The following is a 55846-nucleotide window of genomic DNA, read 5'->3' as shown; positions in this document are numbered from 1 at the left end:
ATCGCCAGGTCGTGCGGGTCCGGGACCTCGTCGGCCGTGGTGATCCAGGGGCCGAGGGGGCAGCTGCCGGGCAGGCTCTTCGACAGGTAGTACTGCTTGTGCCGGGTCTGGAGGTCGCGCGCGGTGATGTCGTTGGCCACGCAGTAGCCGAAGACGTGGTCCAGTGCGCCGGCCTCGTCGACCCGCCACGCCCGGCGGCCGATCACCACGGCGAGTTCGACCTCCCAGTCGATCTCCCGGGAGAGCGAGAAGTCGATGCCCACCGGTCCGACGGGCGCGGCCACGCAGCCCCGGTCCTTGGTGAACACCACCGGGTGCCGGGGTCTGCGGTACTCCCGGCCGGCCGCGCGGTAGGCCTCCTCCCCGTGATCGGTGTAGTTCAGGCCCAGGGCGAACAGGTTGTTCGCGGACGCGGCAGCGGCGCCAGCAGGTCGGCCTCGTCGAACGGCAGCCGCGGTCCCGAGCGGGCCCGCTCGGCGAACTCCGCCCAGGCCTCGGGACCGGCCGGGAGCAGCTCGGCCAGGCCGACCGGTCTGCGCCGGTCGGCCGCGGGCAGTGCCAGGGCACCGCCCTCCGGGTCGACCAGCGCGAGTCTCTCCGCTCCACCGGTCCGGACGGTCGCAACGCGCATCGTTCACTCCTCACTCGAACTGGGCGGGGCCGGTCGCACCCCCGCCGGCCGGCGTACGGCCCGGCGGTGGTGCGACCGTGGGGTCCGTACGCTCCGGCTCAGTCGAGCAGCCGGTCCAGGTGCTGGGCGACCGTGCCGCGCAGCACCTCCGAGGCACCGCCGGCCATGGTGAGCATCCGGGCGTCCCGCATCAGCCGGACCAGCGGCATCTTGTCCGACAGCCCGTTGGCGCCGCACACCTGGGCGGCGGCGTTGGTGACCCGCTGCGCCAGCTCGCCCGTCACGTACTTGGCCATCGCGCTGGGCGCTCCGGTCTCGTCCCCGCCGGCCCACTCGCCTGCGGCCCAGTCGACGAGCGACTGCGCCGCCCGCAGCTCACCGACCAGCGGGGCCAGCGTGGACTGCATCGCGAGGTGGCCCGGCGAACCGGCCGGAAGGCGGGCGCTGGCGTAGTCGAAGGCCGTGCGCAACGCGCTCTTCGAAAGCCCCAGGCAAATCGCCGACTGACCCAGGCGCTTTCCGTTGTAGTGGCGCATGATTCTGCGCAGCGAAGTCCGGTCGAAACCGATCACCACCTGCTCGACGGGTACGAACACATCGTGGTAGCGGACGTGGAATTCGCCCAGCCCGCGCAGGCCCAGCTTCTCCTTCCGGTCGTCGATCTCGACCGTTCCGTCCCCGGCGCCGAGCCTGCTCCGGTCGACCAGGAAGAGGCCGACCTCGCGCGATCCGGGGGCCGGCTTGGCGACCACGAAGTGCACCGTCCGGCGGGCCGCGCCGGTGATCCAGTCCTTCTCGCCGCTGATCCGGTAGCCGCCCTCGACCGGGGTCGCCACCGCGGTGAACCGGGCGACGTTCGACCCGGTCTGCGGCTCGCTCATCGCGAAGGCGGCCTGCTTCTCGCCGGTGCGGATCGCACCGAGGTAGTGCTCGCGCAGGTCGGAGCCCGCGTACTCGCGCAACATCCCGATCTGGCCCAGGTTCTGGTCCATCACCGCCTTGGCGACGGACGGCGAGACCCGGGCCAGCTCCTCCAGCACCGCGAGGAGGAAGCGCACCCGCTCGGGGCCGCCGTGCGGCTGGTCGGCCCGGTAGCCGAGGGAGTTGGCGAACAGGCCCTGCCGGGCGATCTCGGCGAACAGTTCGGTGCCGATCTCGTCACTGCGGTCGATCAGTCCGGCCAGCGGGGCGACGCGTTCCCGGGTGAAGCGACGGACGCTCCGATCGTGCTCGGCATCACCACCGGCTCACTGCTCGGCTCCCGGCTCTCCGGCCGGCTCTCGGTGGGCACCATCGAAGCCGTCTACACCACCGTGGTGCTCGCCTCCGGCCTCTCCTTCCTGCTCGGCGCCCTCGGAGTGATCAATGTCTGACCTGCCCACCGAACCGCCCACCGAACTTCCGGCCGAACCGCCCGCCGAGGAAACCGTCCTCGCCACCACCCCGGAGCCCGAGGCCGCGACCGGGCCGACCCCGGACGCCCTCGCCGAGGAGGCCCGCACCAACCGGCTCACCGCCACCGCGCTGCTCGCCACCAGCGCCCTCGCGCTGCTGCTCATCCTGGCCGGCCTCATCACCGCACTGGCCGCCGGAGAACGCACCGCCCGCCCGGTCGCCCTCGCCGACCTCACCTCCCAGCACGGCGCCGGGCCCCTGTTGCTCGGCCTCGGCCTCCTCGCCCTCTCCGCCGCCCCGGCCCTCGGCATCCTGGTCACCGTCGCCCGCTGGCTCCGCACCGGCGACCGGCGCCACGCCCTGCTGGCCGCCCTCGTCGTCGCCCTCCTCCTGGGCGGCGCCCTGCTCGGCTGACGCCGCGCCTCCGGGAACCATGAACCCGCCCTCACCCCGCGAGGCCACCGGCTGGATCATCGGCCATCCCGGCCACTCGGCGCTGCCGCGCCCGGATCAGCGGTCAGGCCGTCTGACCGGTGGAGCGGACCAGTCGGCTGCGGACCACCCGGACCGCCGCCGCGAGGGCGAAACCGTAGACGGACACCAGTCCGTGGCCGTTGTCCTGGGCTAGCCACATCGCGAGGCCGAGCACCGGGACCCCGGCCGCCAGGGCGATCTCCTTGGGCACACGGGTGCGGGTGAGGAGGGCGAGGGCGAGGGTCGCGCCGAGGAAGTAGGTGGCGCCGGAGCTGCCGGCGAAGTTGCGCGGGTCGGTGCTCGGGCCGTCGCCGAGGCCGAGCAGGCCGTCGATCCGTCCGGGCAGCACGATGCCGAGCAGGAAGAGGACCAGGGTGAGCGCACCGCCCCAGTACCACTGGGCGAGCGCGGCGACGGCGGCGAGGGTGACCAGGTTCCACAGGTCGCCGAAGAGGCCACCGTTCTGCATGAACACCGAGGTGAACTCGCGCCACCAGCCGGACTTGGCCGGGTCCCCGTCCAGCGCGTCCATGGCGCCGGACCACACCAGCTGGAGCACCACTCCCCCGACTGCGACCACGGTCAGGGCGATCGCCGCCCATGGGAGGGGCCGCCCGCGCAGGGTGTCGCGGCCGACCACGCCGAGCCCGCAGTTGACCATCATGACCATCAGCGCGGCCGTGGTCACGTTGAAGACGATCGCCCCCATCTGCCTGGCCCCTCCCCCCGGGTTGCGGCGCTTTCCAACGCCGTTCGAAAACCTGACGGTGCAAAACTAGCACGTTTTTCGAACGGTGTTGGAAAGCGCTGTTACGGTGGCTCGCATGAAGCTCACCAAGGAGCGCATCGTCGACGCGGGCATGGCCGTCTTCGCCGAGGTCGGCTACCAGAACCTGTCCATGCGCCAGGTTGCCGACCGGCTCGACGCCCATGCCGGCAGCCTCTACTACCACGTGCGCGGCAAGGAGGAGCTGCTCGCTCTGATGGCCGACCGGGTCTGCCGCCGGGCCTACGACGCGGGCACCGCGGCCCTGGCCGCCCTACCGTCCAGCGCGGCCTGGCCGGACCGCGTCGAGGCCCAGGCCACCGCCCTCCGGCTGAGCATCAAGGAGCACCCCGGCGGCGCCCAACTCCTCGCCGAGAGCCCCGGCAAGCTCAGCACCGGCGCGCTCTCCCTGATGGAACGCCTGCTGGGCACCCTCCTCGACGGCGGCCTGCCCGCCGAGCACTGCGGCATCGCCGCCGACACCCTGCTCAGCCACGTCACCGGCTTCGTCCTCCAGGAGCAGAACCAGCCGTCCTCCCCACCCGCCGTCACCGCCGAGCTCTACGCCGACCTGCGCGAGCGCTTCCCGCTGGTCATGGGCGAGTTGATCCCCCGCATCGGCCAGGACGAGAAGTTCACGCGCAGCGTCCGCCTGCTCTGTACGGGCTTCGCGGCGCTGAAGCCGCCGGTGACGCCCTGACAACGAACCGCCGTCAGGGCGTCACCGGCGGCAAGGGCCCCCGGATCGGAGCGGCTCAGCTCACCAGGTGGACACCCGGGCAGTGGTGGCGGCCGTGCCCGGAGTGCTCGGGCGACGCGGCGGGAGCACGTCACCCGGAACGGTTCCCCGCCGTCGCGGTTCAGCGCGCGACGGAGCGGATCAGCAGGAGCGCGATGTCGTCCGTGCGGTGCTCCGTGTGGCCGGCCTGGCCGATGAGGGCGTCGGCCAGGCGGGCGAGGGGCTGGGCGCCGTGGCGGCCGAGGGTGGCGATGAGGTCGGACAGTGCCCGGTCGAGGTCGGCGCCGGGCGTCTCGATGAGGCCGTCGGTGTACAGGACCAGGGTGGTGCCGACCGGCAGGGCGAGGCGCAGTTGCGGGTACTCCGCGGCGGGGTCGACGTTCAGGACCAGCCCGATGGGCGGCTCCACGACCTCCGCCCGGCCGTCCGGGCGGTAGAGCAGGGGTACGGGGTGGCCCGCGGTGGCCAGACTGGCCTCGCGGGCGGCGAGGTCGACGCGGAGGTAGGTGCAGCTGGCCAGGAGCGTGGTGTCCAGGTCGGTCAGCAGGCGGTTGGTGCGGGCCAGCACGGTGCTCGGGTCGGCGTCGGCGGCGGCGAAGGCGCGGACGGCGGTGCGCACCTGGCCCATCAGCGCGGCGGCGTTGACGTTGTGGCCCTGGACGTCGCCGATGACGACGGCCACGCTGTCGGGCCCCACCCGCATGACGTCGTAGAAGTCGCCTCCGACGTCCATGCCCTCGGTGCACGGCAGGTAGCGGGCGCTGACCTCCAGGCCGGGGACGACGGGCAGCACGTGGGGCAGCAGGTTCTCCTGAAGGCCCTGGGCGAGGCCGAGTTTGGTGTCGTACAGCCGGGCACGGTCCAGGGCCTGGGCGATCAGCCCGCCCAGCGAGGTGAGGACGGCACGCTCCTCCAGGTCGAAGTGGTGCGGTTCGGCGAAGGCCAGCACGCAGGTGCCGATCAGCCTCCGCGAGGTCACCAGCGGCAGGTAGGCCCAGGCGGCCATGCCGTCCTGGGTCTCGGGGCGGTTCGGGTAGAGCAGTTCCAGCTCCGCCCGGTTCTCGAAGAACGCCGGCACGGCGTTGGTCGACGCCTGGACGCCGGGTGTCGACTCCGTCAGCGGGGTGCCGTCGAACTGGTCGATCTGGCCGGGCGGGTAGCCGCGGTGCCCGACGATGCGCAGTCGGCCCCCCTCGGCCATCAGGACCGCGAAGGCCTGGCCGCCGAAGGCCGGCACGATCTGCTCGGACACCATGCGCACCACGTCCTGCACGCCGATGGCCTCGGTCAGCGCGCTCGCCAGGTGGAGGATGTGGTAGAGCGCTCCGGGCGTGGTGTGCACGGCCCGCTCGGTGGAGAACCCGGAATGCGAGCGCCGGGTGGGGTCCGCGGCGCCTTCGACGACGGTGCCGGGGTCGGCGACGGAGACCCGCGCGGTGAGTCCGGAGGCGTCGGGGAAGAGCTGGAAGAGCAGCCACCGGTTCGGCGGCCGCAGCGCGACGAAGGAGGTGGACTGCCCGCTGATCACCGCACCCCGGTAGTGGTACTCGTACACCGGGTCCCGCAGCCACGGCAGCACCGTCCACGGGCGCGCGCCGATCAGCCGCTCCGCCGGCTCGCCGAGCAGTGCCGCGGCGGCGGGTGTGACGGCGGCCAGCCGGCCGTCCAGATCGATGTCGCAGAGGCCCTCCGGCAGCCGCGCTACCGCCGACGCGAGGGGATCGACGACCCGTGCCTCCGCGAGCGCGGACCGTGGGCCGGCCCGGATCGGACGGCCCGCGGCGGCGGCCTCCGCCGCCACCTCGGCCAGGCGGGCCGCCAGCGCACCGAGCCCGTCACGTTCGGGGCCCGACAGCTCGGGGGAATGCGAGGCGGGCCAGAGGATGAAGAGCACGCCGTACGTCACCCCGCGCGCGACCAGCGGAACGGCCCCGAGGCAGAACGCGTACGGCATGGAGACCGCGACCCTCGGGTACCGGCGCGCCATGTCGTCGCCGCTGCCCACCCAGACGATCTGACCGGTGCGCGCGGCTTCGGCCACCGGGATCGGCGCGGCCAGCCCGATGTGCCGCCAGGGCCTGGTGAACTGCCGGGCGGCCCCCAGCGTCACGGCCAGTTCGAGCACCTGGCCGTCCTCCGACAGGAGGTAGAGGCCGCCCATGTGCGCGTCGAGCCGGTCCGGCACCGACCGCATGATCCGTGCCAGCGGCTCGATGCCGTGCCCGGCCATCGCCCCGGCCGCCTCTCGGCCGGGCCTCGACGGCGGCTTCCACGGCATGGTCATCACGGAACCTCGTTCGGGCGGACAGGCGCAGCTGGAGCCTCCCTCCATACTCGCCCGGACGGGCCCTGTGCGTCCCGTCGTCCCGTCATCCCGTAGCCGGACTGCAGCGCGGCGCCCCGGTCGCGACCGCTCCGCCGGGTGGCGGGCCCGTGAACGGCGCACATGAACGGCATACCGGCGGCTCGGTGGGGCCCGGGTGGGGCGGGCGGATTACCGGCTGGTACGCCGTGGCCACATCATCCGGCTTCGTGGCCCGGAAATCGGGCATCGCACGGGCGAACAGCCGGCTCGTCGTCGCCCGGTCGTGGTCGGCGAGGTCGTCGTCGGTCGGGCGGGGGGCGACCGGGCGGGCGCCCGAGCCTCTGGGCGGTCAGTCGGCGTGGTCCGCGATGTCCGGGAGGTCCGGGAGGTCCGCGAGGTCGGCGGCCTGTCGGCGCAGGGCGCGGGCCAGTGCCTGCGTGGGTGCCGTGGGAGGACCCGGCAGGCGCACCAGGTTCAGGTGTCGTACCTCCTCCGCGACGCCTTCGACGGGCACGAAGCGGACACCGGGCGGGACGACGGGCAGCAGCGACGGCGTGGCGGTGGTGATTCCGGCGCCGCCCGCGACCAGGTGGAGCTTGGTCAGCCAGTCCCGGGCGGTGTGGCGGACCTTCGGCCGACCGGGCAGGCCGGGCCAGACGCCGAGCAGTGGCTCGTCCGCCGTGCCGGGACTGGCGATCCACGGGGCGCCCGCGATCTCCTCGACACTGACGCTGCCCCGTTCGGCGAACCGCCCGTCCGCAGGCACCGCCACGGCCAGGTGCACTTCCAGCAGGGGCTCGACGCTCAGGGGCGGATCGTCCGTGTCGGGCGAGCGGTGCGGTGGCCGTGAGGAGAGCACGGCGAGATCCAGGGTGCCGGCCCGCAGCGCGCGCACGAGGGAGGGAGTGGTCCCCTCACGCGTCGTCACCTGGATGTGCGGGTGCTCCTGGCGCAGCATCGCCAGGGCACGGGGCACGATCACCGCTCCGGCCGCGGGGAAGAAGCCGAGCCGGACGCTGCCCCGCTCGGTCTCCTCCGCTCCGCGCAGCTCCCGTTCGGCGGCCTCGAGCGCGTCCAGGGCGACGACGGCGTTGCGCAGCAGGGCGCGGCCTGCGCCGGTCAGCCGGACACCGCCCGGGTAGCGGTCGAAGAGCCGGGCACCGGTCGCCTGCTCCAGCGCGGCCACCTGCCGGGAGACCGCCGACTGGGTGTACCCGAGCGCTTCCGCCGCGGCGGTGAAGGTGCCCCGCTCCGCCACCTCGCGCAGTACCCGCAGCCCGACCAGCGTCATCTCCATGACCAGACAGCATATCCACCATGCCGGACATTCGTTGGCGGAATGGCCCGTCGCCTTCCTAGCGTGAGGGCAGGAAAACGGAAGGAAGGCAACAGAACATGCCTCTGATCAACATCTACCTGCGCCAGGGCACCACCGCCGAGCACCGCCGGAACGTTTCCCTGGGCATCCACAAGGCCATGGTCGACGTGCTGAAGGTTCCCCAGGACGACCAGTTCCACGTCATCCACGAGGTCCAGCCCGAGAACTTCCAGATGCAGCCGGTCGTGTTCGGCCTGCGCCGCAGCGAGCGCGCCATGTTCGTCCAGATCTCCATCAACCACCGCACCGCCGAACAGAAGGCCGAACTCTTCCGGGCGATCGTCGACAGCCTGCGGTTGTTCGCGGACGTCCCGGAGGAGGACATCCTGATGACGATCAACGAAACGGCCCGGGAGAACTGGTGGGCCGCCGGCCGCGTCGTCGACCCCGCCACCGGCTACGACGAGCGCATGGGCGACGCGCTCACCGGCACCGAGGCCACGACCTGAGGCGTCTGCCGGGGGCGCCCGGGTACTGTCGACCCGTCTCCAGGCATTCGGTACACGAGCGATGGGGTGAATGCGGTGCCGCTTGAGGGCGAGTACGAGCCGAGTCCGGCGCAGTGGGTCCGCGAACAGGTCGAGCTGTACGAGAGTTCGGGTGGCACCCAGGGCGCCACGCTCCGGGACACGGGCCTGCCGGTCGTCATCGTCACGATGCGCGGCGCGAAGAGCGGCAAGATCCGCAAGGTTCCCCTGATGCGCGTGGAGCACGAGGGGCGGTACGCGGCGGTGGCCTCGAAGGGCGGCTTCCCGCACCACCCCGTCTGGTACTTCAACCTCAAGGCCGACCCGCACGTGGATCTCCAGGACGGCGCCGAGCGCCGAGCCATGACGGCCCGTGAGCTCACCGGCGAGGAGAAGGACCAGTGGTGGCAGCGCGCGGTCGCCGCGTACCCGCCGTACGCCGAGTACCAGGAGAAGGCCCACCGCGAGATCCCGGTCTTCGTACTCGAACCCGACGCGCGGTAGTCGAGTCAGCGGATCGCGTCGGCCGGGCCCTCCTGTCATCTCGTGGCGGCAGCGTCGGGACCTTGACCTCAACCACACTTGAGGTCCTAGCTTGGTGGGGAGGACGGGGAGCTTGTCGCCCCTGAGTAACGTTCGCCGCCACCACCGAGGTCTGATCCGAACTCCCCCAACGGCCCACCACCTTCCTGATGGTGGGCCGTTGGCGTAGAGGCCTACACCGCGCTGAACGGTACGGGCCAGCGGCGCATGTGGGTGGGCAGGGTCAGTAGCAAATCGCCAACGCGGTACATCAGGTTCTCCGCGGTGAGCAGGCGGACCGCCTCGCGCTGCGTCGCGGTGAGTTGTTCTGCCGGTAGTGGAGTGCGTCCGGCCATGAAGGTCGCGATCAGGTCGGGGTGGTCGAGCGTCAGGTGGATGTCGTTCTCCGCCCTGGCGTCCTTGATCGTGATGAAGCCCGGACCCCGCCTGAAGTAGCACAGCCCGTACCGGAACGCCTCCTCCCACGGCTCGGCCGGAGCCCGGCGATCCTGCTCGGCGGCCAGAGGTGGTGCAGCGGTGCGGTGTCGAGTTCACCACCCCCCGACGCCGCCCAACGGACCGCCACGCCTTCCTCCAGCGCAACCTGCAGGAACCTCAGGAACGACAACGTGGCCAGCGGGTCGTCCCCGCCCCACTCGACCTCCTCGTGCACGACGATGAAGCCGCCCTCCACCGTGGCGCCGTACCCCGGATCGTGCCTGCGGAACAGGTCTGCCGCCCGATCGCCGACCACCGCGTTCACTCGGCTCCCGCCCAGGACGTGACCGGGAGGTCGCGCACCGCCAGTGCCACGACCTGCTCCCCGTCGCAGTAGACGAGCCCGCGCTCCCGCAATCCCGCCAGCACCGGGCCCCACCGCTCTCGGCGAGCAGGAACGCGGCCCAGTCCATCGCCGCGTGCACCTCGGTGACCTCGGCTTCCGGCCGGGTCCGTGCCACGCAGCGGCGCAGGATGCCGATCGCCAGCGAGGGCAGCTCCAGCAGTTGCCAGGGCATCGACACCAGGCTCAGCCTCAAGTTCCGCTCCCCCGCGTCGGGCCGGGGCCCTGGTGTGGTGGGGCCCCGACCGTCGATAGGTCTGTCTCGGCGTGGGCTCAGCTGTCCCGTTCGGCGGACGAGTCAACCCGGGACGGCGGAGCGTCGATCCGGTACGCCGGTGGCGCGTCGATCCGGTACGCCGGCGGGGCGTCGATCCGCGGAGCCGAGTTCGAAGTCCCGCTGCTCATCACGGTCTTGGTGATCTGCATCGTGGTCACCTCCTCTCCCACAGGCCAGGGCGCGCAGCAGCCCGGACGTCCACAGGGCGTCCGGGCTTGCACGCCAGGTCACTGTAATAGGCACCCGACCACCGGTGAATAGGTACGACGATGCGCCTGGTGTGACCTCACATCTGCTGCGGGTACGACACAGTTCTGTACGGGTCAGGGGTGGCGAAGGTCAAGAACCCGGGGTGGCGAAGGTCAGAAGAGGCCGGCAGGGATGTTGTCGGTCCCTACGCCGTGGCATGGCCGTCGCCGGTGAACCAGTCGGCGGGGGCCTTGCTGGTGGGTTGGGGTTCGATGAGTTCCATGGGGCTGCCTTTCCGGGTGACCGGGTTCAGGGCTTGAGGAGGGCCTTGACGGCGCGGCGCTCGTCCATCGCCCGGTACCCCTCGGCGACCTGCTCCAGGGGCAGGGTGAGGTCGAAGACCTTGCCCGGGTCGATCCGGCGGGTGAGGACGTGGTCGATCAGGTCGGGCAGGTAGCGGCGGACGGGCGCCGGGCCGCCGCGCAGGCCGACGTGGGAGAAGAACAGCTCCTGCCCGTCGACGGCGACGCCGTGCGGCACGCCGACGAAGCCGACGTTGCCGCCGGGCCGGGCGGAGCGCAGGGCCTGCTGCATGGCTTCGGCGGTGCCCACGCACTCCAGCACGCTGTCGGCGCCGATGCCGTCGGTCAGCTGCCTGATCCGGGCCACTCCCTCCTCGCCGCGCTCGGTGACGAGGTCGGTGGCGCCGAACTCCCGGGCCAGCCGCTGCCGGGATTCGTGGCGGCTCATCGCGATGATCCGCTCCGCGCCCATCGCCTTGGCGGCGATCACCCCGCACAGGCCCACCGCGCCGTCGCCGACCACCACGGCGGTCGAGCCGGGCTTGACCTCGGCGGCGTCGGCGGCCCACCAGCCGGTACCCATCACGTCGGAGACGGCCAGCAGACCCGGCCAGTACTCCTCGCCGGGCACCTCTTCGGTGGCGACCAGGGTGCCCTGGGCGTTGGGGATGCGCACGTAGTCGGCCTGGCAGGTGCTCATGAACTCGCGGTGCAGGCAGTTCGACGTGAAGCCGTTGCGGCAGTTCGGGCAGGTGTTGTCCGAGGTGGCGAAGGAGCCGACGACGAACTGGCCGGGCCGCAGCCCGGTGACCTCGCTGCCGACCTCCTCGACGAAGCCGACGTACTCGTGCCCCATCGGACTCGGTCCGGCGACGGTGTCCACGCCGCGGTACGGCCACAGGTCGGAGCCGCACACGCAGGTCAGGGCGGTGCGGATGACCGCGTCGGTGGGGTGGAGGATCTTCGGGTCGTCCAGGGTCTCCAGGCGGATGTCGCCGGGGCCGTGGATCACTGTTCCGCGCATGAGTGGGGATTCCTTCGCATCACGGGGCCGGGCGGCGCACTGCTCGCCCTCTGCCTTCCAGGGAACCCGCTCCCGGGGCGCGCAGCGAGTCACCAGCGAGGGGTGTACCGGCAGTACATCCCTTCCGGGCCCGGAACGCCGTACGGTCGGGGGAGGCCTGCGCCTGCTCGCCTCCTGGGGCGCCACCCGGGAAGCCGTACGAACGCACGCGTGAGCCCGGGGATGCGGCCGGGCGCCCGCCGTGGCTCTCCGGTTCGGTTCGGATCTGGTTCGATAGGGGCTACCGTCACCCCCAGCCGCGAGGAGCAAGGCCCTGAGTACGTCGATCGCCGAGGCGCTGTCCGTCGGATTGCTGGTGCTGGTACTGGTGGGTGCGGTGGTGCGGCCGTGGGGGTGGCCGGAGGCGGTGGTCGCCGTACCGGCTGCGGGGCTGGTGGTGGCCACCGGCGCTATCTCTCCGGCGCACGCACTGGCCGAGGCGCAGCGGCTGGGGCCGGTGATCGGGTTCCTGGCGGCGGTGCTGGTGCTGGCGCAGCTGTGCGACGACGAGGGGCTGTTCCAGGCCTGCGGGGCGTGGATGGCCCGGACGTCGGCCGGGAGTCCGCGGCGGCTGCTGGTTCAGGTGTTCGCGGCTGCGTCGGTGATCACGGCCGTGCTGAGTCTGGACGCCACGGTGGTGCTGCTGACGCCGGTGGTGTTCGCGACGGCGGCCCGGCTGGGGGCCCGCCCGAAGCCGCACCTGTACGCCTGCACGCATCTGTCGAACACCGCCTCGCTGCTGCTGCCGGTCTCCAACCTGACGAACCTGCTGGCCTTCGCCGCCAGCGGGCTGAGCTTCACCCGGTTCGCGGCGCTGATGGTGCTGCCGTGGCTGGTGGCCATCGGCGTGGAGTACGTGGTGCTGCGCCGGTTCTTCGCCGCCGACCTGGAGGCGGGCGCCCCGTCCCCGGGCGGGGCGGGGGCGCCGGAGATGCCGCTGTTCGCGCTGGTCACGGTGGCGGGCACGCTCGCCGGGTTCGTGCTGACCTCGACGGTCGGGATCGATCCGGCCTGGGCGGCGCTGGCGGGCGCCCTGGTGCTCGCCGTGCGGGCGCTCGCCCGGCGCCGCACCACCCCGGCCGCGATCGTGCGCTCTGCCGCCGTGCCGTTCCTGGCCTTCGTCCTGGCGCTCGGCGTCGTGGTGCGGGCGGTGGTCGACAACGGGCTGGCCTCCGCGCTCGGGCACCTCGTCCCGCACGGCACCTCGCTGCCCGCCCTGCTCGGGGTCGCGGTGCTGGCCGCCGTCCTGGCGAACGTCATCAACAACCTGCCGGCCACTCTCGTCCTGCTCCCGCTGGCCGTCCCCTCCGGGGCGGGGGCCGTCCTGGCGGTGCTGCTCGGGGTGAACATCGGCCCCAACCTGACCTACGCCGGGTCGCTGGCCACCCTGCTGTGGCGGCGCATCGTGCGCGAACACGACGCCGAGGTCGGGCTGGGCGAGTTCACCCGGCTCGGGCTGCTGGTCGTGCCCGCTGCGCTGACGCTGGCCGTGGTGGCACTGTGGGGGTCCCTGCAGATCGTCGGAACGTGAGGAGGACGGGCCCGTGACGGTCGTCGTCTGGATCACCGAGGGCACCTGGCCCGCCTGCGTCGATGCCGCCCGCACCCATGCGCCGCAGGATGCGCAGGTCGTGTTGCTCCATGTGAGCGACCGGGACGTCCCGGGCCTCGCACACGGCGCCTTCGCCGGGCTGCTCGGGCGCGGCCACCGCGAGCGTGACCCCGGTGACCGGGTGGGGCACCTGGCCGACGCCTCCGCCCGGCAGCTCCTCGACGCTGCGGTGGAAAGGTTCGGGCGGCCCTGCACCCGTCTGGAACGCGCCGGCCGTACCGAGCGGGAGGTCGTCGCGGTGGCCGAGGGGGCCGAACTGCTGGTCCTGGCCCGCGACGGCGACCGCACCCGGCTCGGGCCGCACAGCCTCGGCCCCGCCACCCGCTTCGTCGTCGACCACGCCCCCTGCCCCGTGCTGCTGGTCTGGCCGGAACCCGCACCCGGCGCCGACACCCTCCCGCCCCCGCCGGGTCCACAGCGCTGAAAGGGCCCGCACCGCGTTTGCGCGGTGCGGGCCCCTCACTGCTGGGCGAGTGCCGTGGCAGAAGAACTACAGCGGGCGGATGTTCTCGGCCTGCGGGCCCTTCTGGCCCTGGGTGACGTCGAACTCGACCTTCTGGCCCTCGAGCAGCTCACGGAAGCCGTTGGCGTTGATGTTCGAGTAGTGGGCGAAGACGTCGGGGCCGCCACCCTCCTGCTCGATGAAGCCGAAGCCCTTCTCCGAGTTGAACCACTTCACAGTGCCATTAGCCATTTGTATCTCCTTCAAGGGCCCATCCGAAGCACGCACCGTGCGAGCTTCGAGTCACCGCATGGAGTGCCCACCGGGAAAGAGCCGGGGAACAAAAAATGCGCCTGCGATACGTCAGCAGGCGCACACAAAGTTCATGGGAACCACTACTGCAACTGACTCGACTGTAGCAGGCCGCCGCCCGTCGCGCTGGGAACCGCCGGAATGTCGCGCGCCCGCGCTCCCGGCGCGTGTCGTCCGGAATGAATGAATTCCCGGCTGTCCGAACTTTGAGCGCCAGGACGGCCGTCTCAGCAGGGTCCTGGTCCGCCCGGCCCCCGGGGGCACTATTCTCGGGTCCATGTCGAACCCTGATGCGCTGCTCGTCGACATCGCCGCAATGGTGGAGTCCGAGCGCAGCAACCAGATGCCCCTGACCGTGGTGGTTCCGGGGGCAGTCATCACCGGCCGTTTGGCGCCGGAACGCCTGTGGCACGAACGGGTGGCCGAAGTCCTCGCCGCTTCGGACCACTTGAAGCCCTTCGCCACACTCTTCGAGACGTCCGCCGCCGACACGGCTCCGCCCGCCTCCCGGCCCACCCACCTGCACCTGCACGTCGCCCGCATCCTGCAAGGCAGTTTCGGTCTGCCCCACACCGGGGGCATGTACCGCATCGCCATCTCCGACGTCAGCAGTTGGACGGTGGGCGACCTCAGCTACTCCGACCAGTAACACCTCGTACGGGCCGGGCTCCGCACTGCGGGGCCCGGCCGCCGTGTTCGTGGCGCTCGGATCCGGGTTCTCCAGCCGGCGCCCGCACGCGGGTCAGGCATCCTCAGGATCGCGACGTTCCAGCCCGGCCGCCCTGGCGCGGGCCGTGGCGACGTGGGTCGCGATCGCCACCGCCAGCTGCTGTGGCCGACGCACGTGGACGAGGAGCAGCGGCTCCGGCTGGTCGCGGATCAGCAGGGCCACCGCCGCGTGGTGACGCGTCACGTGTTCCCGGCCGCCGCTGCGGTGCGAGTCGACGCGGCCGGGGACGTAGCTGACGTCCAGGATGTCGGCCCAGCCGAGCAGCACCGACTCCGCTTCGTTCGCGGAACACAGCCGCAGGCCCTCCGGACGCACCTCGACGGCCCGTAGGCCCAGGCCCGGCGGGATCTGTCCGGCGACCAGGAGGCCGCCGAGCACCACGGCGTCCACCACCAGCCCCTGCCACCAGATGCCGTTGTACATCAGCAGCCAGAAGAGCAGCACCAGGGTGTAGCCGGTCCACTTCCAGACCACCATCGGGACGTAGCGGTGGAGGCGGTGCACACTCACGACCCCGCCGCTGCCCGGTCCTGCCGCTGCCATGGACTCCCCCAACCCAATCGTTTGGCCCAATCGTTTGGCTTGGATGATAGGCACGCACCGGACTGGGCGCCAGAGGCAGAGAAGCCGGGTGGGATCAGAGAAGTGACGGTCCGACGGGCCGCCCGCTGGAGGCCCGCGCCACCAGCTCGGGCGCGAGGCGCCGGGACCGGGCCTGCCGGCCGCCCATCCTGCGCAGCAGCTCCCGCACCGCGGCCCGGCCCTGCTCCGCCATCGGTGACCGCACCGTGGTGAGCGCTACCGGCAGCTCGGCGGCGACCGGGGTGTCGTTGAACCCGGCCAGCGCGAGGTCCCGCCCCGGGCGCAGGCCGAGGTCCCGGGCCGCGCCGAGGACCCCGATGGCCGCCAGGTCGTTGACGGCGAACAGCGCGGTGGGGCGGCCGGTGGCGGCGCCGAGCAGGGCGGTCGCCGCGGCGCGCCCGCCCGTGGTGTCGAAGGCGCAGTGCCGCACCAGTGCGGCCGGCACCGGCAGGCCCGCCTCGGCGTAGCGGTCGACGAAACCGGCGGTGCGGTCGGTGCCGGTGCTGGCGAAGGGCTCGCCCGCGACGCAGCCGACCCGGGTGTGCCCCAGCCTCAGGAAGTGCTCGGCGACCAGGCGGCCACCCTGGTAGTCGTCGCAGGTGACCGCCGGGAGGTCTCCCTCCGTACGGCGGTTGACCAGGACGTGGGGCGTCCCCCGCAGGGCCGGGTCCGCTAGGGCGGCGCCGTCCAGGTGGGCGTCGCCGATGATCAGGCCGTCCACCCGCCGTCCGAGGACCATCGCGATCCGCTCGCGCTGGCGGGCCGGATCGTCCTGGGTGTTGGTCACGAAGGCGGCGAGTCCGTGCCGGGCGGCCTCCTCCTCGATGCCCTCGTAGATGGTCGCCACGACGACCTCGGACAGCCGCGCGAACACCACCCCGATCAGGTTGCTGCGCCGGGTGCGCAGACTGACGGCCGCCGGGTTGCGGCGGTAGCCCAGCTCCTCGGCCAGATCGCGGACCCGACGGGCGGTCGGCCCCGAGGCGGCCCGCCGCCCTTCGCCGTCCCGGCCGTTCAGGACCCGGGACACAGTGGAGACGTCCAGCCCCAGCTGATCGGCGATCACCCTCAGCGTCACCGGACGGCTCTCGATGCCCACGACCGACTCCCTCTCCTCCATGAGCGCCCATTCTGCTCGATCGCCGGTCGGGCCGTCCGGCTGCCGGTCGGGCCGTCCGCTTGCGGGCGGCCGGGGCGACCGGCGGCCGGACACGACTCACCGGCCGTCCACATGCGGAGCTGTGGGGAGCACGTCATCACTTTTCACCAGAACTGATTCACGCACCGTTCACCGGGCTGCGGAACTCGCACCGGCGCCAGGTCGTCAGAGTGCGTGAGGGTTCAAGGCCGAGCCAAATCCGGGGAAAGGAAAGGTCAATGTTCATCGCCAGGAGAGTGGTCCGCGCCGTAGCCGTGGCCCTCCTGGCAGCGGTGGGCCTGCTGTTGCTGTCCCCGTCCGCATCCGCGTACACCCGGGAGCCCAACCGCCCACGGCCGGCCATGGCGACGAAGCTCGCCGAGGAGGCCGTGACACCCAAGTGCGTGCCCGGCCCCGGCTGGACACGGCCCCGGAACGTCCGGGCCCCTCAGCACCGACCCGAGCTGCGACCGGCCCTCGACCACGAGGCTCCGGCCGCCGACCACCCCTCGCAGGACGCGGTCCCCGAACCGCCCCACCGGGCGGCCAGACAGGACAGAACCGCGGACCTCCAGGTGTTCCGCTGCTGATCGGCGCAGACCGCGCCCGCACGCTCACCCGTGGCGGACCCGTACGAGGGTCTCCCACCGCTCAACCTACCGGCAGTTCACGACGGCCCACGGCACGACCGCCGCCGTCGCGCTCCGCGCTGCCTCCGTACCGAGCGGGCACGGTCCCGAAGTCCCTGTACCCGCACGACTTCCGAAGGGCCAGAGGCACCGACATGCAAGGATTCATCGACCACGCCCGTACCTTCCGCCGCCGCGCCGCACAGGACGCCGACGCCTTCGGGCGGCTGGCCGAGGGCCAACGCCCGCAGGCGCTGTTCATCACCTGCTCGGACTCCCGCATCATCCCCGCCGCCGTCACCGGCGCCCGGCCGGGGGACCTCTTCGAGCTGCGGACCGCCGGAAACATCGTCCCGCCGTACCAGCCGTCCGTTCCCTCGGCCGAGGCCGCGACCATCGAGTACGCGGTCGAGGTCCTGGGCGTCGCCGACATCGTGGTGTGCGGCCACTCCCACTGCGGCGCCGTGGGCGCCGTCGTCCGGGGCGACGACCTCACCGGCGTGCCCGCCGTCCGCGACTGGCTCGCCGACGGCACCGCGCTGACGCCCGGCGGCGAACCGGGCCACGACCTGGCCGCCCCCGTACAACGCCACGTCCTCGACCAGCTGGAGAGGCTGCGCACCCACCCGAGCGTCGCCCGCCGGGCCGCCGAGGGCCTGCTCGGCCTGCACGGCTGGTTCTACGAGGTGCACACCGGCGCGGTCCTCACCCACCGCCCCGGCGCCGGCGCCTTCCTGCCGCTCTGACGCCGCGGCCCACCACCACCTCCGGACTCCCACCGACGAAGGCTCCCATGCGCTTTCCCACCTCCAGGTTTCCCGCCTCCAGGTTTCCCACGCTCAAGTACGACCTGACCGCCTCGCTCGTCGTCTTCCTGGTCGCCCTCCCGCTGTGCGTCGGCGTCGCCGTCGCCTCGGGCGTGCCCGCCGAACTCGGCCTGATCACCGGCATCGTCGGCGGCCTGGTGACCGGCCTGCTCCCCGGCAGCAGCCTCCAAGTCAGCGGCCCTGCGGCCGGGTTGACCGTCCTGGTCGCCGAGACCGTGCAGCGGTTCGGCCTGCCGGCGCTCGGCCTCGTGGTCGCCGCCGCCGGCCTGCTCCAACTGCTGCTCGGCGCGCTGCGCTGGGGCCGCTGGTTCCGCGCGATCTCCGTCGCCGTGGTCGAGGGCATGCTCGCCGGCATCGGGCTGGTCATCATCGCCGGGCAGCTCTACGCGATGGCCGACCGGCCGGCGCCCGCGAGCGGGACCGACAAACTCCTCGGCCTGCCCGCCCTCCTCGCCCGGCTCGTCTCCCCCCCCGCCGCCGGCGGCACCTTCCTGATCGGAGCCGGCACCATAGCCGTGATCGTGCTGTGGCAGCGGCTGCCCGCCAGGGCGCGGGTCGTCCCGGGCGCGCTGGTCGCCGTCGTGCTCGCCACGGCCGTGACCTGGCTGCTGGACCGTCCGATGAAGAAGGTCGAGGTCAAGGGCCTGCTGGACGCCGTCCAGCCGCCCGGCACCGGGGCGTTCGAGCAGTTCACCCCCGCCCTGATCGTCACCGTCGTCGCCTTCACCCTCGTCGCCTCCGCCGAGAGCCTGTTCAGCGCCGCCGCCGTCGACCGCCTCCACGACGGACCCCGCACCGACTACGACAAGGAGCTCATGGCCCAGGGCGCGGGCAACGCCCTCTGCGGCGCCCTCGGCGCCCTGCCGATGACCGCCGTCATCGTCCGCAGCGCCACCAACGTCCAGGCCGGCGCCCGGACCAAGGCCTCCCGCGTGCTGCACGGCGTGTGGCTGCTGCTCTTCGCCGCACTGCTGCCCGCCGCGCTCGGCGTCATCCCCGTCGCGGCGCTCGCCGGCGTCCTGGTGCACGCCGGGTTCAAGCTCCTGCCGTTCAAGCAGTTCGGCCCGCTGTGGCGCGAGCACCGCCCGGAGGCGCTCGTCCTGCTGGCCACCGCCGTGGCCATCGTCACGGTCAACATGTTCGAGGGCGTGCTGATCGGCCTGGGCCTCTCGGTCGTCAAGACGGCCTGGGAGACCTCCCGGCTGCACGTGGAGACCGAGGAGCAGCCCGAGGGGCACGTCCGGGTCCGGCTGACGGGCAACGCCACCTTCCTGCGGCTGCCCAGGCTCCTGGACACCCTGGAGGCGCTGCCGGCCGACCGGGTCGTGGAGCTGGACCTCAGTGGTCTGCGGCACCTCGACCACGCCTGCCAGACCGCGCTGACCACCTGGACCGAGCGGCACAACGCCAGGGCGCCCGAGGAGGTGCGGCTGATCCCCGCGCTCGCCGGGCAGGTCTGATCCGAGGTCGCGAGCGCGCTCACATGGCGCCGCGCCGTCGCGCCGGGGATGTCCGGCGCGACGGCGGGGTGCGCCGTGGAGGGCGCCCGTGCGCAGCTGGACCCGGCCGTCGGTCAGCGCCCTGATCTCCTGGGCGATGGCGCAGCCGTGCCGGGGCGTCCGCGAGGGCGGTCAGGACCGTCACGGTGGGTTCTCGCATCACACGCTCGCTCACCCCACGAAGGCGGTCAGCCGTGAATCCGGGCGGACGGGCCGGGTGAGCGCAGATCATGGAGCCAGCCCGACCCGACCCCCGTCTGGAGGCCCCGTGTCCGACCCTTCCGCGTCCACCACCCTGTTCGACCGACTGGCACTGCCCGAACTGACCCAATCCGCCGCCCTGCTGCAACCCGGACTCGCCACCCTGAGGCGTGAGTTGCACCAGGAGCCGGAGATCGGGCTCGACCTGCCCAGGACCCAGGCCCGGCTGCTCTCCGCACTGGACGGACTGCCGCTGGAACTCACCCTGGGCAAGGGCCTGAGCTCGATCACGGCGGTGCTGCGCGGCGGCCGCCCCGGGCCGAAGGTGCTGCTGCGCGCAGACATGGACGCCCTGCCGGTGCAGGAGCACGTCCAGGTGCCGTACGCCTCGACGATCCCCGGCGCGATGCACGCCTGCGGGCACGACCTGCACATGGCCGCGCTGGTCGGCGCCACCCGGCTGCTGGTCGAGCGGCGCGCGGAGCTGGCGGGCGACGTGGTCCTGATGTTCCAGCCCGGCGAGGAGGGGGCGGGCGGCGCCCAGCGGATGGTGGACGAGGGCGTGCTGGACGCGGCCGGTGAACGGGTGGTGGCCGCGTACGCCCTGCACGTGGCGGCCGCCCTGCTGCCCAACGGGCTGGTCACCGCCCGCCCCGGGCCGATGCTGGCCGCCTCCGACACCCTGCGGGTCACCCTGCGCGGGCGCGGCGGGCACGGGTCCAGCCCGCATTCGGCGCTGGACCCGGTGCCGGCCGTGTGCGAGGCGGTACTGGCCCTCCAGTCGATGGTGACCCGGCGGATCGACGCCTTCGACCCGGTGGTCCTCACCGTCGGCACGCTCAGTGCCGGCACGGCGGCCAATGTGATCCCCGACGAGGCCCGGTTCGAGGCGACCGTCCGCTCCTTCTCCCCGCGCTCGCGGGAGTTGGTGGGCAGCGAGGCGCTGCGCGTGGTGCACGGGATCGCGGCGGCCCACGGGCTGGAGGCGGTGGCCGAGGTGGAGCCCGGATACCCGGTGACCGTCAACGACCCCGTGGAGACGGACTTCGCGACCGGCCTGGCGGCCCGGCTGTTCGGACCGGAGCGGTACGTCCCGATGGCCCAGCCGATCGCCGGCTCCGAGGACTTCGGCGTGCTGGCCGCCGTCGTCCCGTCGGCGTTCCTGATGCTCGGCGCCGCCCCGACCGACGGCCGCGACCCCTTCACCGCGGCCTACAACCACTCCCCCGACGCCGAGTTCGAGGACAACGTCCTCGCCGACGGCGCCGCGCTCCTGGCGGCCCTGGCCCTGGGGCGGCTGGCCCGGGGGTAGGGCCTGTCAGGCGGGTCCTGCCCTGGGGGACACACGGTGAACGGGAAGGAGATCTGGTGAGCTTACGGTGTGGCAGCTGTGCAGGCTTTCCCCGATGAGGGTGAGTGGCGCGGCGATGACCCGTTTCGTCGCGTTCCGTTCAAGCGCCGCTTACCCCATCATGGGACGGTGCCACTGCGCCTACGCGCGTAGCACCCCCTGGTACTTCCCTGCACCCCCACGACACAAGGAGTCTGACCAGTGCTCAGACGCATAGCCGCCACCCGTCCGCTCGCCCTGGGCGCCGTCGCCCTGGCCGTGCTCACCGCCGCCGGCGCCGTCCCCCACCGGGCCGCGGCCGCGACCACGACGGGCGCGGCCCCCACCGCCGCCACGACCACCCAGCACCGGGTGCTGTTCGACGACACCAAGGCGGAGACCGCCGGCAACGCCGACTGGATCATCTCCACCAGCCAGCCGGACCCGCTTGCCCAGAACGCCAGCCCGCAGTCCGAGACCGACTGGACCGGCGCCATCTCCAGCTGGGGCGTCGCCCTCCAGAAGACCGGCCAGTACAGCCTCAAGACCCTGCCGAGCGGCTCCACCATCACCTACGGCACCGGCGGAGCGCTGGACCTCGCCAACTTCGACGAGTTCGTCCTGCCCGAGCCCAACATCCGGCTCAGCGACGCCGAGAAGACCGCCGTCATGAAGTTCGTCCAGAACGGCGGCGGGCTGTTCCTGATCTCGGACCACACCCAGAGCGACCGCAACAACGACGGCTGGGACTCCCCCGCCATCATCAACGACCTGATGACCACCAACTCGGTCAACAGCAACGACCCGTTCGGGCTCTCGGTCGACCTCCTCAACATCCAGACCGACAACCCGACCGCCGTCAACGACGCCAACGACCCCGTCCTGCACGGCCCGTTCGGCACCGTCACCGGCAGCATCATCCGCAACGGCACCACCTTCACCCTCAAGCCCGCCGACAACCCCAGCGTCAAGGGCATCGTCTACCGCACCGGCTACTCCGGCACCACCGGCGCCTTCTTCGCCACCAGCAGCTTCGGCAAGGGCCGGGTCGCCATCTGGGGCGACAGCTCGACCATCGACGACGGCACCGGCGAATCCGGCAAGACCCTCTACAACGGCTGGAACGACCCGGCCGGCACCGACGCCGCACTCGGCCTCAACGCCACCGCCTGGCTCGCCTCGGGCAGCGGCAGCGGCACCACCGGCGGCGTCGCCCTCACCAACCCGGGCGCCCGCACCGCCACCGCCGGCACCGCCACCAGCCTCCAGCTCTCCGCCACCGACACGGCCGGCGGAACCCTGAGCTACGCCGCCTCCGGGCTGCCCGCCGGCCTGAGCGTCAACGCCACGACCGGCCTGATCAGCGGCACCCCGACCACCGCCGGGACCTACTCCGTGACGGCCACCGCGACCGACTCCACCGGCCCGTCCTCCTCCGTCACCTTCACCTGGACCGTCCAGTCCGGCGGCAGCGGCGGCGGCTGCACCCCGGCCCAGCTGCTCACCAACCCCGGCTTCGAGGCCGGTACGACGGCCGGCTGGACGGAGACCAACACCGGCGGCAGCAGCACCATCAACAGCAGCTCCAGCGAGCCGCCGCACTCCGGCACGTACGACGTCTGGCTGGACGGCTACGGCAGCGCCAACACCGACACGCTCGCCCAGACGGTGACCCTGCCGACCGGCTGCAGCACCTACACCTTCAGCTTCTGGCTGCACGTCGACACCGCCGAGCCCACCACCAGCGCGTACGACAAGCTGACGGTGACCGCGAACGGCACCACCCTGGCGACCTACTCCAACACGAACGCGGCCGCCGGCTACCAGCAGCACAGCTTCAACCTGTCCGGCTACGCGGGGCAGACCGTGACCCTGAAGTTCAGCGGCGCGGAGGACTACACCAAGCAGACCTCCTTCGTCCTCGACGACACGGCCGTCAACGTCGGCTGATCCGGCGCGGGGGACGTCGGACGTCCGGCCTCAACCTCACCCTGCGCGCCACCGGTCTCGTCGACCGACGGATGGTCAGGTGAGCTGCGCCAGGCGCGCCTCGCCGCCTTCGCCCGGGAGCTCGATCGGGCGAGAGTCGGGGGCTGGGTGTTGCACGGATTGCTGACCCTCCGGGCGAGGCCCCGCTCGCGGATCGCGGCCGAGGCTCCGCCGACGAGTGGCGCCGGCTCGTGACGAGCCGGCGCCACCGTCCTCCGGCAGCTCTGGTGGGGCAGGCTGCCGGGAGGACCTGAGAGGATCAGATCGACTCGAGCGTCCAGTTCTGGTTGGTCCAGCCGTTGCTGTCCCAGAGCTGGACCTTGGTGCCGTTGGCGCCGATCGTGTTCAGGTCCGCATCCAGCACGCGGCCGTTGTAGCCGTTCACCACCCCGTAGCTGGCGAAGTTCCAGCGCTGGTTGGACCAGCCGTTGTAGTCCCAGAGCTGGACCTTGGTGCCGTTGGCGCCGATCGTGTTGAGGTCCGCGTCGAGGTAGCGGCCGCTGTAGTTGTTCTGGATGTAGTCGACGGTGCCGTCGGTCCACAGGGTCCAGTTCTGGTTGGTCCAGCCGTTGCAGTCCCACAGCTGGACCTTGGTGCCGTTGGCGCCGATCGTGTTCAGGTCCGCGTCCAGGCACTTGCCGTTGTAGCTGCTGTGAATCCGGTACTGGCCCACGTAGTTCAGGCCTGCGGCCGCGCGGACCGTACCGACGTTCGCGCGACCCTCCGCGGCCGCCGCCGACCCGACGCCCGCGCCGAGGGCGGCCGTCACCAGGGCCAGGATTCCGAGGCCGGTGCAGATCTGCTTGCGCATGAACTCTCCTCGCAGCATGAGTGAGCGGACGGAGGGTTCCCGTGCCCCGTGGCGCTCGCCGTGTCAGCCGACCGGCTGACGTGCCCCATCCTCACGGCCCCGGTACGCCCGCGGCCACGACGTTGGCCCGACGTTCGCCCGACACTTCCACCGGTCCCACCAACTGCTCTACCACGCCGCCCGTTTGAGGAGAGACTGCGGGCATGGAGTTCCTCTGCTACCACCGAGACCGGCCCGACTCCCTGGCGCTGCGCCGCGAGCTGCTGGAAGAACACTGGTCCTACATGGACCGGTTCGCGGAAGAGCTGATCGCCCGGGGCCCGACCCTCGACGACGACGGCGTACCCACCGGAAGCGTCCACATCGTCGACCTGCCCGATCCGGCCGCCGCTCCCGCGTTCGCCTTCGACGAGCCCGGCTACCGGGCCGGCGTCTACCGCGACGTGCTGCTGCGGCGCTGGCGCAACCTGCTGGGGCGCACCATGTGGGACTTCCCCGGCGGCGAGACCGGCGGCAACCACTATCTGGTGCTCGGCCTCGGCACGGGGCAGCCCTCCGACCTCACCGTACCCGCCGACCGGGACGAACTGATCGCCTACGGGCCGCTCCTGTCCGACGACGGCGTCACCTGGCCGGGTACGGCCGTCCTGCTCCGGGCGCCGGACCTGAAGACCGCCCGTGGCGTACTGACGGTGGAGCGGTACGCCGACGTCGAGGTGCACGGGTGGACCTTCGGCGGGCGTCCGTCGTAGCCCCGGCCGGGGTTGAGCGGCCCTCTCGCGCGGACGTCACGCCGGCCGGTCGGCCCACGCGGTGGCGGGGCGGGATCGGTACGGCCTCGCGTAGTACCGTCCTGCGCTTCCAGGGCGTGGGGCGCCTGACCGCTCCGCAGCACCGCCGCGACGGCGTGGTCCTGTTCGTCCGGGGTCGCGAAGAGTCGTTGGGGGTGAAGGTCGGCCGGGTCGGAGCGGGTGACCAGTCCGTTGGAGCGCACCCCGGAGCCTCGGCGCACCGCGCTGCTGGCCTCGGTGGTGCGGCACCTCGGGTCCCCGGCGCCTTCCTGGCGTGCCGCGCCCGGGCGCTTCTTCGGGCACGGGTAGCGACTGGGAGCGGATGCATGAGTCCGTATCCGCCGGGAAAATGCAGTGTGTGGGCGAAACGAGGGCGCGTACACCCGTTGCGGCTGACGGCCGGCTGGGCGTGCCCGCCGAGCACCCCGGGCTCAGCGATCCGCACTATCTGCGACGGCGCCGGTCCCTGGCCGCCATGGCCCGCGGGCACCGGGTCGGGGATCCCGCGCCGCTGGTCGAGTACAGCGCGAGCGAGGATCGGACCTGGCGGACCATCCACCGGGCGCTGTGGTCGGCCCAGGAGGAGCACGCCTGCCGCGCCGTCCTCGACGCCAGGGAGCAGGCGCCCATCCCCGCCCACCGCATCCCGCAGCACGCCGAGGTCGGACCGGCCCTGCGCCGCTCGACGGGCTTCCAGTTCACCCTCGCGGGAGGCGTCGTCGCCAACAAGCGGTTCCTCGGCTCGATGGCGGACGGCTACTTCCACGCCGTGCAGTTCGTCCGGCACCCCGCCGTGCCGCTGTTCACCCCCGAGCCCGATGTCGTCCACGACGTCTTCGGCCACGGGATCCACCTGTCCTGCCCGGCGTTCGCCGACATCTACCGCTCGATCGGACGTGCCGCCAGGCGCATCGACGACGCGGACGTCCTGCAGATGATCAGCGACGTCTACTGGTTCACCCTGGAGTACGGCGTCCTCGAGGAGGACGGCATGCCGAAGGCCTACGGCGCGGCCCTGCTGTCCTCCTTCGGCGAGATCCGGCGCCTGGGACTCTCCGACGTACGCGCCCTGGACATCGAGGCGATGCTCACCACTCCGTACGACATCTCCGGCTACCAGCCGGTCCTGTTCAGCGCCCGCTGCCTCCACGAGGTCGCCGACACCTTGAACGGCTTCCTGGAACAGCTCGACGACGGGAGCGCGTCCCGCTTCGGCCGCACCCCGCCCGGGGCCCGGTCAACCGGCTGACCGGGAGCGACCGGTCGCAGGCTCACGCCGGCGGGAGGATGCGGCGCAGCCAGCGGGTGCGGGCGGCGTGGGCATCCTGGGAGACGGCTGCATGCGGGGCGAGGGTGTCGAAGCCGTGGCAGGCGCCGGGCCACACGTGGAGTTCGGCGTCGCCGCCCGCCCGCCAGATGGCGTCCGCGTAGGCGACGGTCTCGTCGCGGAAGGTCTCGGCGGAGCCCACTTCGAGGTACGCGGCGGGCAGCCGGGACAGGTCGGTGGCGCGGGCCGGGGCGGCGTAGGGCGAGAGGTCGGCGGCGCCGTAGCGCTCGCCCAGGACGGCCTGCCAGGCGGTCGCGTTGGAGGCACGGTGCCAGGTGTCGTGGCCGGCCATCTGGTGGCTGGAGAAGGTGTCGCCGCGGTCGTCGAGCATCGGGCTGAGCAGCAGTTGACCGATCGGCGCCGGGCCGCCGCGGTCGCGGGCCAGCAGGGCGAGGGCCGCGGCGAGCCCGCCGCCGGCGCTCTTGCCGCCGATCACCAGGCGCCGCGCGTCCACGCCCAGCGCGGCGGCGTGTTCGGCTACCCAGCAGAGCCCGGCGTAGCCGTCCTCGACGGCCCCCGGGAAGCGGGTGCGCGGCGCGAGCCGGTACTCGACGGACACCACGGCCAGCCCCAGCGGCAGCGCCCACGAGCGCAGCAGCCGTGGCAGGACGGACCACGCGTTGCCCGTCACCATTCCACCGCCGTGCAGGTAGTACAGCACCGGCAGTGCCCCGCCGACTCCGGCGGGCCGCCCGCTGACGAGTGTGACCTCTCCCCCGCCGTCGGCCCGTGGCACGCGGAGCTCCCCCACCTCGAAGCGGCCGCCGTCGCGCAGCTGGTCGGGAGTCGGACGGGGCCGGGCGGCGGCGTCGCGCTCCTGCCAGGCCGCCAGCCCCTCCGGGGTGAGCACCTGCCGCGCCCGCTCACCGGCGGCCGCCACCGCGACGCCCACCTGCGGATCCAACGGAGGCACCCGTCGAGCCAGCACCTCATCCATCACAGCACCCCCTTGCCAAGGGGCGCCCGAACGGCGCCCCGACCGGCCCAGCTTGCCAGTTCCGTTCACTCGGCCCGCCTGCGGCCCCCGCTCCGGCTGCCGTAAGCGGTCATGACGCCACGGCAGTTGACGTTGCGACGGGATCGAAGCCGGTGACACGATCAAGCCTGTCGCGACTCCGAGTCGCCTTGCTGCTGACGGCCCGCCCCGAGGAGGCATCCTGATGTCCACGTCCGCCGACCGCCCGTCGATCCTCCTGGTGCACGGCGCCTGGCACGGCGCCTGGTGCTTCGACGGCCTCCGGCCCCTGCTCGACGCCGCCGGCAGGCGGACGCACACGGTCGACCTGCCGACCGCCTCGTCCGCCACGGCCGGCCTCGTCGACGACGTACGGGCGGTACGCGAGGCCCTCGGGCGGATCGACGGGCCGACCGCCGTGGTGGCCCACTCCTACGGCGGCGTGCCCGTCACCGAGGCGCTGGCCGAGGCCCCGAACGCGGTGCACGCCGTCTTCCTGGCGGCCTACCCGCTCGAAGCGGGCGAATCGCTGGCCTCCTTCCTCGGCCTGCCGGAGTCCGGGGAGGCGGTGGGCAGCGTTCCGCCACCGGAGGACGCGCGTGAGCTGTTCTTCGGCGACGCCGCGGAGGGGGCCGCCGAGCGGGCCCTGGCGCGGCTGACGCCACAGAGCGCGCGGTCCTTCCGGGAACGGGTGACCACCGCGGGTTGGCGCTCGACCCGGTCCAGCTACATCGTGTGCGACGACGACCTCGCGCTCGCACCCGCCCACCAGGAACGCCTGGCGGCCCGGACCGACACCGTCCACCACCTGCCCGGCAGCCACTCGCCGTTCCTCTCGCGCCCCACCGAGCTCGCCGCCCTGCTCGACAGGATCGCCACGACCGGCTGAGGGGGAGCTGTGGAGGACCCGCAGTTCATGGTGGAGTTGGCCGGTGCCTCGCCCCGCGGTGCGGCGGCGCTCAAGGCCGTCCGCGCGGTGACCGGGCTGAGCCTGTGGCACAGCCGCCGGGTGTTGGACACCGGATCGGCCACCCTCGTGTCGGACGTCCCGTTCGAGGTCGCCTCCCACGCAGCGCAGGTCCTGCGCCGCGCGGGGGTGCCGGCCGCCGTCCGTTGCGACTGGTGCCGGCGCAGCCTGCCCGAGGACGGCTCCCTCGTCGACCCCGGGCCCTGTGCTTCACCGTACTGGGAGACCGCCCACTGTCAGGCCAACTCCCTGACCAGGTGCGATTGTGAGCACTGCGCCGAGTACGGCCCTCCTGGCGCCCGGACCCGCCGTGCCCTCGATCCGGGCCGATGGCTGGGGCGGGGCCTACCGGCGCAGCAGCCGGCCGGCGGCGGCGAGGTGGTCGAGGACGGTACGGGTCGTGGCGCTGGCGCGGGGGTGGTCGCCGTGGGTGAGGTGGGCGAGCGCGGCGATCTCGCCGCAGGGGGTGGGGGTGCCGGTGTGGTCGGCGGTGTAGCAGGTGGCGCGGACGACGGTGCCCGCGGGTTTGTTGTCGGCCGGGGCCTCGACGGTCAGCAGGGGTAGGACGGTCGCCGGGTCCAGGGCGACGCCGAGTTCCTCCTCGACCTCGCGGACCAGTGCCTGGACGTGGGTTTCGCCGGGCTCGGGCTTGCCGCCGGGGAGGTAGAACAGCTCGCGGCCGTGGCTGCGGGTGGCCAGGAGTCGGCCGTGTTCCACCTGGGTCCAGGCCACCTTCTCGATCACGTCGGGCATCGGGGGCCTCACCCGGCCGTCGGGGTGCCCGCGACCCGGCGCTCGCCGCCGTTGCGCTGCTGCCAGAGGCGGTAGACCTCCACCGCGTCCTCGCTCGGCGAGTACCGCATCGGCAGTCGGCGCTCCTCCCAGTTCTTGGCGAACTCGTCGTAGAAGTTGGCGAGTTCGAAGTACTTGCGGTCGTCGACATAGTGCGGTTCGTAGGCGTCGCGGGTGGTGAGGAAGACGACCTCGTCAGGCGAGCAGTAGTACAGCGAGCCCAGGCACATCGGGCAGGGGTGGGCGAGCACGTAGATGGTGGTGCCGGTCAGGTGCTCGGTGCCGAGCTTCGTGCAGGCCTCGCGGATGGCGAGGATCTCCGCGTGGGCGGTGGGGTCGTTGGTCTGGGCGACCTTGTTGGCGCTCTCGGCCAGGATCCGGCCGTCCTTGACGATGACGGTCGCGAACGGGCGGCCGCCCTCGGTGACGTTCCGGCGGGCGAGGTCGATGGTGCGCTGGACGAAGTCCACGGGGCCTCCTCGGGGTCGAAGGGTGTCGAAGGATGTCGAAGGGTGGCTATGTCCGGGCCGGGCGGGGCGGGGCGGGCGATGGGCCCGCCCCGCCGGAGGCTCGGCTCAGAAGGGCTTGGTCGGCAGGTACTTGCCGTCCAGGGTGATGACGGCGCGCTCGCCCCCCTCGGGGTCGGCGACCTTCTTCACGTCGAGCTTGAAGTTGATCGCGGAGATGATGCCGTCGCCGAACTGCTCGTGGACCAGGGCCTTGAGGGTGGTGCCGTAGACCTGGAGCATCTCGTAGAAGCGGTAGATGGTCGGGTCGGTGGGGATGCCGCCGGGGATCGAGCCGCGGGTGGGGATGGTCTGGAGCAGCAGCGCCGCGTCGTCGTCCAGGCCGAGCAGGGCGGCGACGGCCTTGGCGGAGTCCTCGGGCAGGGCGTGCTGGCCCAGGACGGCGGCGGTGGTGAAGGCGACCGACAGGCCGGAGGCGTCGGCGATCTGCTGCCAGCTGAGGTCCTTGCGGGTCTTGGCGTCGACGGCGGCGACGGCGAGGGCCTGGCGGGCGGTGGGGTCGAACTGGGCGTGCACCATGGGGGTGTTCCTTTCGGGTTAACGGCTGCGCGGAGCAGCTGGATTCGGGGTTGGGGTCTTCCCGGGTCAGGCCGCGGGCACGGCCTCGCGGCCGTCCGGGGTGAGGTCCTCGACGCGGCCGGTGGCGATGTCGAAGACCCAGCCGCGCAGGGTGACGGTCCGTTCGGCGAGGGCGCGGGCGACGGACGGGTGGGTGGCCAGGTTCGCCAGCTGGGCGAGCACGTTGTGCCGGACCAGGGCCGGTACGTCCCCGGGGGTGGCGGTCCGGGCCACCGAGGCGTCGGCGAGCCGCAGCCAGTCGGCGACCGCCGGGGCGCCGCTCAGGTCGTGGCCGTGGGCGAGGGCGGTCATCGCGCCGCACGCGGAGTGGCCGCAGACGACGATGTCCCGCACGCCCAGAGCGGCGACGGCGTACTCGATGCTGGCCGTGACGCCGTCGGCCCCGGGGGTGTAGGCGGGCACCAGGTTCCCGGCGGTACGGATGACGAACAGCTCGCCCGGCTCCGCCCCGGTGATCAGCTCCGGTACGACGCGGGCGTCGGAGCAGCCGATGAACAGCGTGTGCGGGGCGTGCCGGACGGCCAGGCGGGTGAAGAGCTCTTCCTTGGCGGGGAAGACGTCCTGCTGGAAGCGTGCGATGCCCTGGGCGAAGTCACGCATGGGGTCACTTCCTTTCGTGGCGGCCGGGCCGGTGGGGCCCGACGAGATCCACTGTGCATGACCTGCTTCTATAGTGTCCAAGAGCTACTGCCCATGGTTTCCATTGATGACATCTATAGTTGCGTCATGGCCCTGGAACTGCGCCACCTGCGCTATCTGCTCGCCGTGGCCGACCACGGCAACTTCACCCGCGCCGCCGAGGAGCTGCACATCTCCCAGCCCACCCTGTCCCAGCAGATCAAGCAGCTCGAACGGACCCTCGGCACCCAGCTGCTGGACCGCACCGGACGCACCGTGCGCCTCACCGACGCGGGGCAGGCGTACGCCCACCACGCCCGCGGCGCGCTGCGGGACCTGGCCGCCGCCGAGCGCGCCGTCCACGACGTCCAGGACCTCTCCCGCGGGCAGCTGCGCCTGGCCGTCACCCCGACCTTCACGGCCTATCTGGTCGGCCCGCTCACCGCCGAGCTCCACGCCCGACACCCCGGCATCACCCTGACCGTGCGGGAGACCAGCCAGGACCGCATCGAGGCCGGACTGCTGACCGACGAGTTCGACCTCGGCATCGCCTTCGACGGCCCCCACCTGCCCGGCGTCACCGCCACCGCCCTCTTCACCGAGACCCTCACCCTCGTCACCGGCGTCGGCGCCGACCACCCGACCGCCGACCACCCAATCGCCGACCCGCCGACCACCGACCAGCCGGGACCGCTTCCCGTACGGGACCTCGGCGACCGCCAACTGGCGCTGCTCAGCGGCGACTTCGCGACCCGTGGGCACATCGACGGCTACTTCGCGCAGCACCGGGTCAGCCCGCGGATCGCCGTCGAGGCCAACTCCGTCCAGGCCCTCACCGAGGTCGTCCAGCGCACCCCGCTCGCCACCGTCCTGCCCGAGGCCGTCACCCACGAGCACCCCCGCCTCGCCCGGATCCCCCTCGAACCGCCCCTCCCCACCCGCACCGTCACCCTGCTGCGCCGCTCCGACGCCTACCGCAGCGCCGCCGCCCGCGCCTTCACCGACCTCGCCCACGCCCTCGTCCGCACCCGCGGCTACCCGCCGGCCCCGTAGGCCGGGCGGCTCACAGGCGACTACGGGCCGAGGCCGTGACATACGTGCCGACGTCGTGACCCCGTTAGCCGTGCCGGGGCGCGGGCGGCCCCGGCGGCCGTCCCCGCCCCGGCAAACGGACGATCAGCCGGACACCGGGGCGCCGAACCAGCGGGCGAGGGAGGGCCGCAGGGACTCCGAAACACCGACCCAGCAGACGTGGCCGTCCGGGCGCACCAGCATCGGTTCGGCCGCCACAGCGCCCCGGTCGGCGCGGCCGGTGCGGCCGAAGCGGTCGACCCGGTCCGACCAGGGGGCGACGGTCCCGGCAAGGTCGCCCCGCGGGTCTAGCAGCACCCCGCGCCCGGAGCGCAGCAGCTCGTGCAGCCGGGTCGGGCCGAGGTCGACGTCCGGTGCGGGGCCGCCGAGGAGCGGGTGGGGAGCGGCGTCCGGCATCGGGTAGCGGATGGCCGTCCCGGCCATCAGGTCGCCGAGGCGGCGCCGCACCTCCGGCAGTTCGGCCAGCTCGGTGAAAAGCTCCCGGGCGGCCGTCACCTCAGGGTCTCCGCTGCCCGTCCAGTCCATCAGCAGGCTCTGCGCCTGGACGTTGCGCAGCACCAGGGCACCGGCCAGGTGGCGTTCGGTGTGGTAGCTGTCGAGCAGGCCCTCCGGTGCCCAGCCGCGCACGGCGGCGCCGAGCTTCCAGCCCAGGTTGAAGGCGTCCTGCATGCCGCTGTTCATGCCCTGGGCGCCGAGCGGGAGGTGGACGTGGGCGGCGTCGCCGGCCAGGAACACCCGGCCGTGCCGGTACTGCGCCGCCTGCCGGGCCGCATTGGTGATCCGGCGGGCATGGCGCAGTTCGAGCAGTTGCACCCGCTCGCCGAAAACGGCGCGCAGCCCGGTGCGGATCTCCTCCTCGGTGATCGGGACGTCCCTGGGCACCGACCGGCCCGGCCCGCCCAGGGCGAGGCGGCGCAGCGGCCTGCCCCGGCCGTCGGTGCCGAGAGGGAACACCGCGGCCCAGGTGCCGTCCTCGGCGCGGTGGTGCGTGCCCAGCTGCTCGGTGCCGCTGAGCCGGACGTCGGCGGCGATCGTGGTCGCCGTGCCAGCCCGGCCGGGGAACTCGGCCTTCAGCAGCGAGCGCGCCGTGCTGTGGCCGCCGTCGGCGGCGATCAGGTAACGAGCCCGCACGGTACGGCCGTTGGCGAAGCTCGCGGTGACGCCTTCTTCGTCCTGGGCGAGGCCGACCAGCTCGTGGTCGCGCCGGACGTGCAGACCCTGTGCGGCGAGGTGCTTCTCGAAGAAGCCCTCCAGCTCGACCTGCGGAACGGAACGCCACGGCAGTCGGGGGCGGGAGTCGTCGTCGGCCGGCAGCGGGATGCCGGCGAAGTGGCTGGTGCCGACCGGGTGGTGCCCGGTGGTCAGCAGCGGTTCCAGCAGACCGCGCTGGTCGAGCGCCTCGACCGTACGGGACTGCATGCCGCCGGCCCGGGACAGGGCGCTGGGCTGCGGCAGCCGGTCGGCCAGTACGGTCGAGGCGCCCGCCAGCAGCAGTTCGTTGGCCGCCGTCAGTCCGGTCGGGCCGGCGCCGACGACGAGTACGTCGGTGTCCATGGTTGTCTCCCTGGTTCCCGTCGAAAAGTGTTCTCGTGACGGGGCCAACGTTCGCGCCACCGGGGGCGGTTGGGCGAGTGACCGGCGCGATGGCGGCGGGATCCGACACCGGCTACGCTCGGCGCGGTGGAATCCGACTACGACGACCTGGACCGCCGCCTCGTCCACGCCCTCCAGGTGGACGGCCGGGCTCCGTTCAGCACGATCGCCGCCGTCCTCGGGGTGTCGGACCGCACCGTCGCCCGCCGGTACGCCAGGTTGCGTTCGACCGGCGCGGTGCGGGTGCTCGGCGGGATCGACCCGACGGCGCTGGGCGCGGTGCTGTGGCTGCTGCGGGTGCGCTGCGCGCCGTCCGCGGCGGTCGCGGTCGCCGAGGCGCTGGCCCGGCGCCCCGAGACCGCCTGGGTGAGCCTGTCCTCCGGCGGCACCGAGATCACCTGTACGGTCCGCGCCGAGAGCGAGGCCGACAGCGAGGCGCTGCTGCTGGCCCGCCTCCCGCGCACCCCCCGGGTGGAGGGGGTGAGCGCCCACTCCGTCCTGCACACCTTCTACGGCGGCCCGGACAGCCTCATCGCCAAACTGGGCCCGCTGGACGCGCAGGCCGTCGAGGCGCTGCGCCCTGCTCCGCCGCCGCACCGGCCGGAACCGGTCGGCCCGCTGCCGGACCGGCCCGTACGGCTCGACGACGGCGACCGCAAACTGCTCGCCGCGCTCGCCGCCGACGGCCGCGCCGGTTTCGAGCAGCTGGCCGGGCTGACCGGCTGGTCGCCCACGACGGTCCGGCGCCGGATGGCGGAGCTGCGCGAACGCGGGGTGCTCTACCTGGACGTCGACTGCGACCGGCGCCTGCTCGGCGCCGGCACCCGGACCCTGCTGTGGCTCTCGGTCGCGCCCCCGCACCTCGAAGCGGCCGGCCGGGCGCTGGCGGGCCACCCCGAGGTCGCCTTCGCCGCCGCCACGACCGGCCCGACCAACCTGTACGCCACCGTGGTCTGCGCGGACCAGCGGGCGCTGTACCGCTACCTGACCACGAGGGTCGCCGCCCTCCCGGCCGTCCTCCAGGTCGAGACGGCGCCGGTGATCCGTACCGTCAAGCAGGCCGCGAACCGGACGTGACGACGCCCGGCGACGGGCCGCTTTCACACCCCTGATCAGTTATTGTCCGGAAAACACTGCGTGCCCGTAATGAACGGTTGTGTTCCCTATCGGCCGGGTCTACTGTCATTGGTGGTGAACGAACCCGTTCCCTGCCCGTCGTTCGCCCCGAGCCATTGGGGGACCTGCCATGGCCACCTCGCGTGCCCAGGCCACGGCGCCGCCCGCGACCGCAGGTCGGGGCCAGCGCCCAGGGATAGCCCTCACCGTCATCGCGGCCACCCAGCTGATGGTGGTTCTCGACGTCACGATCGTGAACATCGCCCTGCCGCACATCCAGCAGGCGCTGAAGTTCTCCACCACCGACCTGTCCTGGGTGATCAACGCCTACACCCTCACCTTCGGCGGGCTGCTGCTGCTCGGCGGGCGTGCCGGCGACATCCTCGGGCGCCGGCGGGTGTTCATCGTCGGCGTGCTGGTGTTCGGCCTGGCCTCGCTGCTCGGCGGGGTCGCCCAGTCCCCGGCCTGGCTGCTGGCGGCCCGGGCGCTCCAGGGGCTGGGCGGGGCGATCGCCTCGCCGACCGCCCTGGCGCTGATCGCCACCAACTTCAAGGAGGGCCCGGAGCGCAACCGCGCGTTCGGGGTGTACTCCGCCGTGGCCGGTGCGGGCGGCACGGTGGGCCTGCTGCTCGGCGGCATGCTGACCTCCTGGCTGTCCTGGCGGTGGGTGCTGTTCGTCAACGTGCCGATCGCCGTCGCGATCGCGGTACTGGCACCGCTGTACATCAACGAGTCCGAGCGGCACCCCGGGCGCTTCGACCTGACCGGCGCGTTCACCGCCACGGTGGGCATGGTGTCGCTGGTGTACGGCTTCATCCGGGCCTCCGACCACGGCTGGACGGACGCCGTCACGCTCACCGCGTTCAGCCTGGCGGTCGCACTGCTGGCGGCCTTCCTGGTGAACGAGCGACGGGTGCCGCAGCCGATCACCCCGCTGCACCTGTTCCGCGAACGCAACCGCTCGGGTGTGTACGGCCTGATGCTGTGCGTGGCGGCGACGATGTTCGGCATCTTCTTCTTCATCACCCTGTTCGTGCAGGAGATCCTGAACTACAGCCCGCTGCGGGCCGGTTTCGCCTTCCTGCCGATCAGCGCGGCGATCGTGGCGGCCGCCCAGTTCGCCGCGCGCAACCAGCTGCGGTGGGGCCCGAAGCCGTTCCTGGTCACCGGCTCGGCCCTGGTGCTGTGCGGGGTGTTCTGGGCGACCCGGATCGACGTCGACAGCACCTTCGTGGGCGGCATCCTCGGGCCGACGCTGCTGTTCGGCTTCGGAATGGGCTCGATCTTCGTCCCGGCGATGCTCACCGCCGTCTCGCAGGTCGCCCCGCACGAGACCGGGGCGGCCACCGGCATGCTCAACACCACCCAGCAGGTGGGCGGTTCGCTCGGCCTGTCGATCCTGGTCACGGTTTTCGGCACGGCGAGCCGCAACGAGGCCCGGCAGCAGGTCGGGAAGTTCCTCGGCCAGGCCACCCCGCAGCAGGCCCTCCAGTTCCGGGCGAGCGGGAAGCTGCCGGCGCCGTACTCCTCCCAGGTGCTGGCGCACGGCATCGAAGCCGCCTTCCGGATGGGACTGGTGTTCGCCGCGCTCGCGGTGCTGATCGCGGTGTTCGTCATCAAGGTGCGGCGGGTGCCGCAGGCGGCGGTCGCCGGCCGCTCGGACGGCGGGCCGGGCGCCGGCCCCTCGGGGGTCGGTACTTGACAGACCGTCGGGGCGTCCAGGACAGTCTCTTACGCAAATGGTTTTCATCTTCGTCGACCGTCCCCCGGCCGCGCCCTGCGCGCGCCCCGCGAAAGAGGACCTCCATGTCGCTCGACGTCTCCCCCGCCCTGCTCGACCAGGCCCGCAACGGCCGCGTGGACGAGGCCGACTTCCTCGACACCGTCCGCGCCTCGCTCCCGTACGCCTACCAGGTCGTCGCCGGACTCAGCACCGAACTCGCTGCCACCGAGGCCGAGTTCACCACCGACAACACCACGCCCAGCGACGAGCAGCGCGCCCAGCTGCTGCGCGCGCTGGCCAGCAACGCCATCCGGGGCAGTCTGGAGGACCACTTCGGCGTGAAGCTCGCCTTCGTCAACTGCCACCGCGTCGGGGCCTTCCGCCCCGGCTCCGAGGACAGCAAGGCCTACCGCGAGTTCACCTCGCTGCACAACCAGATCCGCAACCAGAGCCCGGAGCTGCGCAGCTGCTGACCCAGGCGCACGACCGGCGTGCGCCGGGGCCTGCCCGGCGGATCCCGCCGGGCAGGCCCCGGCGCGCGTTGCGCCGCGTTGCTTCGCGTTGCGGCCCGTTGCGATCCGCTGTCCGGATCGCGCGCGATCTTGTCGGGCCGCGGACCGCCTGCGTACGGTCGACGCGCACCAGCCGTCCGGCCCTCCCCGGGGCCGCTGGATCCCCCGCGGAGCCGCCACCATGCCGCCCACCCCCCGCCCGCTGCGGAAACTCGGCTTCCTCACCATCGGGCTCTTCGACGAGGCCGATCCGCGCCGGGGCCACGAGTCCACCCTCGACCTCATCACCCTCGGCGAGCGGCTCGGCTTCGACAGCGCCTGGCTGCGCCACCGCCACCTCCAGTACGGGATCTCCTCACCCGTCGCCGTCCTCGCCGCCGCCACCCAGCGCACCAGCCGCATCCAGCTCGGCACCGCCGTCGTCCCGCTCGGCTGGGAGAACCCGCTGCGGCTCGCCGAGGACCTCGCCACCGTCGACCTGCTCTCCGGCGGCCGGCTCAACCCCGGCTTCAGCGTCGGCCGGCCGACCCACTACGAGCACGTGCGCGGCGCCCTCTACCCGGACACCGGCGACCACGAGGACTTCGGCCACCGCCGCGCCGAACGCCTGCTCGCCCTGGTCCGCGGCGAGGACGCCTCCGACTTCGCCGGCACCGAGGGCATCGAGGTGTACTCGCGCCGCGTCCAGCCGCACTCCCCCGGGCTGGCCGATCGGCTCTGGTACGGCGCCGGCAGTCTGCGCTCGGCCCGCTGGGCGGGCGAACACGGGCTCAACCTGCTGACCAGCAGCGTCGTGAAGCCCGAACCGGGCGAATCCGCAGCGGACTTCGCCACGATCCAGGCCGAGCAGATCCGAGCCTTCCGCGCCCTGCACCCCGCGGGCGAGCGCGCCCGGGTCTCCCAGGGCCTGGTGGTCGTCCCCACCGACAGCGCCACCCCCGAGCAGCGCGCCAAGTACGAGGCGTACGCCCTCGCCCGCACCCCGCGCACCCTCGCCCCGCAGGGCCCGGGCGGGCTGCTGTTCGCCCCGGACCTGGTCGGCACCTCCGAGGAGCTCGCCGAACGGCTGCGCGCCCACGCCGGCTACCAGGAGGTCGACGAAGTCGCCTTCGCCCTGCCGTTCACCTTCGAGCACCAGGACTACGTGCAGATCCTCACCGACCTCGCCACCCGGCTCGGCCCCGCCCTCGGCTGGTCGCCCTTGGTCTGACGGTCCCTCTCGCGCTGGTCGAACGACGCGCTCCCGCGGCCGGTCCTCTCGCCCGTCCGGCGTCCCCCGCCCGCGCGCCGGTACCTGGCAGCCCCCGCTCCTCGGCCGGGCCCCGCCGGCGGGAAGCCGGTCCGGCCGTTTCGCTTCTCCCACACGTGATTTGAGGACTCCGGCGGCTGCCGACGGCCGTCGGAGGCACTGCCGCGCACACTCTTGCGATGACATATAACCTGTGACATTGTTCTGACCCTGATTCCGGTGACAGGTCACACGTCAACTTCCCCTTCACCTCGTGGCCGACGCCGCGTCACCTCCCCCACCTCAGGACAAGGACACCGCAGTGCGTCTGCGCCAATCCCTTCCGCTCCTGGTGGCCGCCGCCCTCGCCGGCCCCGCCACCCTGCTACCGACCCCCGCCCTCGCCGCGTCGGCGACGACCGTCGCGGCCGCGAACCCGACGCCCCAGGCACAGGCCCCGGCCCGGGCCGGGGCCGCCGCGCCGAAGCCGTTCGGCGCGGAGACCGCCGCCGCCGACACCTCCGAGGACCTGGGCCGCACGGCTGCGCCGCTCCCGCCGGAGCTGCTCGGCCAGTCGCTCCAGCCCACCGGGACGGCCGTCCAGACCGCCCCGGACTCCCGCTCCACCTCGCCCGCGGCCAAACGCGCACTGACCGCGCAGGCCCCGGCCGCGCCCAGCTGTACGTCCGCCGACTTCGGCAGCCGCAGCGGCGCCGCCCTGGTCTCCTTCGTCCAGGGGGCGACCACGGACTGCGTCAAGACGCTGTTCAACGTCACCGGCACCGACGCGGGCAAGGTCTTCAAGCAGTCGCAGATGCTCGCCGTCGCCAACGCCTTCAAGGCCCAGGCGGCGAAGTACACCGGGGACAACTCCGCCAACCTCCTGCAGCTCGTGCTCTTCCTGCGGGCCGGCTACTACGTCCAGTCCAACAACGCGAGTGCCGTGGGCCCCTACGACGCCACGCTCACCTCCGCCGTCCAGGCCGGCCTCGACGCCTTCTTCGCGACCGCGCACCGCAAGGACGTCAGCGACGCCAACGGCGCCGTGCTCGGCGAGGTGCTGGTCCTCACCGACAGCGCGAACATCCAGGCCCGCTACCTGAAGGTCTACCAGCAGGTCCTCAGCAGCTACGACAACGGGTACAACGCGTTCCCGAAGATGGTCAACGCCGTCAACTCCGTGCTGTGGGCGCCGCTGTGGCGCGCCAACTGGAACCCGGACTACGTCAAGGCCGTCACCGCCGACCCGAGCGTGGCCACCACGCTGGCGAACTTCGCGCAGAACCACAAGGACCTGCTCACCACCCCCAACGCCTTCCTCGACGTCAACGCCGGCAACGACCTCGCCCGCACCGCCGGCGACGGCGGCAGCATCGAGGCCTTCGCCAAGCCGCTGGTCAAGAAGGTGCTGGACAGCACTCCGATCTCCGGCGCCGTCGGCAAGCTGTACGTCTACACCGCGTACAACGCCAACCAGTACGACAACGCCCAGTGCTCCTACTACGGCACCTGCGACCTGCCCGGCAAGCTCACCGCCGCCGTCCTGCCGAACACCCTGGTGTGCGACAACCGCACCATACGCACCGAGGGCCTCTCCCCCGAGGAGCTGTCGACCGTCTGCGAGAGCCTGCGCGGCGAGGACACGTTCTTCCACAACCTCGTCAAGGACAACGGGGCCGTCCCCGACCAGTACGGCAAGACCATCACCCTCGCCGTCTTCTCCAGCCGGGAGGACTACCAGACCTACTCCTGGGCGATCTACGGCAACTCCACGGACAACGGCGGCGAGACCATCATGGACGTCACCGACCCCAACAACAGGCCCGTTTCGGTGATGTACCAGAAGGCGTGGAACGACGGCTTCCCCGCCAACGTGTGGAACCTCAACCACGAGTACACCCACTACCTCGACAACATCTACGACATGAAGGGCAACTTCTCCACCGAGATCTCCGTCCCGGACATCTGGTGGATCGAGGGCGTCGCCGAGTACGAGTCCTACGCCTACCGCGGCACCACCGACACCCAGGCGATGGACGAGGCCGCCGCGCACCGGTACAAGCTCAGCACGATCTTCCAGAACACCTACGACAACTCGGACACGGTGCGCACCTACCCGTGGGGCTACCTCGCCGTGCGCTACATGTTCGAGAAGCACCCCGCCGACGTCCAGAACGTGCTCGGCCACTTCCGCACCGGCGACTACCAGGGCGGCTACGCGGTCTACAACGGTCTCGGCACCTCCTACGACGCCGACTTCGACAGCTGGCTGGCCGCCTGCGCCGCCGGCGCCTGCTACGCCCACGGCCCCACCGCCCTCTTCGGCCAGTCCGTCGACGGCGCCACCGTCACCCTGACGGACAAGTCCGTCGAGACCAACCCCGCTGCGTCGCTGGCCTCCTGGCACTGGACCTTCGGTGACGGCAGCAGCTCCGACGAGCGGAACCCGGTCCACACCTACGCCGCCGCCGGCACCTACACCGTCGCCCTGACCGTCACCGACAGCGACGGCACGTCCGCCAGCACCCCGGCCTCGGTCACCGTCACCACGGGCGGCAGCGCCACCCTGCCCACCTGCACCGACCCGCGCACCGACGCCCTCGGCCGGAACTGCTCCCGTCCGAACCAGGCCCGCACCGCCGGGAACCTCGACTACTTCTACCTCTACCTGCCGGCCGGCACCACGACCCTGAAGGTCTCCGCCTCCGGCGGAACCGGCAGCGCGGCCCTCTACTACAACGCCGACACCTGGGCCTCCCCGGCGGCCCACACCGCCGCCTCCACCAACCCGGGCACCGCCCAGACCCTCACCGTCACCAACACCACCGCGGGCTACCGGTACGTCAGCCTGTACGCCACCACGGACTTCAGCGGAGTGACCGTCAGCACCCAGTACTGATCCGCTGATCGAACGAGCGAGCGGCGCGTCCCCGACCGGGGGCGCGCCGCTCGGCCGTCCACCCCGGACCAGGAGGCCGTCCGCCTCGGCCCAGGACGTCAGGAGGCGGCGGCGCGCTCGGCGACGGCCCGGGCCAGGTCACGCAGCCGAGGGTTTCGGCGGACCGGTCGGGGAGTTCAAGCGGCCGATCGCCGAGCCGCGGCCGGCGCCACCGACCGGATCCGGCCATTCTCTGGCCAGATGACTAAGCGCTTGCTTAGAATCGGCACCTGCCCATGCGGACACCGAGCGCGCCACCAGGAGATGCCATGACCGACGTCAACCACCAGATCCGCCTCGCCCGTCGCCCGGTCGGCGAGGTGCGGCCGGAGGACTGGGAGTACGGGGAGGAGCCCGTCGGGGTGCCCGGCGACGGGGAGTTCCTGGGGCGCACCCGCTACCTGTCGCTGGACCCGGCGATGCGCGGATGGCTGGACGACCGGCCCTCGTACCTGCCGCCGGTGGGGCTGGGCGACGTGATGCGGGCCGGGTCCGTGGTCGAGGTGGTGGCCTCCAACCACCCGAAGTTCCAGGTCGGCGACCACGTGGTGGGGACCTTCGGGGTCCAGGACTACGCGGTGTCGAATGGCAAGGGCGCGCTCAAGGTCGACCCCGCGCTCGCGCCGCTGTCCACCTACGTCGGCGCGCTCGGGATGCCCGGGATGACGGCCTACTTCGGGCTGCTGGAGGTCGGCGCGCTCAAGGAGGGCGAGACCGTCGTGGTCTCCGGCGCCGCCGGGGCGGTCGGCACGATGGTCGGGCAGATCGCCAAGGTGAAGGGCTGCCGTGTCGTCGGCATCGCCGGCGGACCGCGGAAATGCGCCCTGCTGACCGAGGAGCTCGGCTTCGACGCGGCGATCGACTACCGCTCCGAGGACGTCCGCAAGGCGCTGCGCACCCACGCCCCGGACGGCATCGACGTCTACTTCGACAACGTCGGCGGCCCGATCCTGGACGCCGCGCTGACCAGGCTGGCGATGCACGCCCGGGTGGTCGTCTGCGGCGCGATCAGCCAGTACAACAACGAGGACGCCGTGCAGGGCCCGTCCAACTACCTGTCGCTGCTGGTGCGGCGCGCCCGCATGGAGGGCTTCGTGGTCTTCGACTACGCCCGCCGCTACGCCCAGGCGGCGGCCGAGATCGCGGGCTGGATCGGCGAGGGCCGGATCAAGGTCAAGGAGCACGTGGTCGAGGGCACCGTGGCCGACTTCCCGGAGACCTTCGGGATGCTGTTCCGCGGCGAGAACACCGGCAAGCTGGTGCTGCGCCTGGTGTGACCGGGAAAGGGTGGCCGCCGGGGATTCCCGGCGGCCACCCCGGCGTCAGCGGCCTGCCGGGAGCGCCCGCAGCGCCGCGCGCTGTGACCGGAGCCAGGACCGCTCGGCGGCCATCTCGGCCACGTCCCCACGGGCGAGGAAGGTCGCCCAGGGCTCCTGGCCCAGGCCGCCGAGCCGTTCGATGCGCTCGGCCTCGCGTGACTGGAGCGCCTCCAGCGCGTCGAGCACCGCCGTCGGCTCCGCCCCGTAGGCGGCGCACAGGGCGTCGAGCCGGGTCCGCAGGACGTGCCCGCCGGTGACTGCCGCTCGCCGCTGCTTCTCGACGGAGCGCAACGGGACGGCGTACCAGGCGAGTTGCGCGAGATCGTCGAGGGCGTGGCCGGGCGCGGCGAAGTCCCAGTCGATGAACCCGACCAGTCGGTCGCCGTCCCAGATGGAGTTCCACGGGCCGAGGTCGCCGTGCCGGATGACCATGCCGGGCCGCCACTCCTCCTCCTGGCCCCGCCACCGGGCGCCGGCCGGCGGCCGGAAGTCGCGGACGGCGTCGTGGTAGTCGCGCAGCCAGCGTCCGAGTTCAACGACTCCGGCGGTCGACCGCAGCTTCGCCGGCCAGGGTCCGAAGGCGGGCTCGCCGTGCAGCAGCGACAGCACTTCGTCGGTGCCGTCGACGCCGAGCGGTCGGGGGGCACGGGTGAAGCGCGCCGCCTCCAGGTGGGCCAGCAGCGCGTGCACCGAAGGCGTCCACTCGCCGACCGGCCGGCGGATCGTTTCACCGATCCGCCGGACCGTGGTCACACTGCCCCGCTCCGTCGCGCCGTCCTCGATCATGGAGGCAGCGTACCGGTCCACCCCGGGGCCCCGGCCGGCGTCGGCCTCACCGCTCCACCGGCCGTCGAAGCACCCCACCCGCGACGGACATCACGAACAACGGCGCTCCGACGACGGCCGCGACGCCGAGTACGGACATCCGGCGGACCCGGCGCCGCAGCCGGACCGGTGCCGATGAGCGGGACGCTCAGCCCAGCGTTGCGCTCACCGTGCGCAACTCGTCCAGGGCCGCCAGCACGTACCCGGTGAGCTCGTCCTTGCCGTCACGGTCACCCTCGGACCATTCGGCGAACCCGCGCTTGAAGGCGAGGACGCCCAGCTCGCTCGCGAGGGCCGCGGCCGGGTCGGACAGGCCGCGGGCGACCAGGGCGGTCGCCATCGCGGCCGCGAGGCTGACGGTCTTGAGGGCGTCACGCTCCTGAAGCTCGACACTGGCGGCGACGGCGGCCTTCAGGCGCGGGGCGAGCTCGCGGTTCATGGGCCCCATCGTGCTCGACGCGCGCTCAAGACCGGCAGCGACCGCCTCGAGCGGGCTGGCGTCATCGGGCGCCTCGGCGATGCCCTCGGTCAGCAGCCGGCTCAGCGTCTCCTGTCCTGCCACCAGCAGCTCCCGCTTGTCGGGGAAGTGCCGGAAGAAGGTGCTTTTGGTGACCCCGGCGCGCTCGGCGATCTGCGCGACCGTCGTGGCGTCGTACCCCTGCTCGGTGAACAGGTCGACTGCGGCCATGACGAGGCGTTCGCGTGCACCGGGTTCCCATCGAGCCATGGGCCCATCATACGTGACGGGACTCTTGTCCCATCACCCTGCTAGAGTGATGGGACAAGAGTCCCGTCACTTGAGGGAGAGTCCCATGCACGTCTTCGTCACGGGTGGCACCGGTCTGATCGGTTCCGCCGTCATCGCCGAACTGCTCGGCAACGGCCACAGCGTCCTCGCGCTCGCCCGTTCCGACGCCTCCGCGCTGGCCGCCGAGGCGGCCGGCGCCGAGCCCCTCCGGGGAGCCCTCGCCGATCTGGACGTCCTCCGCTCCGGCGCCGCCCAGGCCGACGGGGTGATCCACCTGGCATTCGCCAACGATTTCAGCAGCCCCGACGCCGTCGCCAGGGCGGTCGCCGAGGAGAGTGCCGCCCTCGCCACCCTCGGCGAGGAACTCATCGGCACCGGTCGGCCCTTGGTCACCTGCTCGGGTACGCCCCATGTGCCGGGCCGCGCCTCCACCGAGGCCGACCCGCTGCCGACCGACGGGCCGGTCGGTGGTCGTGGCCGCGCCGTCACGGCGGTCCTGGGCCTGGCCTCGCGCGGGGTCCGGAGCACGGCCGTACGCCTGCCGCGCACGGTCCACAACCAGGGCACGGGCGGGTTCGCCGGCTTGCTGACCGACATCGCACGCCGGACCGGAGTGTCCGGCTACCCGGGCGACGGCACACAGCGCTGGCCGGCCGTGCACGCCCTCGACGCGGCGGTCCTCTTCCGGCTCGCGCTGGAACAGGCGGAAGCCGGAACCTCCTGGCACGCCGTGGGCGACGAGGGAGACCAGGTGCGCGACATCGCCGCGGTCATCGGCCGACGGCTGGGCCTGCCGGTCGAGTCGGTGCCGCCGCAGACGTACGGCGCTCTCGGCCCGATCTTCGCGAACGACCAGCCCTCGTCCAGCGCCCGCACCCGGCAGACCCTCGGCTGGGAGCCGAAGCACCTCAGCCTCCTGGAGGACCTGGAGAACATCCAGCCCTGATCGGCGACCGGCAGGCCTGCTACGGCGCTCGCCCCGACGACGGCAGCCCCCCCAACTCGGCAGCGCCGCCGTGCGGCCGTTCACGTCCACAACCAACCGGTCCACACCCCGTAGGAGGCCCCCGTCATGGTGACAGTTGTCTTCGGCGCTCGCGGTAACGTCGCTCGTCACGTGGCCGACGGCCTGCTGGCCGCCGGCGAGCAGGTCAGAGCAGTCAGCAGGACCCCGGTCCCGGGCTCGACGCCCGGACGGCAAGCCGTCGTCGCCGACCTGGACCGTCCCGAGACGCTGCCCGCGGCGCTCGACGGCGCCGACAAGATGTTCCTGTACGGAATGCTCGACCCCCAGAAGCCCTACCACATCGAGAAGGTCGCTGCCGCGGCCACAGCCGCGGGGATCCGGCGGGTGGTCCTGCTCTCGTCGGTGTCGGTCGTGAACCACGACGCCGACCACCCGGTCCCCCGCCTGAACCGCACGATCGAGCAGGCCGTCCAACGGTCCGGCATGGACTGGACGTTCGTCAGGCCAGGGACGTTCGCGATCAACACCCGCACCTGGTGGGCCGAATCGGTCCGCACGGACAACGTCGTCCGTCTTCCCTATCCGCTCGCACAGTCGGCACCGGTGCACGAGAAGGACATCGCGGCGCTTGCGGTGACCGCCCTCACCGAACCGGGCCACTCGCACCAGGCGTACACCGTCTACGGAGCCGAGTCCCTGACCCTCCAACAGCAGGTCGAGCACATCGGCGAGGCCCTCGGCCGCCGCATCCGGATCGAACACGTCTCCGACGAACAGGCTCGCGCGGACGTGGGCAGAACGATGCATCCGGTCGTGGCCGAGGCGATCGTGAGTCAGTGGGCCGCTGCCGACGGCGTCCCGGCCCCGACCTCCGTCATCGCCGAAAAGATCACCGGCACGCCGGCGCACACCTACGCCCAGTGGGCCGTCGACCACGCCGACGACTTCCGCTGAGCCGGGCCGGGGCTACATCTGCTTCGGCGACTACGGCACCCAGAACCCGCCCAGCGAATCCTCGAGCCCCGGTCCACCATGACGCGCGAGGCCTGCAACGGAACGAACGAGAACCGGTCCCGGACTGACACCGTGCCGGGCGGCGCCCACGCCGCCCGGCACACCGGCCGAACCGCCGCACGTGCGGCAGGTTGCCGCCATACGGGGCCCACAGACACCGTGAGCCCGGGCAGAACACACCGGGCCAGCTGACGTGAACGAGGCTGCGATCTCATTCACGCCAGCTGGCCCGGCTGCCGCACAGCATCCCGCTCCACCGACGATCCCGTCAAGTACCGTGCGCCTGACCGGAGTCAGCTCCGATCGGCGGGGCCAGGGACGAGCGGCGCCATGACGCGCTGGGTCGGGTTGGGACCGTTGTCGTCGTCGTTGTCGTCGCCGGAACTCACCGAGCCGGTCACGGAGCCCGTCACCCAGGACACCACGCCGAGAAGCAGGAACAGCACGAGCAGACCGCGCCCGGCGCCGCTCAGAACCAGTGGGCGGGTGGCCGACACCGGCTCGGGTTCGCTGCCCGGCTCCTCGCCGAACAGCCGCTTGGGGTAGGCCGGGGTGAGCATCAACAGGTAGGCCATGTAGCGCATCCGGTAGCGCACGATCGCCGTGGTCGCCTCGTACAGCGCCTGCGGCATCCGGCCCAGGATCAGCACCACCAGCCAGATGACGAACGCCACCAGCCACCACCCCGCGTACACCACGCCCTGCACGATCGACGCCGGGATGGCCAGGATGATGCGGAACAGGACGGCGAGCCGGTTCAGCTCGCCCGGGCGCAGCCCGACCTGCACGGGGTACTCCGGGGCCCGGAACCGGAACGGCGGGTAGCGGTCCACGGTGAGCATCAGGTAAGCGGTGACCCGGGTGTCGTAGGGGAGGTACGCGGTGAGGTAGTCCGCCACGAAGCCGGGCAGCCGGCCGAGCCCCAGCGCGCCGAACCAGCCGATCACGGTGACGAGGAACGCCACCACCGACAGCACCCACACCACCACGAGCTGCGGGATCAGCAGCAGGAAGCGCACCAGCACCGTCAACCGGTTCTGCGGGCCGGGCGCCGGCATGTCCAGCACCGGAAGCCACTCGCGGCTGACGGGGGCGGGGGGAGCCTGCCACATCCGGGCCTCCACGGTGTCGGGACGACGGGACCCGCCGATCGGGCACGGCCGGGTGCCTTCCGAAGATCGCAGCCCCCCGCCCGCCCCGCGCGCCACGCTGCGCCGGACGGGTAACGCGGACGGCCCGGGCCGGGTGGGCCCGCCGGACGCCGGGTCAGCTGGGGGCGCCGGTCCAGATGACGTTCTTGCGCTCCAGCCCGCTGCCGTAGTCGAACTCGACGGAGAAGGTGTCCGCCGCGCCGTTCGGCAGGGCGTACGCGGACACGCCGGTGGCGTCCTGACCCGGCGCCAGCGAGCCGCCGAGGATCTTCATCCGGTCGCTCCCGTCGATCAGCGTGGTGACCAGGCCGCCCTTGGCGTCGTGGACGAAGGGCAGCCCCGACCCGTGGAGCGAGACCTCCTTGGAGCCGGTGTTCACCACGGTGATCTTCACCTGGACGATCGTGGCGTCCTTCGGCGGCTCGAACACCGTCCGGCTCGGGACGTACGGCTCCGGCGCCGCCATCGTGACCTTCAGGCCGTCCCCGTAGGTGTAGGACTGGCCGAACGACAGGCGCCGGGCGCGCTCGTCCGCGGCCGCCGCCCGGCGGTCGGCCTCGGCCTTCTTCCGCGCGGCCTCCAGCCGCTCCTTCGCCTTCGCCAGCCGCTCGTCGGCGGCCCGCTGCTCCGCATCTGCGCGGGCCCGGGCGGCATCCGCCTCGGCCCTGCGCTCCTCGTTCACGGTGTGCACCCGTGCCACGACGAACACCCCGGCGCCGATCGAGACGACCAGGCCGGTGATGCCCAGGACGACGCCCGCGAGCGCCATTCCCCGGTTGGTCGCCACGCCCCTGCGCGCGTAGCCCAGGCCGATGAAGCCGAAGACGAGGGCGAGCAGGGCCGGCAGCCAGGACAGCCAGAACAGGATGACGGCGAGGCTGAGCGCGGTGCCGACGATCCCGAGCACCATCGCCGCGATGCCCAGGCCGTTGCGGGGCTGCGGCGCCCCCACCGGGTACGGCGGGACGGGGTACGGCGGCCAGTACGGTGCTCCCGGGTGCCCGCCCGGGTGCCCGCCGGGAGGCGCGGCGAAGACGGCGGCCTCCTCTCCCGGGGCCGCCGCGGGGGCGGGGACCGTGGCCTCGCCCTGGCCCGGCGCCTCGCCCGCACCCGGGTTCGGCGGCGCCCACGGGTCGGTGCCGGCCGGCGCCTCCTCCGTGGACTTCGGGCTGTCGGGCGGGACGGGAGCGGTCATACGAGATCCTTCGCGAACGTCGTTACGGTGAGCGGCAGTTCATCCCCGGGCCGGAATCCTTCGGACTCCCCGGCAGCAGCGGCCCCACCTGCGCGGAACAGGCGCCGGTACGGGCCGGGCCCGTGCGTCGGCACCCCGGCACGGGACCGCCACAGGATCGGCGACTGATCAACATACAGGTGCCCGGCGTCATCCCGGACACCGGCCCTGGCCAGGAACCACCGCCGTGCTTCGTCCGCGACTGAAACACCTCCGACCCCCGCGCGACCGCGCTCGGCTACCGCCCTCCGGGACGAGAAAATCCGCTTGTGTTCCGGTCGGTGATCAGGGAGCCTGCCCCCGAACCGTCAGTCGGGAGGCACCAGCGCATGAGTACGGAACCAACGGCGTCCGCCACCGTGCCCGCTGACGGGCCATCCGTACGCATCGGCGCCCTCGTCCCGCTGACCAGGCCCGGCTGGATCGAGGCCGGCCGGCACGTGCTCGCCGGACTCGAAGCGGCGGTCCGCGACGTCAACGACGCCGGCGGGATCGCCGGACGGCAGCTCGAACTTCTGGTCCGGGACACCGCGGCCGACCCGCAGCGGGCCGCGGAGGCGGTCGAGGAACTCGACCGCCTGGGTGTGGCCGCCGTGGCCGGGGAGTACCACAGCGTCGTCGCCCGCGCCGTGGCCGCCAGGGCGGACGCCCTCGGCCTGCCCTTCCTCTGTTCCTCCGCGGTGCTGGACGCACTCACCGACGAGCCGTCGGAACTGGTCGCGCGCCTGTGCCCGGCGCAGTCCCACAGCTGGCGGATCTACGCGGACTTCCTGCTCGGTGCGGGCCACCGCCGCATCGCCGTGGCGACCCGGCCGAGCGTCTACTGGGCCGCCGGGGTCCGCGTCCTGCGCGACCACCTCGCTCCGCACGGCGGCACCGTCGTCGAACTCGACACCGGCGCGCTCTCCCCCGCCGCCCTGTGCGAGGAGCTCGTCCGGCACGACGCGACGGCCCTGCTGCTCCTGGTCGGCCACCCGGAGCCCGCCGTACCGATCGTCAGGGCCGTTCGCCACGACGGGCGCCTCACCGAGGTACTGATCGGCGCTCCGGCGGGGCAGCCCGAATTCGCCGAGTGGTCGGTCCTGTTGGGCGCCGACGGCGCGGGCGTCCCGTTCCTGCGCTACCTGCCGGAGCGGCTCGGCCCGCTCGGCGCGCGGGTCGGCGCAGCCCTGCGCGAACGGCTGGGCGAGGCGCCCTCCTTCGTGGCCTTCGAGGGCTACGACACGGTGACGGTCCTCGCCGAGGTGCTGCGCACCGCCGGTACGGGCCGGAAGACGATCGCCGAGGCCTGGCCGCGCGTCGGCGTGGAGGGCACCCGGGGGCCGATCCGGTTCTCCCGCTCGCCCGGCATCATCGTGTGGCAGTGGGCCTGGCCGCCGGTCCAGGTCGTCGACCGCGATCCGGCGGCACCCGGGCGTTTCCGGGTCCTGCACACCGGCTGAGGCCCGTTCACGCCCAACCGCGCACCGACACCGCCCCGTGCAGTACCCGGCCCGCCACCCGTTGTTCCTCGACCCAGCGGGTGAACGCGTCGACCCGCGTCCCCAGGTCCTCGGCGACCGGCCCGAGCGGCCAGTCCGGCGGCGGGACGACCACCACTACCGCCTCACCCCGCCCCTCGGCCGCCGCCAGCCAGCGCGGCGACACCTCGACCCGTGAGCCCGGCTCCCACCCCTGGCGGCCGCCGACCAGCAGCAGCCGCTCCACCCGGCCGCCGCCGACCTCGATCACCCCGGTCGTCGCCGGGGGCTCACCGGCGGCGACCGTGAAACCGCTGTCGACGGCCGCCTCGAACAGGTCGGCGTGCAGGTTCGCCCCCACTTCCACGATCAGCTCCGCGATCGGCGGCCCCTGGACGGCCTCACGAACGGCCATCGCCCACACCACCGGCCCGCGGGCCGCGCCGTCGCCCGTCACCGGGTGCTGAGACGGCGCCCGAGTTCCTCAAGGTAGTCGTCGCCGTACGCGGCGGCGACGTCGTCAAGGTCGATCATCGGGGGGAGGTCGGCCGTCTGCTGGCGTTCGGAGAGGTAGGCGGCGGTCTCCGCGACGATCCGCTTCTCGTCGGCGCGGGCCTGGCTCAGCTGCGCCAGAGTCGCCTCGCTGGCCTGGAAGCGGGAGAAGACCGCCTCGCCGCCGGTGGGGAAGCTCACGAGGTACTCGTGATCACCCAGTGCTTCGATCCCGATGTCACCCGTCATGGTTCCGTCCTTCGTTCCGTCCCCCTGACGAGTCTCGCACCGGTGGCCCTCCCCCGTGACGCCGGCGACCCGCCGCCCGCCGCCGGACGGCCGTCCGCTCGACGGCCGTGCCGACCGCCAGCAGCGCGAACAGGAGCGCACCCAGCGCGTAGTAGCCCGTCGTCGTGCCGTCGACGGGGAGGAGACCGGCCAGCACGCCCAGCACCACCGCCGTCACCGCGAACACCCAGACGAACGACCCCGCCGCGAAGCGCTGGACCGTCGACTCGCCCTGGTCCTTCTCGCCCTGCGGTCCGGTCATGCCCTCCTCCTCCGGGGTCGTCCTTCCGCGCGCGGCCGCTCCCGCAGCCTCGACTCCGTGCGTCTAACCGGCCCCACAGGCCCCGAAACTCGCGGCGCCTGCGGAGGTGGGCACGGTGCCGACGTCCCGGAGGCGCCCGCGGGACCGTCCCGGGTGCCCCGCGCGTCCCCGTGCACCGGGGCGTCCTCACAGCCAGCCGCGCTGGTCGGCCACGCGCAGGGCCTCGGTGCGGTTGCGGGTGCCGGTCTTGGCGATGGCGGAGGAGAAGTAGTTGCGGACGGTGCCCTCGGACAGGTACAGCTTCGCGGCGATCTCGGCGACTCCGGCGCCGGAGCGGGAGGCGTCGAGGACGTCCCGTTCACGGGCGGTGAGCGGGGAGGCGCCCGCGGCGATGGTGGCGGCGGCGAGTTCCGGGTCGACCACCCGTTCCCCCGCCGCGACCCGGCGGATGGCGTCGGCGAGCACCTCGGCCGGGGCGTCCTTGACCACGAAGCCGAGCGCCCCCGCCTCCATGGCGCGGCGCAGGTAGCCGGCGCGGCCGAAGGTGGTGAGGATGACCACCTGGCAGCGGGGGACCTCCTGGGCGAGCACGGCGGCGGCCGCCAAGCCGTCCAGTCCGGGCATCTCGATGTCCAGCAGGGCGACGTCCGGACGGTGGTCGCGCGCGGCCTCGACCACCTGGTCGCCGCGTCCGACGGCGGCGACCACCTCGAAGTCGTCCTCCAGGTCGAGCAGGGCGCCCAGCGCGGTGCGGACCAGCTCCTGGTCCTCCGCGAGCAGCAGGCGGATCGTCATGTCGTCCCTTCTGAGCGCGGGTCGGCCTGCCGGACGGTCACCAGCAGTCGCCACCCGCGCGGATCGAGCGGGCCGGCCTCGACCGTACCGCCCACCGCCGCGACCCGTTCCCGCAGCCCGGTCAGGCCCTTGCCGGCACCGATGAGGCCGCGCCCGGCACCGCCCGGGCCGTCGTCGCGGATCTCCACCGAGGTGGGGGTCAGCAGCACCGAGCAGCGCGACGCCCGGGCGTGCCGGACGACGTTGGTGATGCCCTCGCGCACCACCCAGCCGAACAGTTCGCGCTGCTCCGGCCCGACCGCGTCGGCCGCCTTGGGCAGGTCGGCCACCACCCCGGCGGCGCGCAGCAGTTCGCGGCCACGGGCGAGTTCACCGGCGATGGTGACCTCGCGGTAGCCGGTGACGGCGGCACGCACGTCGGCCAGGGCCTGGCGGGAGAGCGACTCCACGGCCGCCATCTCGGCCACCGCCTGGTCCAGGTCCTTGGCGGCCAGCCGGTGGGCCAGGCGGGACTTGACGGTGATCGCGGTGAGCGAGTGGCCGAGCAGGTCGTGCAGGTCGCGGGCGATCCGGTTGCGCTCGGCCTCGGAGGCGAGGCGCGCGACCTCGGCCCGGGCGGCGACCAGGGCCCGGTTGGTGGCGGCGATCTCGGCGAAGGCCCCGCAGGTGAGCGAGGTGAACAGCAGGGCCAGCGCCTGGAATCCCCCCGGTCCGGTGTGCCAGGCGGGCACTGCCCAGGGCACCAGCAGGGCGGCAACCGTGCCGGCGGCCACCACCGGGAGGGTGTGCCGGCGCCACAGCACCGCGACCACCGAGACGATCACGGTGGCCAGGAAGAAGGCGTCCGCGTGAGCGAACGGCAGCGAGGCCAGGAACAGGGCGGTCATCGCCGCCAGCAGCGGTTTGACGAAGCTCCGCCGCTCGCGCCCGAGGGCGAGCGCGAGGAGCACGTAACAGAGGCTGAACGCGATGACCACGGCGAGCCCGGCGACCGCTGCGGACCCGCCGACGTCGCCGCTCACGGCCACCGCGGTGAGCGTCGGGAAGACCAGCATTCCGGTGCCCAGCATGATCCGCCGCCAGCCGCCCGCCCAGCTGTGGGCGAGGGGCGGCGTGTTCTCACGGTCGGGCTCGGTCACTTCTGCGTCCCCTCTCAGGGCCGGGCGAACAGCGCGCGCAGCTGCCGTCCGTTGAGCACCACGGCGACTCCCAGCAGGGCGAGGCCGCAGAAGCCCTGTTCGATCTTCATCCAGACCGGGAAGACCCCCGGCACGGCGATGATCGCAGCAATCGCGACCAGCATGGCGCCGGAAACGACCCGCAGCCGCCGGAACGCCCCCCGCGAGCCGCGGGCCGCGCGGACGGTGAGCAGCAGGGCGACGGCGGCGCCGGCCAGCACGATGGTGCCGCGGACCCACACGGCCGGGGTGATCAGGTCGGTGTGGTCGCGGAGGGCGAAGGCGGCGACCAGGGTGAGGGCGCTGACGCCGAGGTAGGCGAGCACGAGTCGCCGTACGGTACGGAAGGCCCGACGGGTGTCGGGGCGGTTCAGGTCGGTGGAGGTCATGCCCTCATCGTGGCCGCGGTGCGGGGCCGGACGGCAGTGTGCTGCCACACCGTCGCACCGTGACAATTGTCAGCCCGTCGGCCCGGCCGACAGCCGCACCATGTGCAGCTTGGCGACCTCCTGCCCCGCCACCAGAACGGCCCGGGGCTCGCGACCCCACACCTCGAAGCCGCGGGAGGTGTAGAGGCGCAGGGCCGGTTCGTTGCCCTCGGAGACGGTCAGCAGCACCTGTCGCAGCTGCTCGTCCTCCGCGGCGACCGCGAGCACCCGGTCCACCAGGGCGCCGCCGATCCCCCGGCCACCCGCCGAGCGGGCCACCGCCATGCCCCACAGGACGGCCTTGTGGCGTTCCTGGCTGCGCGGCTGCACCCGCAGTCCGGCGGTGCCGACCAGGGCGCCGTCGCGCCCGAAGGCGCCGAGCAGGACGCCCGGCCCCTGTTGGACCTCGGCGAGGCGGGCCAGCGTGTCGGCCATCGGCTTGGCGCGCTCCTCGGCGTAGTCGGAGGTGAAGGCGGTCGGTGTCTCGCGCAGGGCGGTGAGCCGGAAGGCCCGGTACGGTTCGGCGTCCGCGACGCCGAGGCGGCGGATGACGGCGGCGGGGTCAGCCGAGGCGGACACGGGTGCACCTGGTCACGTACGGCATGGCGATCTCCTCCCGCCCGGCCAGGCCGGGGTGGGTGGTGAGCAGGTGCTCGACGTCGGCCAGCAGCCGGGCGCGTTCGGCCTCGGGCAGGGCGATGACGTAGCTGCGGGAGGCGACCAGGTCGATGATCCCGGCGGGGGTGGTGGAGTGCTCCCAGCGGATCTCCAGCCGCTCGGGCGGGCCGAACGGGGCGGGCAGGACGGGTGCGGTGTCGATCTGCTGACGGGCCGAGCGGTGCATCAGCGCGCCGAGGGCGGCGGCCCAGGGCTCGGTCTCGTCGCGGACGTTCCACACCAGGGAGAGGGTCCCGCCGGGGGCGAGCACCCGGGCGATCTCCGGTACGGCCGTCGTTCGGTCGAACCAGTGCCAGGCCTGGGCGACCACCACCGCGTCCACGCTGGCGTCGGGCAGTGGGATGCGCTCGGCCGAGCCGGCCCGGACTGCCGCCTTCGGTACGGCGGCGGCGAGCCGGTCGCGCATGCCCCCGTCGGGCTCCACCGCGACCACGTCCAGTCCGGCGTCGACCAGCAGAGCGGTCAACTTGCCGGTGCCGGCGCCGAGATCGAGTACCCGGCGGGCCTCGCGGGGCACCGCCGAGCCGATCAGCGCCTGGGGGTAGCCGGGACGGCCGTGCTGGTAGGAGGCGGCGGCGAGGCCGAAGGAGCGGGCCTGCAGCCGCCCGGACCAGCGCCTGGTCGCGCCCTGCCTGGTCATCCCGCAGGCCCGGCCGATCTCCTCCCAGGTGGCCTCGCGGCCGCGCCGCAGTTCCTCCACCAGGTCGGTGCGCCGCTCCTCCAGCGCCTCGATCACCCCCGAGAGCCGCTGCAGGCCGTCCAGCCCGCCCCCACCGGCCACGTCCGCCGCCACCCGCCGACCGAGATCGTTCATGTCCATGGCTCCGCACTGTAGGGATCGGGCGCGCGAACCGTCAACAGTTATTGCTCCAATGAGCAACACTTGTTGCGCCATGCCGCACCGCCCCCGTACCGCGCCCGGGCCGTCCCCCGCAGGAGTGACGAACGGCTCCGGCGCGACGCTTAGCACGAACTCACCCACGCCCGTGCCGACTTGGGCCGGAAACCCTTCACATGAGCGAATCCGGACCGGGTTGCCTGTGCGGACGCGCCCGGGCGAGAAGCCTTGGTGGCCGGGCGCCGTCGACCCGGGCTGCGACTGGTGTGCGAGATGTCCGGCATGTGCGGCAAGTTGCCACAAGTCGGTTGACGGACAGTATTTTTGAGCTTCGGTCAGGATTGTCCTGAACTTGGCTATGCTGCAGCACCACGCCTCCGGAGCCGGTCGTCGCCCGTTCCCGTTCCGTTCCGATCGTTTGAGGATTCCGAATGCTTCGACCTGGATCGTCACCCGCCAGACGGCGCCCCGCGCCCCTGCTCGGCTGGCTGCTGCCCACGGCCGTGATGGCGGCTGCGGTGGGGGTCGCCGCGGTGGTGGTGTCGGCCGGAGCCCGGGCCCAACTGCTGTGGTGCGGGGCGACGGCCACCGTCCTGGTCGCCGTGGTGGCCGCCGAATCCGCCCGCCGCGGCCGGGCCCTCGCCGAACTGCGCGACGAACACGCCCGTCGAGTGGACGAGTTGCAGCGCAAGCTGGCCGCGCAGGAGGACGAGATCCAGCGGATGGCCACCGGCGAGCTGCGCCGGCTGGTCGGCGGCGCCCGGTACGGCTCGTCCATCGATGTGCTGCTCCAGCCGTTCCAGCGCCCGAACCCGTTGCTGTCACGGAAGTTCCGCCACTCGCTGGAGCTGGTGGTGCGCGGCATCGCCCAGGCCGTCGACGACGAGGTCAGCCGGCGCGACTCCGCCGAGCGCGCCTTCGTCAACCTGGCCCGGCGGGTCCAGGCGATCATCCACCGCCAGGCCAAGGACCTGCGGGAGATGGAGGACCGGCACGGCAACGACCCGGCCGTCTTCGACGACCTGCTGCGCCTGGACCACGGCAACGCCCTGGTCGGCCGTCTCGCCGACTCCATCGCCGTCCTCTCCGGCGCCCGGCCCGGCCGCCAGTGGACCCGCCCGATCGCGCTGTACAGCGTGCTGCGCGGCGGGATGTCCCGGATCCTGGAGTACCAGCGGGTCGATCTGCACCCGGTCGCGCAGATCTCGGTCACCGGCCCGGCCGTCGAACCCCTGATCCACGCGGTGGCCGAGCTGCTCGACAACGCGACCCGCTACTCCCCGCCGCACACCCACGTCCACCTGAGCGCCTCCGAGGTACAGAGCGGGATAGCGATCGAGGTGGAGGACGGCGGCCTCGGGCTCACCGACGAGGCCCGCGCCCGGGCCGAGCGCTCGATGCGCGAGGCCATGGTCTCCAAGGACTTCGACGACCTCACCGAGTCCCCCCGGCTGGGCTTCGCCATCCTCGGCCGGCTCTGCCAGGCGTATGGCTTCCAGGTGTCGCTGCGCCGCTCCGCGTACGGCGGCGTGCGCGCGGTGCTGGTGGTGCCGCAGGAGCTGCTGACCACCGCTCCCCCGACCGGGCGGGCGCACGGCATCGGCGCCTTCTCCGGCCCGCGGCCGCTCCCGGCCAACCCGCCCCGGCACGCCGCCCCCGTCCGGCCCTGGGGTGCCCGGACCTCCTCCGCCGGCGCCGGGCCCTCCGGCGGACTCGGGCAGAGCGCCGGACTCGGGCAGAGCGCCGGACTCGGGCAGAGCGCCGGCCTGGGGAAGTCCGCCGGCGTCGGGCCGTCCTTCGGCGCGACCAACCCGTGGGGCCCGTCCGGCCCGGGCGTCGGGGACGACGAGGTGGTCGTCACCGAGCGCACCGCCAACGGCCTGCCGCAGCGCCGCCGCAGCCGTCCGACCGGCCGGGCCGTCTTCTCCGCGCCCGCCCGCGGCACCGCGCAGCCCAGCGG

General features: G+C 72.9%; 58 protein-coding genes and 1 pseudogene (1 of these 59 cut by a window edge). 27 read left to right on the top strand and 32 right to left on the bottom strand.

The genetic code is table 11. The features are described from left to right. The 4 genes and pseudogenes from HS99_RS42050 to HS99_RS48640 all read right to left on the bottom strand — a co-directional run. Positions 1–383, bottom strand: partial view of a fumarylacetoacetate hydrolase family protein gene (locus HS99_RS42050; RefSeq protein WP_234344544.1) — the 5' portion only. Its footprint begins 250 nt before the window's first position; 383 of the gene's 633 nt are visible here — the first part of the coding sequence; it begins with the start codon at positions 381–383; its stop codon lies off the left edge, out of view. Beyond that, positions 380–631, bottom strand: a complete 252-nt coding sequence (locus HS99_RS47460) for a hypothetical protein (protein WP_050367083.1) — start codon at positions 629–631, stop codon at positions 380–382. The genes HS99_RS42050 and HS99_RS47460 overlap by 4 nt, the downstream gene beginning before the upstream one ends. 98 nt (positions 632–729) lie before the next feature. Then, on the bottom strand, positions 730–1512 hold the full coding sequence (locus tag HS99_RS48645; RefSeq protein WP_283811518.1) for an acyl-CoA dehydrogenase family protein: 783 nt from the start codon (positions 1510–1512) through the stop codon (positions 730–732). A gap of 30 nt (positions 1513–1542) precedes the next feature. Further along, positions 1543–1842 (bottom strand): annotated as a pseudogene (locus tag HS99_RS48640) (acyl-CoA dehydrogenase family protein); the annotation flags it as partial. A 15-nt stretch (positions 1843–1857) separates the two neighbouring features. On the opposite strand from HS99_RS48640, the gene HS99_RS45590 reads away from it, so the two are divergent. Together HS99_RS45590 and HS99_RS39065 are read left to right on the top strand one after the other, a co-directional pair. Next, positions 1858–2004, top strand: a complete 147-nt coding sequence (locus HS99_RS45590; protein WP_157881758.1) for a hypothetical protein — start codon at positions 1858–1860, stop codon at positions 2002–2004. Next, positions 1997–2440 carry a DUF1634 domain-containing protein gene (locus HS99_RS39065; protein WP_030289864.1) on the top strand — a complete coding sequence of 148 codons (444 nt, stop codon included), beginning with the start codon at positions 1997–1999 and terminating at the stop codon, positions 2438–2440. Before HS99_RS45590 ends, HS99_RS39065 begins: the two co-directional genes overlap by 8 nt. 103 nt (positions 2441–2543) lie before the next feature. Here HS99_RS39065 and HS99_RS39060 read toward each other — a convergent pair whose 3' ends face one another. After that, entirely contained in the window at positions 2544–3209 is a 666-nt protein-coding gene (locus tag HS99_RS39060; protein WP_050367082.1) for a hypothetical protein, read from the bottom strand. Positions 3210–3324: 115 nt separating this feature from the next. On the opposite strand from HS99_RS39060, the gene HS99_RS39055 reads away from it, so the two are divergent. Continuing rightward, positions 3325–3966: a TetR/AcrR family transcriptional regulator gene (locus HS99_RS39055; protein ID WP_046385483.1), complete on the top strand. Its 642-nt coding sequence runs from the start codon at positions 3325–3327 to the stop codon at positions 3964–3966. A gap of 160 nt (positions 3967–4126) precedes the next feature. Here HS99_RS39055 and HS99_RS39050 read toward each other — a convergent pair whose 3' ends face one another. Next, a complete protein-coding gene (locus HS99_RS39050) occupies positions 4127–6289 on the bottom strand; it encodes a SpoIIE family protein phosphatase (RefSeq protein ID WP_030553757.1) in 2163 nt (720 codons plus the stop codon). 370 nt (positions 6290–6659) lie between these two features. Next, on the bottom strand, positions 6660–7607 hold the full coding sequence (locus tag HS99_RS39045) for a LysR family transcriptional regulator (protein ID WP_030553755.1): 948 nt from the start codon (positions 7605–7607) through the stop codon (positions 6660–6662). A gap of 98 nt (positions 7608–7705) precedes the next feature. Here HS99_RS39045 and HS99_RS39040 point away from each other — a divergent pair, with 98 nt between their 5' ends. Both HS99_RS39040 and HS99_RS39035 read left to right on the top strand, forming a co-directional pair. Continuing rightward, positions 7706–8137 (top strand): tautomerase family protein, encoded by a 432-nt coding sequence (locus tag HS99_RS39040; protein WP_030289870.1) that lies wholly within the window; start codon positions 7706–7708, stop codon positions 8135–8137. A 75-nt stretch (positions 8138–8212) separates the two neighbouring features. Beyond that, positions 8213–8659 carry a nitroreductase family deazaflavin-dependent oxidoreductase gene (locus tag HS99_RS39035; protein ID WP_030289871.1) on the top strand — a complete coding sequence of 149 codons (447 nt, stop codon included), beginning with the start codon at positions 8213–8215 and terminating at the stop codon, positions 8657–8659. 212 nt (positions 8660–8871) lie between these two features. Here HS99_RS39035 and HS99_RS48635 read toward each other — a convergent pair whose 3' ends face one another. The 3 genes from HS99_RS48635 to HS99_RS39030 form a co-directional block, all read right to left on the bottom strand. Next, positions 8872–9201, bottom strand: coding sequence for a DUF5825 family protein (locus HS99_RS48635; RefSeq protein WP_232790630.1), 330 nt, complete (start codon positions 9199–9201; stop codon positions 8872–8874). Between the two features lie 590 nt (positions 9202–9791). Next, the gene (locus HS99_RS45585) at positions 9792–9953 is read right to left on the bottom strand and encodes a hypothetical protein (RefSeq protein ID WP_157881760.1); all 162 of its coding nucleotides are present in this window, start codon (positions 9951–9953) and stop codon (positions 9792–9794) included. 340 nt (positions 9954–10293) lie between these two features. Further along, entirely contained in the window at positions 10294–11310 is a 1017-nt protein-coding gene (locus HS99_RS39030) for a zinc-dependent alcohol dehydrogenase family protein (RefSeq protein ID WP_030289873.1), read from the bottom strand. Between the two features lie 313 nt (positions 11311–11623). Here HS99_RS39030 and HS99_RS39025 point away from each other — a divergent pair, with 313 nt between their 5' ends. Both HS99_RS39025 and HS99_RS39020 read left to right on the top strand, forming a co-directional pair. Continuing rightward, on the top strand, positions 11624–12880 hold the full coding sequence (locus tag HS99_RS39025) for an arsenic transporter (RefSeq protein ID WP_030553753.1): 1257 nt from the start codon (positions 11624–11626) through the stop codon (positions 12878–12880). Positions 12881–12893: 13 nt separating this feature from the next. Beyond that, positions 12894–13385, top strand: coding sequence for a universal stress protein (locus HS99_RS39020; protein ID WP_030289875.1), 492 nt, complete (start codon positions 12894–12896; stop codon positions 13383–13385). A gap of 66 nt (positions 13386–13451) precedes the next feature. Here HS99_RS39020 and HS99_RS39015 read toward each other — a convergent pair whose 3' ends face one another. After that, positions 13452–13655: a cold-shock protein gene (locus tag HS99_RS39015; protein ID WP_045694210.1), complete on the bottom strand. Its 204-nt coding sequence runs from the start codon at positions 13653–13655 to the stop codon at positions 13452–13454. 337 nt (positions 13656–13992) lie between these two features. Between HS99_RS39015 and HS99_RS39010 the strand changes: the two genes are divergently transcribed. Next, positions 13993–14364 (top strand): GvpU-like protein, encoded by a 372-nt coding sequence (locus HS99_RS39010; RefSeq protein ID WP_030279693.1) that lies wholly within the window; start codon positions 13993–13995, stop codon positions 14362–14364. Positions 14365–14457: 93 nt separating this feature from the next. Here HS99_RS39010 and HS99_RS39005 read toward each other — a convergent pair whose 3' ends face one another. Next, positions 14458–14988 carry a hypothetical protein gene (locus HS99_RS39005; RefSeq protein ID WP_157881914.1) on the bottom strand — a complete coding sequence of 177 codons (531 nt, stop codon included), beginning with the start codon at positions 14986–14988 and terminating at the stop codon, positions 14458–14460. Between the two features lie 94 nt (positions 14989–15082). Beyond that, positions 15083–16147: a LacI family DNA-binding transcriptional regulator gene (locus tag HS99_RS39000; protein WP_094742850.1), complete on the bottom strand. Its 1065-nt coding sequence runs from the start codon at positions 16145–16147 to the stop codon at positions 15083–15085. A gap of 257 nt (positions 16148–16404) precedes the next feature. Here HS99_RS39000 and HS99_RS38995 point away from each other — a divergent pair, with 257 nt between their 5' ends. The 5 genes from HS99_RS38995 to HS99_RS42040 all read left to right on the top strand — a co-directional run bounded on the left by HS99_RS38995 (position 16405) and on the right by HS99_RS42040 (position 22601). Further along, positions 16405–16755, top strand: a complete 351-nt coding sequence (locus HS99_RS38995; RefSeq protein WP_030279687.1) for a hypothetical protein — start codon at positions 16405–16407, stop codon at positions 16753–16755. A 194-nt stretch (positions 16756–16949) separates the two neighbouring features. After that, positions 16950–17540, top strand: coding sequence for a carbonic anhydrase (locus HS99_RS38990; protein WP_030279685.1), 591 nt, complete (start codon positions 16950–16952; stop codon positions 17538–17540). A gap of 47 nt (positions 17541–17587) precedes the next feature. Beyond that, positions 17588–19081 (top strand): SulP family inorganic anion transporter, encoded by a 1494-nt coding sequence (locus HS99_RS38985; protein ID WP_063738027.1) that lies wholly within the window; start codon positions 17588–17590, stop codon positions 19079–19081. A gap of 361 nt (positions 19082–19442) precedes the next feature. Further along, positions 19443–20633 carry a M20 metallopeptidase family protein gene (locus tag HS99_RS38980; protein WP_050367202.1) on the top strand — a complete coding sequence of 397 codons (1191 nt, stop codon included), beginning with the start codon at positions 19443–19445 and terminating at the stop codon, positions 20631–20633. Between the two features lie 240 nt (positions 20634–20873). Continuing rightward, positions 20874–22601, top strand: coding sequence for a putative Ig domain-containing protein (locus HS99_RS42040; protein ID WP_157881796.1), 1728 nt, complete (start codon positions 20874–20876; stop codon positions 22599–22601). Between the two features lie 298 nt (positions 22602–22899). On the opposite strand, the gene HS99_RS38970 is transcribed toward HS99_RS42040, so the two are convergent. Then, positions 22900–23451, bottom strand: a complete 552-nt coding sequence (locus HS99_RS38970) for an RICIN domain-containing protein (protein WP_050367081.1) — start codon at positions 23449–23451, stop codon at positions 22900–22902. 203 nt (positions 23452–23654) lie between these two features. Between HS99_RS38970 and HS99_RS38965 the strand changes: the two genes are divergently transcribed. Both HS99_RS38965 and HS99_RS38960 read left to right on the top strand, forming a co-directional pair. After that, positions 23655–24203: a YciI family protein gene (locus tag HS99_RS38965; protein ID WP_030279675.1), complete on the top strand. Its 549-nt coding sequence runs from the start codon at positions 23655–23657 to the stop codon at positions 24201–24203. Positions 24204–24600: 397 nt separating this feature from the next. Then, complete coding sequence (locus HS99_RS38960; protein ID WP_232790654.1) at positions 24601–25491, top strand: phenylalanine 4-monooxygenase; 891 nt, start codon at positions 24601–24603, stop codon at positions 25489–25491. 22 nt (positions 25492–25513) lie between these two features. Here HS99_RS38960 and HS99_RS38955 read toward each other — a convergent pair whose 3' ends face one another. Continuing rightward, positions 25514–26506, bottom strand: coding sequence for an alpha/beta hydrolase (locus tag HS99_RS38955; protein ID WP_037828337.1), 993 nt, complete (start codon positions 26504–26506; stop codon positions 25514–25516). Between the two features lie 223 nt (positions 26507–26729). Between HS99_RS38955 and HS99_RS38950 the strand changes: the two genes are divergently transcribed. Further along, positions 26730–27413 carry an alpha/beta fold hydrolase gene (locus HS99_RS38950; RefSeq protein WP_030279669.1) on the top strand — a complete coding sequence of 228 codons (684 nt, stop codon included), beginning with the start codon at positions 26730–26732 and terminating at the stop codon, positions 27411–27413. A gap of 423 nt (positions 27414–27836) precedes the next feature. Here HS99_RS38950 and HS99_RS38945 read toward each other — a convergent pair whose 3' ends face one another. From HS99_RS38945 to HS99_RS38930, 4 genes are all read right to left on the bottom strand, one after another. Beyond that, positions 27837–28244 carry an NUDIX hydrolase gene (locus HS99_RS38945; protein WP_030279666.1) on the bottom strand — a complete coding sequence of 136 codons (408 nt, stop codon included), beginning with the start codon at positions 28242–28244 and terminating at the stop codon, positions 27837–27839. An 8-nt stretch (positions 28245–28252) separates the two neighbouring features. Next, positions 28253–28753, bottom strand: coding sequence for a nucleoside deaminase (locus HS99_RS38940; RefSeq protein WP_030550567.1), 501 nt, complete (start codon positions 28751–28753; stop codon positions 28253–28255). Between the two features lie 105 nt (positions 28754–28858). Further along, positions 28859–29329, bottom strand: coding sequence for a cyanase (cynS, locus tag HS99_RS38935; protein ID WP_030279662.1), 471 nt, complete (start codon positions 29327–29329; stop codon positions 28859–28861). Between the two features lie 66 nt (positions 29330–29395). After that, on the bottom strand, positions 29396–29989 hold the full coding sequence (locus HS99_RS38930; protein ID WP_030279661.1) for a carbonic anhydrase: 594 nt from the start codon (positions 29987–29989) through the stop codon (positions 29396–29398). A gap of 126 nt (positions 29990–30115) precedes the next feature. Between HS99_RS38930 and cynR the strand changes: the two genes are divergently transcribed. Continuing rightward, entirely contained in the window at positions 30116–31060 is a 945-nt protein-coding gene (cynR, locus tag HS99_RS38925) for a transcriptional regulator CynR (protein ID WP_030550566.1), read from the top strand. 123 nt (positions 31061–31183) lie between these two features. Here the strand turns inward: cynR and HS99_RS38920 are convergent, their stop codons facing one another. Continuing rightward, complete coding sequence (locus tag HS99_RS38920; RefSeq protein ID WP_030279657.1) at positions 31184–32653, bottom strand: FAD-dependent monooxygenase; 1470 nt, start codon at positions 32651–32653, stop codon at positions 31184–31186. Between the two features lie 126 nt (positions 32654–32779). Here HS99_RS38920 and HS99_RS38915 point away from each other — a divergent pair, with 126 nt between their 5' ends. The 6 genes from HS99_RS38915 (at position 32780) to HS99_RS38890 (ending at position 41486) form a co-directional block, all read left to right on the top strand. Continuing rightward, entirely contained in the window at positions 32780–33769 is a 990-nt protein-coding gene (locus tag HS99_RS38915; RefSeq protein WP_030550565.1) for an Lrp/AsnC family transcriptional regulator, read from the top strand. A 169-nt stretch (positions 33770–33938) separates the two neighbouring features. Then, positions 33939–35510 carry an MFS transporter gene (locus tag HS99_RS38910; RefSeq protein ID WP_030550560.1) on the top strand — a complete coding sequence of 524 codons (1572 nt, stop codon included), beginning with the start codon at positions 33939–33941 and terminating at the stop codon, positions 35508–35510. A 104-nt stretch (positions 35511–35614) separates the two neighbouring features. Beyond that, complete coding sequence (locus tag HS99_RS38905) at positions 35615–36004, top strand: SCO5389 family protein (protein ID WP_030279651.1); 390 nt, start codon at positions 35615–35617, stop codon at positions 36002–36004. 220 nt (positions 36005–36224) lie between these two features. Further along, the gene (locus tag HS99_RS38900) at positions 36225–37253 is read left to right on the top strand and encodes an LLM class flavin-dependent oxidoreductase (protein ID WP_030550559.1); all 1029 of its coding nucleotides are present in this window, start codon (positions 36225–36227) and stop codon (positions 37251–37253) included. A 340-nt stretch (positions 37254–37593) separates the two neighbouring features. Beyond that, positions 37594–40170 carry a collagenase gene (locus HS99_RS38895; protein WP_030550557.1) on the top strand — a complete coding sequence of 859 codons (2577 nt, stop codon included), beginning with the start codon at positions 37594–37596 and terminating at the stop codon, positions 40168–40170. Positions 40171–40478: 308 nt separating this feature from the next. After that, positions 40479–41486, top strand: coding sequence for an NADP-dependent oxidoreductase (locus HS99_RS38890; RefSeq protein WP_030550555.1), 1008 nt, complete (start codon positions 40479–40481; stop codon positions 41484–41486). 45 nt (positions 41487–41531) lie between these two features. Here the strand turns inward: HS99_RS38890 and HS99_RS38885 are convergent, their stop codons facing one another. Then, a complete protein-coding gene (locus HS99_RS38885) occupies positions 41532–42314 on the bottom strand; it encodes a phosphotransferase (protein ID WP_030550552.1) in 783 nt (260 codons plus the stop codon). A 187-nt stretch (positions 42315–42501) separates the two neighbouring features. Beyond that, positions 42502–43080 carry a TetR/AcrR family transcriptional regulator gene (locus HS99_RS38880; RefSeq protein WP_030550550.1) on the bottom strand — a complete coding sequence of 193 codons (579 nt, stop codon included), beginning with the start codon at positions 43078–43080 and terminating at the stop codon, positions 42502–42504. Between the two features lie 85 nt (positions 43081–43165). Here HS99_RS38880 and HS99_RS38875 point away from each other — a divergent pair, with 85 nt between their 5' ends. Together HS99_RS38875 and HS99_RS38870 are read left to right on the top strand one after the other, a co-directional pair. After that, positions 43166–44047 (top strand): SDR family oxidoreductase, encoded by an 882-nt coding sequence (locus tag HS99_RS38875; protein WP_030550548.1) that lies wholly within the window; start codon positions 43166–43168, stop codon positions 44045–44047. A gap of 126 nt (positions 44048–44173) precedes the next feature. Beyond that, a complete protein-coding gene (locus tag HS99_RS38870) occupies positions 44174–45022 on the top strand; it encodes an NAD(P)H-binding protein (RefSeq protein WP_030279637.1) in 849 nt (282 codons plus the stop codon). 353 nt (positions 45023–45375) lie between these two features. On the opposite strand, the gene HS99_RS38865 is transcribed toward HS99_RS38870, so the two are convergent. Beyond that, complete coding sequence (locus tag HS99_RS38865; protein WP_063738026.1) at positions 45376–46194, bottom strand: DUF4389 domain-containing protein; 819 nt, start codon at positions 46192–46194, stop codon at positions 45376–45378. Positions 46195–46348: 154 nt separating this feature from the next. Beyond that, entirely contained in the window at positions 46349–47428 is a 1080-nt protein-coding gene (locus HS99_RS38860; RefSeq protein ID WP_046386586.1) for a DUF4190 domain-containing protein, read from the bottom strand. 368 nt (positions 47429–47796) lie between these two features. Between HS99_RS38860 and HS99_RS38855 the strand changes: the two genes are divergently transcribed. Beyond that, the gene (locus HS99_RS38855) at positions 47797–48909 is read left to right on the top strand and encodes an ABC transporter substrate-binding protein (protein ID WP_030550542.1); all 1113 of its coding nucleotides are present in this window, start codon (positions 47797–47799) and stop codon (positions 48907–48909) included. Positions 48910–48916: 7 nt separating this feature from the next. Here HS99_RS38855 and HS99_RS38850 read toward each other — a convergent pair whose 3' ends face one another. The 8 genes from HS99_RS38850 to HS99_RS38815 all read right to left on the bottom strand — a co-directional run bounded on the left by HS99_RS38850 (position 48917) and on the right by HS99_RS38815 (position 53868). Then, positions 48917–49342, bottom strand: coding sequence for a hypothetical protein (locus HS99_RS38850; protein WP_141763905.1), 426 nt, complete (start codon positions 49340–49342; stop codon positions 48917–48919). Between the two features lie 38 nt (positions 49343–49380). Further along, positions 49381–49668 (bottom strand): hypothetical protein, encoded by a 288-nt coding sequence (locus HS99_RS38845; protein ID WP_030279625.1) that lies wholly within the window; start codon positions 49666–49668, stop codon positions 49381–49383. Further along, complete coding sequence (locus HS99_RS38840) at positions 49658–49969, bottom strand: hypothetical protein (protein WP_030279623.1); 312 nt, start codon at positions 49967–49969, stop codon at positions 49658–49660. The genes HS99_RS38845 and HS99_RS38840 overlap by 11 nt, the downstream gene beginning before the upstream one ends. Before the next feature lie 186 nt (positions 49970–50155). Further along, positions 50156–50764: a response regulator transcription factor gene (locus tag HS99_RS38835; protein WP_030550540.1), complete on the bottom strand. Its 609-nt coding sequence runs from the start codon at positions 50762–50764 to the stop codon at positions 50156–50158. After that, on the bottom strand, positions 50761–51903 hold the full coding sequence (locus tag HS99_RS38830) for a sensor histidine kinase (protein WP_232790710.1): 1143 nt from the start codon (positions 51901–51903) through the stop codon (positions 50761–50763). The genes HS99_RS38835 and HS99_RS38830 overlap by 4 nt, the downstream gene beginning before the upstream one ends. Before the next feature lie 14 nt (positions 51904–51917). Continuing rightward, positions 51918–52331: a hypothetical protein gene (locus HS99_RS38825; RefSeq protein WP_030550537.1), complete on the bottom strand. Its 414-nt coding sequence runs from the start codon at positions 52329–52331 to the stop codon at positions 51918–51920. 69 nt (positions 52332–52400) lie between these two features. Continuing rightward, positions 52401–52949 carry a GNAT family N-acetyltransferase gene (locus HS99_RS38820; RefSeq protein WP_030550534.1) on the bottom strand — a complete coding sequence of 183 codons (549 nt, stop codon included), beginning with the start codon at positions 52947–52949 and terminating at the stop codon, positions 52401–52403. Continuing rightward, positions 52933–53868 (bottom strand): class I SAM-dependent methyltransferase, encoded by a 936-nt coding sequence (locus tag HS99_RS38815; protein ID WP_234355216.1) that lies wholly within the window; start codon positions 53866–53868, stop codon positions 52933–52935. Before HS99_RS38815 ends, HS99_RS38820 begins: the two co-directional genes overlap by 17 nt. Positions 53869–54317: 449 nt before the next feature. Here HS99_RS38815 and HS99_RS38810 point away from each other — a divergent pair. Further along, positions 54318–55846, top strand: a 1529-nt coding sequence (locus tag HS99_RS38810; protein WP_107406525.1) for an ATP-binding protein, incomplete at its 3' end; no start/stop codon positions are given.

The organism is Kitasatospora aureofaciens (assembly GCF_001188955.3).
Taxonomy (GTDB): domain Bacteria; phylum Actinomycetota; class Actinomycetes; order Streptomycetales; family Streptomycetaceae; genus Kitasatospora; species Kitasatospora aureofaciens.
Note: the sequence above shows the minus strand (reverse complement) of the source record. Positions and strands in the feature narration are given on the sequence as shown.

Coding starts and splice junctions, on each gene's coding strand:
- HS99_RS47460 (WP_050367083.1), bottom strand. CDS start 631: ATGCGCGTTGCGACCGTCCGGACCGGTGGAGCGGAGAGACTCGCGCTG.
- HS99_RS48645 (WP_283811518.1), bottom strand. CDS start 1,512: ATGAGCGAGCCGCAGACCGGGTCGAACGTCGCCCGGTTCACCGCGGTG.
- HS99_RS39065 (WP_030289864.1), top strand. CDS start 1,997: ATGTCTGACCTGCCCACCGAACCGCCCACCGAACTTCCGGCCGAACCG.
- HS99_RS39060 (WP_050367082.1), bottom strand. CDS start 3,209: ATGGGGGCGATCGTCTTCAACGTGACCACGGCCGCGCTGATGGTCATG.
- HS99_RS39055 (WP_046385483.1), top strand. CDS start 3,325: ATGAAGCTCACCAAGGAGCGCATCGTCGACGCGGGCATGGCCGTCTTC.
- HS99_RS39050 (WP_030553757.1), bottom strand. CDS start 6,289: ATGACCATGCCGTGGAAGCCGCCGTCGAGGCCCGGCCGAGAGGCGGCC.
- HS99_RS39045 (WP_030553755.1), bottom strand. CDS start 7,607: ATGGAGATGACGCTGGTCGGGCTGCGGGTACTGCGCGAGGTGGCGGAG.
- HS99_RS39040 (WP_030289870.1), top strand. CDS start 7,706: ATGCCTCTGATCAACATCTACCTGCGCCAGGGCACCACCGCCGAGCAC.
- HS99_RS39030 (WP_030289873.1), bottom strand. CDS start 11,310: ATGCGCGGAACAGTGATCCACGGCCCCGGCGACATCCGCCTGGAGACC.
- HS99_RS39015 (WP_045694210.1), bottom strand. CDS start 13,655: ATGGCTAATGGCACTGTGAAGTGGTTCAACTCGGAGAAGGGCTTCGGC.
- HS99_RS39010 (WP_030279693.1), top strand. CDS start 13,993: ATGTCGAACCCTGATGCGCTGCTCGTCGACATCGCCGCAATGGTGGAG.
- HS99_RS39005 (WP_157881914.1), bottom strand. CDS start 14,988: ATGGCAGCGGCAGGACCGGGCAGCGGCGGGGTCGTGAGTGTGCACCGC.
- HS99_RS39000 (WP_094742850.1), bottom strand. CDS start 16,147: ATGGAGGAGAGGGAGTCGGTCGTGGGCATCGAGAGCCGTCCGGTGACG.
- HS99_RS38995 (WP_030279687.1), top strand. CDS start 16,405: ATGTTCATCGCCAGGAGAGTGGTCCGCGCCGTAGCCGTGGCCCTCCTG.
- HS99_RS38990 (WP_030279685.1), top strand. CDS start 16,950: ATGCAAGGATTCATCGACCACGCCCGTACCTTCCGCCGCCGCGCCGCA.
- HS99_RS38985 (WP_063738027.1), top strand. CDS start 17,588: ATGCGCTTTCCCACCTCCAGGTTTCCCGCCTCCAGGTTTCCCACGCTC.
- HS99_RS38970 (WP_050367081.1), bottom strand. CDS start 23,451: ATGCGCAAGCAGATCTGCACCGGCCTCGGAATCCTGGCCCTGGTGACG.
- HS99_RS38965 (WP_030279675.1), top strand. CDS start 23,655: ATGGAGTTCCTCTGCTACCACCGAGACCGGCCCGACTCCCTGGCGCTG.
- HS99_RS38955 (WP_037828337.1), bottom strand. CDS start 26,506: ATGGATGAGGTGCTGGCTCGACGGGTGCCTCCGTTGGATCCGCAGGTG.
- HS99_RS38950 (WP_030279669.1), top strand. CDS start 26,730: ATGTCCACGTCCGCCGACCGCCCGTCGATCCTCCTGGTGCACGGCGCC.
- HS99_RS38945 (WP_030279666.1), bottom strand. CDS start 28,244: ATGCCCGACGTGATCGAGAAGGTGGCCTGGACCCAGGTGGAACACGGC.
- cynS (WP_030279662.1), bottom strand. CDS start 29,329: ATGGTGCACGCCCAGTTCGACCCCACCGCCCGCCAGGCCCTCGCCGTC.
- HS99_RS38930 (WP_030279661.1), bottom strand. CDS start 29,989: ATGCGTGACTTCGCCCAGGGCATCGCACGCTTCCAGCAGGACGTCTTC.
- cynR (WP_030550566.1), top strand. CDS start 30,116: ATGGCCCTGGAACTGCGCCACCTGCGCTATCTGCTCGCCGTGGCCGAC.
- HS99_RS38920 (WP_030279657.1), bottom strand. CDS start 32,653: ATGGACACCGACGTACTCGTCGTCGGCGCCGGCCCGACCGGACTGACG.
- HS99_RS38910 (WP_030550560.1), top strand. CDS start 33,939: ATGGCCACCTCGCGTGCCCAGGCCACGGCGCCGCCCGCGACCGCAGGT.
- HS99_RS38905 (WP_030279651.1), top strand. CDS start 35,615: ATGTCGCTCGACGTCTCCCCCGCCCTGCTCGACCAGGCCCGCAACGGC.
- HS99_RS38900 (WP_030550559.1), top strand. CDS start 36,225: ATGCCGCCCACCCCCCGCCCGCTGCGGAAACTCGGCTTCCTCACCATC.
- HS99_RS38890 (WP_030550555.1), top strand. CDS start 40,479: ATGACCGACGTCAACCACCAGATCCGCCTCGCCCGTCGCCCGGTCGGC.
- HS99_RS38885 (WP_030550552.1), bottom strand. CDS start 42,314: ATGATCGAGGACGGCGCGACGGAGCGGGGCAGTGTGACCACGGTCCGG.
- HS99_RS38880 (WP_030550550.1), bottom strand. CDS start 43,080: ATGGCTCGATGGGAACCCGGTGCACGCGAACGCCTCGTCATGGCCGCA.
- HS99_RS38875 (WP_030550548.1), top strand. CDS start 43,166: ATGCACGTCTTCGTCACGGGTGGCACCGGTCTGATCGGTTCCGCCGTC.
- HS99_RS38870 (WP_030279637.1), top strand. CDS start 44,174: ATGGTGACAGTTGTCTTCGGCGCTCGCGGTAACGTCGCTCGTCACGTG.
- HS99_RS38865 (WP_063738026.1), bottom strand. CDS start 46,194: ATGTGGCAGGCTCCCCCCGCCCCCGTCAGCCGCGAGTGGCTTCCGGTG.
- HS99_RS38860 (WP_046386586.1), bottom strand. CDS start 47,428: ATGACCGCTCCCGTCCCGCCCGACAGCCCGAAGTCCACGGAGGAGGCG.
- HS99_RS38855 (WP_030550542.1), top strand. CDS start 47,797: ATGAGTACGGAACCAACGGCGTCCGCCACCGTGCCCGCTGACGGGCCA.
- HS99_RS38850 (WP_141763905.1), bottom strand. CDS start 49,342: ATGGCCGTTCGTGAGGCCGTCCAGGGGCCGCCGATCGCGGAGCTGATC.
- HS99_RS38845 (WP_030279625.1), bottom strand. CDS start 49,668: ATGACGGGTGACATCGGGATCGAAGCACTGGGTGATCACGAGTACCTC.
- HS99_RS38840 (WP_030279623.1), bottom strand. CDS start 49,969: ATGACCGGACCGCAGGGCGAGAAGGACCAGGGCGAGTCGACGGTCCAG.
- HS99_RS38835 (WP_030550540.1), bottom strand. CDS start 50,764: ATGACGATCCGCCTGCTGCTCGCGGAGGACCAGGAGCTGGTCCGCACC.
- HS99_RS38825 (WP_030550537.1), bottom strand. CDS start 52,331: ATGACCTCCACCGACCTGAACCGCCCCGACACCCGTCGGGCCTTCCGT.
- HS99_RS38815 (WP_234355216.1), bottom strand. CDS start 53,868: ATGGACATGAACGATCTCGGTCGGCGGGTGGCGGCGGACGTGGCCGGT.